The organism is Maribacter sp. C-4077, assembly GCF_055378385.1.
On record NZ_AP038807.1, the window covers coordinates 1,684,901 to 1,742,571 of the forward strand.

The following is a 57,671-nucleotide window of genomic DNA, read 5'->3' on the forward strand; positions in this document are numbered from 1 at the left end:
TAAATTTCCTTGATAAGTAAAAGATTCCCCATAATCATAGTTTTTTAAGTTACAGAGCTAAAGTTCTAAAACCGTAGACATATTTCTAAAAAGATCAGACTAAGGGATAAAAAAGTCTGCAAACAAAAAGGGATATTTTAAAAAATCTATGAAATACCTGTATTATCGTTCAATTGAAATGTATTCGTTTGAGGTAGCAATACGCTTCGGCACATTAAAAAAGGCAGAAACCTGAGGGTTTCTGCCTTTTTTATTCTTTATGTAAATGGATTTTACAAATCTACAATGATGAATTCAGATCTACGGTTCAAGTAGTGCCTTTCTTCCGTACAACGGACACTGCCGTTACATTCGTTCAACAGTCTTTCCTCGCCGTACCCTATGGCACTTTGGATTCTTTCCGGAGCAATACCTTTGGATATGATATATTCCCGCGTGGATTTGGCCCTTCTATCCGAGAGATACTTGTTGTAGACATCGCTACCCCTTGAGTCGGCATGTGATTCTATCTTGATGACCATTTGGGGATACTCGTTCATCACGCTAACAAGCTTGTCCAATTCTTTGGCGGCATCGGGGCGTATGTAAGATTTGTCAAAATCGAAATGGATCATTTCCGTCTTAAGTTTTCGAATACCGTCCTCAACGGCAATCATTTCCTTAAGTTTTCTCATTTGAATATTGACATTTATGGTGTCGTTATTTGCCGTGGCAACTTCCCTTTCATCATTAAAATAGGAATTGCGCGTGGTCTTGAGGGTGTATTTGGTGTTGGCATCCAAATCCTCGAACATAAAACTCCCATCCTCGCCGGCCTCAACCTCCTTCAGTTTCATATTGTTCTCGTCCAGTAATTCTACCAACGCCCTAGGCATAACATCGCCGGTTACGAGTTCTGTCACTACTCCGGCGATGGCATTTTTCACCACGGGAACCTCCTCTATTTTTAGAGTCTTAAAGGAATAGATGTCGTCAAATCCTTTGCCTCCGTCCCTATTGGATGCAAAATAACCCATTTGTTTTTCCTCATTTACGATAAACGAGAAATCGTCCTTATTACTGTTGATGGGTTTGCCCAAGTTCTTGACCTCCGCAAATCCACCATCCTCGTCAAAAGCCGCCTCATATACATCTAAACCGCCCATTCCTACATAGCCATCTGAAGAAAAATATAGTTTTTCCCCGTTCACGAAGGGGAACATCTCCCTTTTTGCCGTATTAATGCCAGGACCTAAGTTTCTAGGCTCCGAGAAGGAACCGTCCTCCATGAGGTCCACTACGAATATATCTGTTTCACCAATGCTTCCGGGCATATCGGAAACGAAGTACATTTTCCTGCCATCCGGACTAAGCACGGGGTGACCTGTTGAATAGGAGTCGCTGTTGAAAGGTACTTCGGTAGCTTCGGCCCATTGACCATCGACCTTAACCGATTTATAGATTTTTAAGTGGTTGATTCCCTTACTGTCTCTACGCAGCTTTTTGCCATAATTGTTCCTCGTAAAGAACATGGTGTTGTTATCTGGGGTAAAGGTAACTGCCGCCTCATGGTATTTGGTGTTGATTTTCTTGTTGAACTTTATGGCATCACGAAGTTCTTGCGTTTCCTCGTTCAATTTGGCGGTATAGAGGTCCAAATAGGGTTGGTTGTCCCATTTATACCGTCTGGTCGTAAATACGGACGAATCCTTTGCAGAGGCGAATACAACCTTGTCCTGCTCTAAAAATGCAGGGGAGAAGTCGCTATACTCAGAATTGATGCCAAGGTTCTTTATATCAAATTTTGGTTCAGCATTTATTAGTCGGTCCAAAATTTGCTCCCTTTGGTTAGCTGAAACGGTGGCGTTGCCAAGTTGGGCCTGATATTTTTTATTGTAAAGTCGCATCAATCTTTTGGACCTGGCATAGTTTCCGGTACCTTTTAGGGAGTGTGCATACCTAAAAATATTATCGGCGGACATTTGATCCCCATAAGTCTCATACATGGTATTGTACCATTTGTAGGCCTGCTCCATATTTGTGTTGAAATAATGGGCATCTGCAATCTTCTGAAGTACCTCGTAAGATTGCTCGGCTTTATTGTTTTCGAGAGCCGTTTCGTAGAGTTTGGCAGCTTCGGCATACCACATTTTATCGAAATAGGCATCGGCCCTTTTTATGATCATGCTTTTATTAGGGTCCGATTCAATGGATTTGGAGCCGGGGTTGTCCTGGAATTCCTCTTCCATGACGGCCAAATCGGATTTCGTAGCCTGTTCCTGTATCATATCATAGGTCACGTCTTCCGGTTCAAGGGGTCTCACCAAAATCTCCTTCTTAGGTTCCCTTAATTGAGAAGTGTTCGTTTTGGATTGGTTGGTATTGGTCTCGGCACTTGCAACACTGCTTTCCTGCAATCCAGAAACGGCTTCTTTATACTCGTCAATTTTATCCTGATTGGTATAATACACGGTAGCTGTTTTAGTCGCTGCTCCGTTGGAGCTAACAGCATCGGAGTAAATGATGTTACCGCCCTCTGGCAACCTATTTTCCAAAAGTTCTTTTTCACTCGCAATGACGCTATTGTCAAAGGAGTTATCGATTACCATGTTAAGTATCCAAACATCATCGTCGTATTTTCCGTCAAAATTTGACTTACAATCGGCAATCGCTTTTTGCCAGGAGCTATAATGATTTAGGTATAAATAGTAAAGCTTGTTTTTGGGATTTTTGATATAGCCGGCATTGAATCCCTTTTTATTAAGTTTCTTTACCTGTTTGTCCAATTTGTTATCCTTGCTGAAAACACCTGCAATCACATAATAGCCATTCGAGAATCCATCGATATCCGTCAGGGTTCTTTGAGGAATATTGTTTGCCCTTGCGGCATTGAAAAACCTCTCATCGTCAGTTCTGTCTATCGTATAGAATTTTTGATCTGTAGTATTGTTTGAAGCCCCGGTATTGGATGATGCCAGTCCTATCTGAAAGTCCTGTGCTCCCATAGATAGGGAAAATAGAAATACACAAATGGATAAAATATATTTCATGCTTTAAAAATCATTTTCGAAAATCGTTCACAAACTAGTTGTCTAATAACAGGTTTTGGACGGATTTATTTTCGAAAATACCTTTAAAGGCAATAATGGATTATTTTTTGTTGTGAAAGGGGTGTTTTTTGTCGTGTAGCCTAAATAAATGCGTGGGTCCAAAGAAGTTTCAACAACATATTTAATGATTAAAGATCCAACAAAAAAAGGGCGTTAACCGCAATTGGATAACGCCCTTTCAGTGTATTCGAATGTATGTTTATTCCTTTTTTTCTTTTTCAGGGGACTCGTCCTCTTTGGAAGCATCCTTAAATTCCTTGATTCCGCTGCCAAGGCCACGCATAAGCTCGGGAATTTTTTTACCACCGAAAAGCAAAAGAACTACCAAAACAACTATTGCTATCTGCCATGGGCCTATTGCCAAGAATATATTCGCTACTGTCATAATACAAAGTATTTAATGGATAACAAATGTAGTAAAAACTAGTTTACCTAACTAGAATATTAACGTTAAGCAATGAAAGGTTGAAATCAGTATCAAATAATCTTACGGAAATTGCATAGCGACTTTAGGCGTTGCTTATTTTTAGGTTTAACGTACTAGTTTACATTTCTAAGTTTATCTTTGTTCAGATGGCCAAAAAAGTAAAAAGAAGAAAGGAAATAAAGCGCAAGCTGCTCCACAAGTACCGTTTGGTAATACTGAACGAAAGTACTTTTGAGGAAAAAATATCTTTCAAGTTGAGCCGATTGAACGTTTTTGTAACGGCATCCCTCTTCATGATTGCCCTTATTGGCCTTACCATCCTCCTCATTGCATTTACCCCTTTAAGGGAATATATACCAGGATACTCCTCCACCGCCCTAAAAAGACAGGCCACAGAGCTTACCTATAAGACGGACTCCCTTGTAAGAACCCTTAATTATACCAATAGGTATTTAGATAATATCCGTATGGTTTTGAAGGGCGATATTGAGAACAATGAAATCAACAGGGATTCCTTGTACGAACAATTTAAGCTGGACCCCGCATCCGTAGACCTTTCGCCCATTAAGGAGGATTCCCTTTTAAGGGCTGAAGTTGCCCTTGAGGACAAATACAATCTATTTGAAAGGGACACCAATAGGAAAAATCTAGTCCTTTTTCCTCCTGTTACAGGAACAGTCTCCATGGGATATGATTTGGAAAGTAAGCATTACGCAGTGGATATTGTCGCACCCATTGATACCCCTGTAAAGGCCGTGGCCAATGGCACCGTTATTTTTTCTGAATGGACGGCGGATACGGGTTATGTTATAATCCTGGAACACCAGGATGGTCTTTTGAGCGTTTATAAGCACAATGGATCGCTGGCCAAATTCCAAGGAACGGTAGTGCGCGGGGGTGAGGTGATTGCATCTGTTGGGAATACAGGTGAATTGACCACGGGTCCACATTTGCATTTTGAGCTTTGGGATGACGGAAATCCTGTTGACCCCCAGAATTTTATCGACTTTAATTAGTTATCATGTCCTTAAAAGCCTTTGCCGCCAAGATTTTCGCAAAAAGAATTGTGGCCAAGACCCAAAAATGGGTCCAAAATCCGCACAAAACCCAGCAAAGGGTCTTTAAGGAACTGGTGGCCAAAGGGGCAGGTACAAAATTTGGGGAGGACCATGATTTTAATGGTATCCAGACGCATCAGGACTTTGTTGAAAGGGTGCCCGTTAGGGACTATGAAGAACTAAAATCCTATGTGCATAGGGTGGTGGATGGAGAGCCGGACATTTTATGGCCAGGGAAACCCATTTATTTCGCGAAGACTTCGGGAACCACTTCTGGCGCTAAATACATACCCATCACCAAAGAATCCATAAAGCACCAAGTAGAAGCATCCAGAAATGCCATTCTCAGTTATATCGATGAAACGGGCAGGGCCGATTTTGTGGACGGAAAAATGATTTTCTTACAGGGAAGCCCGGAACTTACCGAAAAGAACGGTATCAAATTGGGCAGGCTTTCCGGGATTTCCGCACATTATGTACCCAATTATCTTCAGAAAAACCGATTACCAAGCTGGGAGACCAACTGCATCGAGGATTGGGAGACCAAAGTGAATACCATAGTTGATGAAACAAAGGACGAGGATATGACCGTAATTGCGGGTATTCCTTCCTGGGTACAAATGTATTTTGAGAAGTTGAAGGAAAAAACCAATCGGAATATTGGAGACCTGTTTCCCAATTTTGAACTCTTTATTTATGGCGGGGTCAACTACGAACCCTATAGAAAAAAGTTTGAGGAGCTCATTGGCAGGAAGGTGGCCAGTATAGAATTGTTTCCTGCCAGTGAAGGTTTTTTTGCCTATCAGGAATCCCAAAAAGATAAGGGCATGTTGTTGCTACTGGATTCCGGGATATTCTACGAGTTTATCAGGGTTGATGATTTCCATAAAGAGGAGGGCAAACGATTGACCATAGAACAAGTTGAAAAAGATGTGGATTATGTAATGATTATATCAACCAATGCAGGGCTTTGGGCATACAACCTTGGAGATACCGTTCGGTTTGTTTCATTGAGGCCATACAAGGTCATTGTTTCCGGAAGGGTCAAGCATTTTATTTCGGCCTTTGGGGAACATGTTATCGCAAAGGAGGTTGAGGAAGCGATGCAAACGGCAATGAATGCTACGGATGCCAAAATGAACGAGTTTACTGTTGCGCCACAAATTACTCCGGAAAACGAAGAGCTGCCCTATCATGAATGGTTCGTGGAATTCGAAAAGGAACCTTCGGACATAAATACCTTCAAGAGAATTCTGGACGAATCCTTACAGCAACAGAACAGCTATTATTTCGATCTGATAGAAGGGAAGGTCCTTCAGCCTTTAAAAATAACGCCCATCAAGAAAAATGGGTTCAAGGAATACATGAAGTCCATGGGGAAACTGGGAGGTCAGAACAAGGTGCAACGTTTGGCGAACGACCGAAGCGTAGCCGATAAATTGAAGGAATTCATCGCCTGAAAATACGGCGAGATCAATACCAAATAATAATTGTAGTTTTGCGGGAAATCTCTTATGGGCAAAACAGTCACAACAACCAGGGCACAGGAATCCACCAATGCCATAGAGCGCATGTACATCACCATGCGCCACCTTTTTAACAGGGGCTTTTATAAACCGACAGGTGTTTCGGGCGAAGCCTTAAAAAATGCCCTTTTACTCATTCGTCCAGAAATATATGGAACACTAGGGGAGGAAAAGGCGGAACTCAACGGTCTTCTGTACGTTCTGGAAAGACTTCCCGAAGGAATTGAACAATGTAGGTTCATCAACTTGACTTCAGACGAAGGATATGGAATATCCCACATAGACCCAATTATCCCTCCAAAAAGAAGGCGAAACTGCTACCGAATAGACGATGAGCAGATGAATATTGAGATTACCCGGGGCAGATCGGATATCTATGACATTCTTACCCATTTAACTTTTTTGTTCATTGAGTCCGAAAAAATATGCAAGAAGGTCCTGATACCGGAATCCAATAAGACCATCAGGGATTGGTCAAAACTGGAAGCCTTTCTTAAAAAGGAAGCGTTGGAACAATCTGAAAAGGAGATTGCCCTGATACATACGGCCAATATTTTGGGAAGGTCCTTTGGAGAAGTATTGCATGTTTACAATAAATTGGCAACTGAAACCGACCCAGAGCGATTTTTGCGTATAATATATTGGTTGGGAAAATTGGCCATAGAGGAGGAACTTACGGGAGAGAAGCGTTCCATAACCTTTAGCGCCCTACTGAGGGAGCGATTGGGACATCACATCCATGGGGAACGATGGGCCAACCACATTAAAGGAATCCTGGAAGAACATGGTCTCTTGGAAAGGCCGATACATATTATCTCCTCCAACATGCATAGTGTCATGAACTCCTTCTTCGCGACCAACGCCCTTAAAGAGGAGTTTCCCAATGCTAGCAAACTGGAAATTTATGAGGCTTTGAGCGCTCCGGGTAACGAGGCCTTACGCTTGAAGGTACGTGAATTTGCAGAGGCCAATGGCATGATATCCATTGCGGATTCATCGGGCACCAATATTGACGTTCAAATATTTGATACGGGGATGTTCAATAAGAACGTCTGTTGCTATAATTTTCCAAGTACAGGTGAAGAAGAAAAACCTGTTATATTTGTGATGGACTATGCCTTTGGAGAACAAGCTTTTGAAACCATAGATGAGTTTCTGAAACCTTATGAAATGGATGAGAAGGAAGTTTTTTTGAATGTGGTTTCCGTCTCTATAATGGGTAAGGCCGGAATTTTGGAAGGGGGCAAGGGAGATATCATGATACCTTCTGCTCATATTTTTGAAGGAACGGCAGACAATTATCCTTTTAACAATGAATTGTGCAGCGAGGATTTTAAAGGGAACGGTCTAAAGGTGTTTGAAGGGGCCATGGTAACCGTTTTAGGGACTTCGCTCCAGAACAAGGACATCCTGAAGTTTTTTCATGAGTCCACGTGGAACGTTATAGGATTGGAAATGGAAGGGGTACATTATCAAAAGGCGATACAATCGGCCTCGAAAATTAGAAAGAGCATACGGGAAGATGTAAAGGTGCGCTATGCCTATTATGCTTCGGACAATCCTTTGGAGACAGGAAGTACTTTGGCTTCGGGTGGATTGGGAACGACCGGTGTTAAGCCTACCTATTTGATTACAGATCGTATTTTAAAGCAAATATTCAACACATAACATGGCGGAAAATCAATCAATGAAAAATCAGGACAGTTCCGATGAAATCGATTTGGGACAGTTATTCCAGCTAATAGGCAAGGGATTCAATGCCATTTTTAGGTTTATACTGAGAGTTTTTCTCTATTTGAAGAAGAACTTTTTTATATTAATTGGTTTATTATTGTTGGGATTGGCGGTAGGCTATGGACTGAACCAAATTGTTTCAAAAAGATTAAAGACGGAGGTTATTGTAAGACCACAGTTGGAAAGCAAAAATTATCTGTATGATGTTATTGATGAATTGCAATCAAATATCAATGCGAGAGACACGGCCTTTTTCAAATCCATAGGTATTGAAAATATTGATTTTAGTGGACTTGAGGTAACGGCGAGCAGAATGGTGGAAGAGGGAGCCTCAGCTTCCGATCTTCAATATTTGGAATTATTACAAAGCTTTGAAAACACGGATGCTATTGCTGATATTGTAAGGGCAGAACTGGAAAACAAGAGTTCCTTTAACCATCGAATAACCTTTTACTATAAAAATAAGGATTTAGGTACTCAGTTCGCAAAGAAAGCAATGGATTATATTAATTCCAACTCCTACTTTGACGATGTTCTACAGATTACAAGAAATAATGCAGAAAATAGAATCGAACAAAATCAAGTTTTATTGGAACAGGTTGATAAGATTATTACCAATTATACCAACAACCTAGCCTCGGGAAACAGTGCCGTTTCAAGTGAACGGATTATTTTGGATAATCAGGAACAAGTAAATATTGCGGATTTATTCCAGTATAAAAATGCATTGATACGAGATATTGAAGCGAAAAAACTGGAATTGGCAGAGCAATCAGAGCCTATAAGTATCATCAACTTTGGAAAGCCTCAAATAGTTAGAAAGTCATTTTTTGGAAAGAATATAGTTTTTGTGCCTCTATTATTTTTAATGTTGTTCTTTATCTTCTCCACAGTAATGTACCTTAACAGAAAGTCTTTGTATTTGAATAAAAACATGAACAAATGAATATTTTAATTACTGGCGGCGCTGGTTTTATTGGTTCCCATGTTGTTCGTAGAATGGTATTGAACTATCCAGAATATAGAATTTTTAATTTGGACAAGCTTACTTATGCCGGCAATCTTGAGAATTTGAAAGATATTGAGAACATGCCAAATTATTGTTTTGTGAAGGGCGATATCGTTGATGAAAATTTTATAAACGAAATGTTTGATAAAACCGTCTTTGAAGGGGTGATTCATTTGGCGGCTGAATCGCATGTGGATAGGTCTATTAAAGACCCATTAGAGTTTGTAAGGACCAACGTAATGGGTACCGTTAACCTGTTGAATGCCGCAAAGAACAATTGGAAGACAAATTATCAGGGCAAGCGTTTTTATCATGTAAGTACGGATGAGGTGTATGGTACTTTAGGAGAGGAAGGTTTGTTTACGGAGGATACTCCCTACGACCCTAATTCCCCATATTCGGCATCAAAGGCAAGTTCAGATCATTTTGTAAGATCGTATGGCGAAACCTATGGTTTGCCTTTTGTGGTTTCCAATTGTTCTAATAATTATGGGCCCTATCACTTTCCAGAAAAACTTATTCCATTGTTCATAAACAATATAATTCAAAATAAACCTTTGCCGGTTTATGGGGATGGAAAATATACCAGAGACTGGCTTTTCGTTGAAGATCATGCGAGAGCGATTGATCTGGTTTTCCATAAGGGGAAAGATAAAGAAACCTATAATATTGGAGGATTCAACGAATGGCAAAACATTGATTTGGTAAGACTGCTTTGTAATTTGATGGATAAAAAGCTTAATCGTAAAGAGGGCGAATCTGAAAAATTAATATCCTTCGTTAAGGATAGGCCTGGACATGACTTAAGATATGCTATTGATGCAACGAAAATAAATAAAGAATTAGGCTGGGAGCCCTCAGTAACATTTGAAGAAGGACTAGAAAGAACTATAGATTGGTATTTGTCCAATGCAGGGTGGTTAAACAACGTGACATCCGGTGACTATAAGGAATACTATAAAAAAATGTATTCATAGTACAAGTTTAAATCCAACTTATGAAAGGAATAATTTTAGCTGGAGGCTCAGGGACCAGGCTTCATCCATTGACATTATCGGTAAGTAAACAATTGATGCCAATTTATGACAAGCCAATGATATATTATCCTTTATCCACTTTAATGTACTCAGGTATAAGGGAAATATTGATTATATCTACACCAAAGGATTTGCCCTTGTTTAAGGAATTATTGGGGGATGGCTCCAAATATGGATGTTCTTTTTCTTATGAAATCCAAGAGGAACCAAATGGATTGGCAGAGGCTTTTATCATTGGGTCCGATTTCATTGGCACTGATAAAGTTGCATTAATTCTTGGGGACAATATTTTTTATGGATCAGGCCTTTCAAAGCTTTTACAATCCAACAATGATCCTGATGGGGGTATTATTTACGCATATAGGGTTCACGATCCAGAAAGATATGGGGTAGTTGAATTCGATGACGAAGGGAAAGCAATAAGTATTGAAGAAAAACCCATAGAGCCCAAATCCAATTTTGCGGTTCCTGGAATTTATTTTTATGACAACGAGGTCGTGTCCATTGCAAAGAATATTAAGCCAAGTTTAAGAGGCGAACTAGAGATTACCGATGTGAATAAAGTCTATCTTCAGAAAGGAAAGCTTAATGTAAGTATCTTGGACAGAGGTACAGCATGGTTGGATACGGGCACTTTTCAGTCTTTATTACAGGCATCTCAATTTGTTGAGGTAATAGAAGAAAGACAGGGCCTAAAAATAGGGGCCATAGAAGCAGCGGCTTATGAAATGGGATTTATTGATAAAAATCAGTTTAAGCTATTGGCAGAGCCTCTGATGAAGAGTGGTTATGGTAAGAATTTATTAGGAATACTAAGAAAGGACTTATGATTTTTACCGAGACAAAGCTAAAAGGGTGTTTTGTATTGGAACCCAGAGTTTTTGAAGATGATAGAGGATACTTTTTTGAATCTTACAACAAAAAGACTTTTGATACTGGTATTGGAGACAAGTTAAAATTTGTACAGGACAACCAATCTTTTTCCAAATACGGGGTTATACGCGGAATACATTATCAGGTTGGAAAATTTGCACAGGCTAAACTTGTCCGGGTGCTAAGTGGTACCGTTTTGGATGTGGCCGTGGATTTAAGGCAGGATTCGCCTACGTTTGGGGAGCATGTTGCCGTAGAATTAAGTGAAGAGAACAAAAGGCAATTGTTTATACCCAGAGGATTTGGACATGGTTTTTCGGTACTTTCAGATACAGCGCATTTCTTTTATAAGTGTGATAATTATTATGATAAGCAATCTGAAGGAGGCATTGTATTCAATGATACTACCTTGAAGATTGATTGGAAAGTTCCTACAGAGCATATCAATGTTTCCCAAAAGGATTTTATATTACCTAATTTAGAATACTCTAGATTATAAATGTTATTCAATTAAGTAAATCTTAGAATTCCTTGACTCAATAAGTGTTAGTAATATCAGCTAAGTAGAAATTAGAATGGTCCTTTGAGAAAAAAAACAATTAAAAAGTAGAAATTGAAACATAAACTAGAATTAGCTCTTGATGATTTAAAAAGACGGGGAAAATCAACCTTTGCATTCAACGTTCAAAATTTTTACCAGCTTGAGGCATGTGTAAAAAGTGCCAATAAGCTAAGCGTACCTGTTATTATTCAATTTTCGGAAAGATTTTTAAGATTTTTGGATGAAAAGTATTCCGTACACTATATCATATCCAAATACAAAACTCAATACACCTATTTTCATTTGGACCATTGCATTGATTTGGACTTCATAAAATTCTGTATTGATAGTGGATTTGATTCCGTTATGTTTGATGGTTCGGCAATGTCAATTGAAGAAAACATTAAGAACACCAACATTATAGTTGAGTATGCGAAAAGGAAAGGTTGCTTAGTGGAAGGAGAGCTAGGTAAAGTTTCAGGTGTGGAAGACGGATTTGGAGAGGAAGGCTCCTCATATGCAGAATTGCAGGAAATAATAAGGTATGTAGAAGAAACAGAAATAGATTTAATGGCCTTGGGTATTGGTAATGCACATGGATTTTACGAGAATTTGGAAGGGTTGAATATTTCAATAATGAGAGATGCTAGCGAGAAACTTCCTTCCAACCAATTTTTTGTATTACATGGAGGTACTGGCTTGCCCGAAGAAATATTACTGGAGTCCATATCATTAGGGGTCGTTAAGATTAATATTTCCACCCAATTAAAAAAGTGTACTATGGATTTGATAAAGGAATATGCAGAACAGAACGAATTATATAATGAAATAACCTTTCATAAACATATGATTGAAGGAATGTCTGGCCTTTTTGAAAGTTATTTAAATAAATATACCGTTTAGTATAATGTACTTAATAATAAACTTAGGCTTAAAGTCAATTAGGGGAATTGTTTTCAACGAAGAAGGTATGCAGGTTTATGTGACTTCAAAACCAGTGTATTCCAAATTATTCAATAATCGAGTAGAACAGGATGCTTTAGAATGGCGTTCTAAATTAGAGGATATATTGCATGAAATTTCCTCAATTGACCATTTACGAGAAAATATAGAATTTATAACTTCAACAACCAGTTCATCATGTATTTATGGAATGAAATATGATGGTTCTCCCATAACTAAAGTTATGATGGTGTCCGATAAAAGGGCACAGATGGAATCGGATTTGGTAAATGAAGCTATTTCAAGGAACTTTTCTTCCATAGATATTAATTGCCCTCCTTCCTCAATAATATCTAAAGCATTGTGGTTTAGGCGTAATAAACCACATGTGTTCGAAAATGTTTCCCATTGGATGGGAGCGGGGGAATTTTTAAACTTTTATTTTACGGGAGAAGTTTTTACAGACCCGCTGAATGCAAGCAAAGGACTATATTATGAAAACGAATATTTAGACTCAATACTATCAGAGTTGGAAATTGAAAAATCTACTTTGCCTACCGTAAAGGAAATAGGATTTTCTCTTGGATTGAGTAGTTTGATAAAAAATAAATTTGGGTTCAATAACAATTGTAAATATATCTTAACAACGTATGATGCTATATGTGCAGTAATCGGTTCATACGATGGTGATTCCAAAACTGCATGTGATGTTTCTGGAACCGTGACATCCGTGCGCGTATTGTCAAAGAAAGGTTTGAACGAAAAGGAGGGGCCAATTCTATCGCAAAAACTAGGAAAGTTCGATAATTTTTTAATAGGCGCGTCCAATAATTTGGGAGGGGGTATCATCGAATGGCTTAAACAGTCTTTCTATGATGAAAACGATAAGAACGTCTACTATATCATGGAGAACAATGCACATCAAATTTCCATTGGCGCCCATGGCATAATTTTTTTGCCGTTTATGTTGGGAGAGAGGGCTCCCTTCAATAGCCCCAATGCAAGAGGTACATTCTTTGGTGTTGATCGAGCCAGCACAATAAAGGAATTTTCAAGAGCGGTTTTTGAATCCACGGCCTATGTAACCAATGATTTACTTCAGTTAATATTGCAAAATGGTGTTGAGGTTGATTCGTTGTCAGTTAGTGGTGGACTTGCAAGATTTGACTTGATAAATCAAATAAAGGCGGATGTAACGAACAAAAGAATTAAGGTTATAGAGAATTTTGAAAGTACTTCCGTTGGTGCTTTCATACTTCTCATATTAGCATTGGGTAAATATAGTAATGTGGAGGAAGCTTCCTCCAATATAATTAGGATAAGGAAAATTATCAATCCATCTCAAACCAACCATGGGATTTATAAGGAATTTTTTGAATTCTATAAAAGCTTAAATAATCAATTAATACCACTTTACGATACACATTTGGCCATTAGGAATAAAGTACAGTCCTTTTCTTCTGAAACAATTAGTAATTTATAGGGATGTTTAAAATAAAACCACTTATTTCAACGGGCAAACTTTGTTTGGAATCGATTAGTGAATTTCCATTGGGTAAGGATATTTTAATCCTAACCTCGAAAACAGTGGCTACTAATTATGGACTTCCTGAAATATTTAGAGCGTTAAAAGAAAAATCCAACCTATATATTTTTGACCATATAAGTCCGGACGCACCATTTGATGATTTGGATATAGTCATTGACACGGTAAAGGAGATTCGCCTAGACACCATAATAGCAATTGGAGGGGGGTCCACCATGGATGCCGCGAAAGTGCTTTCTATAGCTTTTGAAGGAGTTAGCTACAAGGACATCTTTTACGAAAGGGGGCAATTACCTTTTAAGAAAATTCCAGTTTTGGCCATTCCTACTACAGCAGGTACGGGTGCAGAATTGTCATATGGAGCAATTATTTACGATAAGGCAATTGGAAAGAAGGGGGGTATTAGGGGAGAAATTGTTCAACCGGATTATGTTTTGATAGATGCTAACTTACATAATGGCTGTCCTCCTAAACTAAAGGCAGAGGTGGGTTTTGATTGTCTTACACATGCTATAGAAACATATATTTCTAAAAAAAGCAGTCCTATTGTGAAAGTCCAATCTGTGAACTGTGTTAGAACTATTTTACAGCACCTTTTACCTGCGGTTCGTAAAAACTCTTTTGACGATATGGAAAAAGTTGCGATAGCTTCTTCCTTGATGGGTATAAACTTAGCATTAAGCTCTACATGTTTGCCACATAGGATTCAGTATGTAATTGGACCAAGGACAGGGACAAGCCATGCACAGGGCTTAATTGGAATTTACAAAGGCTGGCTAAGATATTTAATGGAAGAGAAAGTATCGGAGTTAACTGATTTGACAACTGATTTGGGTATTACTGTAGATGAATTTTTGACCGAGGTAGAAAATTTAAGGAACCAGCTGGAAATAAACTATGGGATATCAAAATTGGGTATTACAATTGAAGATATTGAAGATATCGCATTGGCTGTAACTGGAAATGTGCATGCGGACCCTTCCTACAAGGACTTGAACAGTATTATAAACATTTTAAAATTATCATTATAATGATTGCAGTAATAATGGCAGCTGGAAAGGGAAGTAGGTTAGGTGAATATACTGCCGACTTACCCAAAAGCTTACTTCCTTTAAATGAAAATGGGAATACGTTATTGGACTATAATTTAAACATTCTTGAAAACCTAAATATTGATAGGGTTTTAATTGTAACGGGATTCAATAGTGAAAAAATAGAGAACCATGTAATGAAAAAAAACAAAGTGCAGACCATTTATAATCCTTTTTGGGCATATTGTAACGTATTAGGTTCTTTATATATGGCCTTGCCCTATATCCAAGATGATTTTCTTTTCCTACATGCCGATACATTAGCGGATATTGATATTTGGAAAATGTTGGTTTCCCATAAAGGTGATATGGTACTCCCTTTTCAAAGGAAAAAGTGTGGCGATGAAGAAATGAAGGTAGTTTTGGATCAGAATGGAGATTTGCTGGATATAACAAAGGAAGTGTCCCCAGAGAAATCTCAAGGAGAGTTTTTGGGCATTGCCAAATTTTCTTTATCCACGGTGAATTTTTTTAAATTAACAGCAGAGCGATTTTTTAAACAAGAAAAGTTGAACTTGTACATGGAGTCTGTCATTCAAAGTGCCATTCAAGAAAATGAAATCCAGATAAGGACAATGGATATTTTGGACCATAAATTTGTTGAGGTTGATTTTGAGGAGGACTACCTAAAGGCGAAAACGCTTTTCGGCATTTAGGATATGCGCAAATTATTAAAATATACTTCACTGTTATTTTTTCTTCCACTTTGGTATTTGCAAAAGCTTTTGCCAAGAAAGGGGCATATTTGGGTTTTTGGCTCTTGGAATGGTCAAAGATATTCGGACAATAGTAAATATCTTTTTGATTATGTTAATACGAATCATCCAAAAGTAAGGGCAATCTGGCTTACCAAAAGTCAAGTGGTCCATGAAAAGTTGGTAAATCAAGGTTTTGAATGTCATAAAAATTGGAGTACAAAGGGAATATTATTAAGCTTAAAGGCAAAATATATTTTTGTAAGCTCCGGTAAAAAGGATATAAATTATCTCTTCATCAATGGAGCCAAGCTTGTTCACCTTTGGCATGGGAACCCATTAAAAAAAATAGGACTTGACGATAAATACTCTTCAGTAAATGGATTTTACTACAGTAAAATTGTGAAACACGTTTTCCCCATGTCCTTTGAATTTAATTATGATTATATGGTGTCCAATAGTGAGATATTTACCCCCTTAATGCAATCTTCCTACGACCTAGCTAGAAATCAGATTTTAGAGACAGGGTGCCCTAGAAACGATGTGTTTTTTTCTCAAAGAAAAGATGGTTTCAATATAAATTTAGAAAAACTGTATCCCGGTGTTAAAATTATTTATTATTTACCTACTTTTAGGAGTGGTGATACCCCTATGAATATTTTCACGCAGTCGGATTTTGATCAAAAAAGGGTGGAAGAATTTTTGGAATCTGAAAATATGATTTTAGTGAGTAAGGGACATTTTGTAGAAATGGACATTGAGACATTCGATCAAAAGGAAAAATCCAGAATTATACATCTTAGTGACGCTAATATCGAGTCTGACATCAATAATATGTTGAAGGATGCGGATGCCTTGATTACAGACTATTCTAGTGTATTTTTTGATTTTTTGCTCACTCAAAGACCTATAATTTTTGCAGCTTTTGATTTAGAGGAATATATGGAAAAGTCAAGGGAGCTATATTTTGATTATGAAGAAGCAGTAGCTGGTCCAATAGCTAGGGATTGGAATGAAATATTATATCAATTAAAAAATATTTGGAATAATAGGGAAAACGAGTCTCTATTAAAGCAAAAAAATAGAATTTATAATAAGTATCATGATTCGGCCAATAGTAAAAGAGTTGCAGAAGCAATAATTAGTCTTAGCTAAACACTCATGAAAGCCAGTTCCTTTTTGTATTTAATATTTTTCACCCTATTTGCGAGTTGTTCAAAGGAGGATTCATTTACTTTGGAAATAAAATCATTCCCAAATAGGAAAAACGATTTTAGCCTTTGGCAGCTGGAACAATACAAAGGTATCTCCCAAATGGGTTATATTTTACGAACTGATGGGAACAGGATAATACTTATTGATGGTGGGGCCGAGGATACGGCAGAATTGGTTGTTGAATACATACTTCAATTGGGGGGGAAAGTTGATTATTGGGTCTTGACTCATCCTCATTATGATCATGTAGGAGTCCTGAAAAACATACTTGAAAGGAAAAGTAACCTCACCATCAATTCTATTATACATTCAAAGTTAGACTTGGAATTAATTAGGCTTCATGAACCACATTCTTTTGAATATACGAGGGATTTTTATGAGAAGGTGGATGCTTCGGGTATAAACCAATATATCCCAGAAATAGGGGAGGAACTTGACTTGGATGCGGGTGTAAAACTTAGTGTACTAGGAGTCGAAAACCCTAACATTCTGGTTAATCACATCAACAATTCTTCACTCGTATTTAAAATTGAAAGTAATTCGAAATCCGTTCTATTTACAGGAGACCTGGGTGTTGAAGGGGGAAATAGAATATTGGATAGAACGGGAATTGAAAAACTTAGGTCAACTCATGTACAAATGTCACACCATGGACAAGACGGAGTGTCTCAACAGTTTTATCAAACTGTATTGCCCAAAGTGGCACTTTGGCCTACACCAAAATGGCTTTGGGAAAATGATTTGGAGGCAAGGGGTTATAATTCTGGCCCATGGAAAACATTAATAGTTAGGAGTTGGATGGACCAATTAAATATAGCAGAACATATTGTGGCTGGAATTGAAGGAACAACACAAATAGATTGATTCAATGGCCACGGTATCCAAAAATATATTTTGGCAAACAATTTCGGCATTTTTACAGATTTACACTGGGGGAATAATATTTATTCTTTTGGTCAAGGTTCTCTCAATGCGGGACTTTGGATTGTTGACCTTTGGATTCTCTTTCGCGACCCTATTGGCAACTTGTTTGGACTTTGGCCAGTCCTTAATGATTATGAAGGACGTGCCCCAGAATGCTTTTTCAGCTGAGAAATACATCATGAACACTTTAGCTCAAAAGATGTTACTTGTGGTGTTTTTTTGCTCCCTATTTTCGATATATCTTTTTTTGTTTTATTCAGGGGAATGGAGAATCGTTGGTCAGATATTTGTGTTATTTGCCGTTCTCACCTCCTATGCCCTATATTTACAGGCTGTTCTGAGGGTAAGGAACAGGTTTAGGGATGCTTCATTATCGATATTATTGTACTCGGCCGTAATCACCTTTTTAATGTTCCTAATTTATATGGGAACTATAGATATAAAAGGTTTTATTTGGTTTTTAGTAGTTGCAAGGATAGTTCAATTAGTCGCCTTGATGGTTTTTTGCAGAGATATTTTTGTTAAAAATTGGTATAGCAAAAAAATCCAAAAACATCTTTTGAAATATAGTTGGTCTTATGGTGCACAATTTATTTTTGGCACTTTTTATTTTATGGCTGACACTCAGATAATTGCATTGTTATTAAGCGCCGAAGACGTTGCACTCTATCAATCTATTTTTAGAATAGTGTATATATTGTTAATAGTCTCGGATGTGGCCTCCAACGTTCTATTACCATATTTGTCCTCCAAATATTTTAAAGAAAGTTCCATTGACGAAATTTCAACCAACCTAACTCATTTTCTATTAATACTGGGTTGTTTGCTTTTTATTTCATTTTCCTTTTTTTATTCTGAAATAATAGAATTACTATACACCCCAGAATACAAAAGTGCGTATTCCTTGGTACTTCCTTTAAGTATGTTAATTATAATCCGAACAGTAACGGCCTTATACGGAACATTACTTACAATATCAAACAATCAGGTAAATAGGGTTAAGGTCGTTTTTGTAAGTATGATTTTGAGTATTTCATTGAATTTGTCACTTATTCCATATTTTGGAATATTAGGTTCTGCATGGATAAGTGTAGGAGTGCATATGGTCTTATTATTAGGGTACGTCTGGTATTCTAAGGAGGATTTTCCAAATATTGAACTTTTGTCCAAAAAAAATATTTTAGTAATTGGACTAACCCTAGTCTTTCTAATATTTGAAAAATCCCTGACCCATGATTTTATTATTAGTGCTGGATTAGTAGTTCTGTGGGGAGTAATTATCTTATTTTTAGTAAAGAAATATAAAATGATACCCTTCTTTAAACAAATCCTGGAAGATAAAGGAGTGGTATAATACTTTGTTCATGTTTAGGCTCTTAAGAAATCCATTCTATATATATATAATAGGCTTTTCATTATCCTTTCTAGTCTATTTATTGGATTGGAGTAGCATATATCCAAGTATCAGTAAATCAATGACACTTTTCTTTCTAATTACCTTTTTTTTCTTTGGTTGTTTTGGTCTTGCTATTAATTATATAAAACTCATTAAAAAGACGTACTCTCAAACAAAGCCTAGTTTAATTCTTAAATGTGCTTATATATTATTGTTTTTTTATTTGTTTGAATTTCTCATAGAAGGAGACATTCCTCTTTTTTCCAAATTAATGGGTAGGGCGGGGGTCCATTATATGGAATTTGGTATACCGTTGATGCACGGTATTTTGATATCGTTCAATTCATTTTTATTGGCCCATACATTTTCGACCTATTTGTCAACGAAAAACAAAAGACTTTTAAGGGTGTATTTTTTATTATACTTGCCGGCACTTCTTTTTTTAAGCAGGAGTATCTTAATGTTGGGTCTTCTAACTTCAGTATTCATATATATCCATTATTCTAGGAGAATCCGCTTTAAGAATCAAGTAAAACTATTGGTTCTTGGGGTTGTTTCCCTCTACATGTTTGGAGTATTGGGAAATCTAAGGTCGGGAGGGGATTATATTTATGTGCAAAGCCAGGCAACTGAAGAATTCATGGAATCCAAGATACCTAAGGAGTTCTATTGGACCTATCTTTATGTAGCATCCCCCCTGGCAAATTTTCAGAATACGGTGGACAAAACAAACAGAAAGGAAAAGGACTTTCTTGGTTTTATATTCTATGAGAATTTCCCACAAATTATTTCGAAAAACCTTGGCGGACCCCTTAATGTACAACAAAGAGACTTGATTAGAATTGTGCCTTGGCTAACCGTAGGAACTACTTATGCAAAATCGATATCATATTTGGGTTGGTGGGGTCCCTATCTATTATTTATTTTCAATCTGTTTATTTATTTGCTATTCATTGTTTTTCTGGTCCCTAGAAGCAGCAATTATCATATCACCGGTCTTTCAATTGTGTCGGTAATTATCCTTTTGAACATATTTACCAATATGCTTATTGTCACCGGGATATCTTTTCAATTGGCATACTGTGTTATTTTCGCATTCTTCGAACGAAAAAAAATTGTTTTAAAGCAATGAAGATATCTGTATGTATGGCGGTTTATAATGGAGAAGATTTCATCAAGGAACAGATAGATTCCATTTTGCCACAACTCAAGGATTCAGACGAATTAATTGTTTCGGATGATGGTTCAACGGATCAAACCTTATCTATAATCAATAGTTATGCAGATGATAGGATTTCTGTGTATCCATCGGGACGAAAGAATATCATCTTGAATTTTGAAAACGCCTTAAAAAAGGCCACTGGGGAAATTATTTTTCTCTCCGATCAAGACGATGTTTGGTATCCTAACAAGGTGTCCAAGATGGTAAAATACCTGCAAGACTTTGACTTGGTTTTTTCTAATGCCTCAGTATTTAATGATACTATTGACGAGACAACTCTTCTTTTTAATAAAGGAAAAATTAGAACTGGTCTATTCAGAAATTTAATAAAGAACAATTTTATTGGTGCCACTATGGCATTTAACAGACCTATTCTGGATAAGGCACTTCCTTTTCCGGTTAATATATATATGCATGACGCTTGGATTGGATCGGTTGCTGAAATTGGGGGTAAGACTTTTTATCTTGACGAGCCACTTATTTTTTACAGAAGGCATGGCGGCAATGCTTCGCAAACGGGTGAAAAAAGCAAAAATTCATTTCTCAAGAAAATTGCCATGCGCTACAATTTGATGTTTTGTCTTTTGAAAAGATTTTTATGAATAGTCCTAAGATTAGAACCCTACATGGAATTTATCTTTTTATAGGGGCTATTTTTCTTGGTGCAATGCTCCAAACGTTGATTTTTATTCATCTCAAAAGCGAAATTTTATCCAACGATACCAAAATCGACTTTTACTTTTCCACCAAGAATATTTTTGATACATCCCTTTATTATTCTTTCAACCAAAAGTTCACACGACACCAAAAAGTGGATGGAGAAAAATTGGATGATACCACTATAAGGTTTCATCTTCCTGGGAATGATACTTTAGTTACAAACTTCAGATTGGATTTTGATAATACCTCACAGGTTTCCAAAATATCCATAGACAGCCTAAGGATATTTTATGGAACAAGTCATAAAGTTTTATTTAAGGATAAAATCTTTGACCATATTTTTTTAAATAGTGAGGCGGTGGACTTGGATTTTAGAAACAAAACAATTGGTTTTAACACAAGAGCCAATCCTAATGATCCTTATATAATCTTTGATCCGTTAGCACATATACTATTGGATAATCACCCATTAAATAGGTTAGCTTTGTTTTTTCCTTTTATAATCGTTTTGATTGTTATCCTCATTAGGGAAAGAGTATGGGGCCTTAAATTTTCGGTTACCGATTTTCTTTTTTTGATGTTTATTTTTTCCATACCACTAAAAATTGCCTGGACAACGTTTGCAGCGATTTTAGTTTGTCTTTGGGGCCTGTACAAGTCTATGGTTCTTTCCAGTTTCAATTATAAAAATTTGAATGGTATTTTTCTAGTTGCTTTGTTTTTTGCTTTAGTCATTTTTGGGAGACCAATAGGGTTAAAAGCAATAGACCATCAATTGGGACTCCTAGTTTTTTCCTTAATTTTAGATAGTAATATTTTAGATAAAAAAAAAGTTGCCAAGTGCTATGTGCATGTTTTTCTTTTCTTAAATGCGCTAATATGCACTTCAGCAATTGGGTTTCTCATATCTTTTCAAGATGTCTTCGGACTTGAAATTTTGCAATATTTCGAAAACATAAAGACTTACAGTGGAAATATAAGGGATTGGTTGTATTATGACCATGCGGCATTTCTTTCCTTTTTTTCTATCATGGTTCTGCCGCTAATGGATGAAATGACCGAATTTAATCGAAAAACAAGAATATACTGGTTGTATAATATATTTATAGTTTTAACAATTGTCCTTATGGGTGTTAGAATTTCATTTTTGATTTATTTGATAGTTCTATTAAACTTGTACTTAAAGAAAGACTATAAGTGGAGTATAGGTTTTAATACATTGTTGTTCCTCGTTTTAACATTACTCCTCTTTGTAGGAATTAACAAACTAGATCAAAACAGACATGAGTTATGGAGGGTTAGCTGGGAAGCGATTAAAGAGAGACCACTTTTTGGTTATGGTCTAGGCAGTTCAGACAAAATAATTCATCATTCGGAATTCATGGAAAGTACGGGCTTTAAAGTGCCTGAAATTCTTAACCATTCCCACAATCAATTTCTGACGATGTGGCTTGAATTGGGTTTGGCAGGTATCTTTACGGTTTTAGCCATTCTCCTTATTTATCTAAAACAGACAAAGCTTTACAAGAGCAAACCAATGGTTTTATTTATATTTGGCACTAGTTATCTTTTTTTAACAGAATCCGTACTACAAACCTCTAAACCTTTTTTCGTCCTTTGCTTTTTATTTGCTTTGTTTTCTCTTAAGCAGAATCATATGGACAAGGAGAAAGAACAATTATATGAAATATAACTTAACTATTTCTGTAGTTCTTTACAACACAGATAAGGAAGAAATATTCAATATTATTGATATCATTTCTAGGTCTAAATTGAACACCAAACTTTATTTCATTGATAATTCTCCAACAATGGAATTAGGGGAATTGATAGATAAAACTGACCTAATTGAATACATATATAATGGAGAAAACTTAGGTTTTGGAAGGGCCCATAATATTGCCATAAATTTTGCAAGAAAAAATTCGGACTATCATTTAATTTTAAATTCTGACGTTCATTTTGACCCAGCGATTTTGAGTGAAATGTTGGATTATATGGAGCTAAACAAAAATATTGGGCTGATGTCTCCCAAAGTACTTAATCCTGATGGTAGTCTGCAATATACAGCGAGGTTGCTTCCAACCCCAGGATATTTGTTTATAAGAAGATTTCTTCCTCTAGAGTCGGTTCTTAAAGCGTTAGACGAGAAATTTGAACTTAAGTCATTTAATCAGAAAAGTGTTATAGATGTACCCTTTTTTATTGGATGTTTTCTTTTGGTTAAATCAAGTGTATTCGACAAGGTATTGGGCTATGACGAGAGATTTTTCATGTATATGGAGGATGTAGACTTGATTAGAAGAATTTATTCTCACTATAGGACAGTGTATTATCCTTTTTGTTCAATAATTCATAAACATGGTAAAGGTTCATATAAAAATAAAAAGTTATTAAGATACCATTTAGATTCATCCTTCAAATATTTTAATAAATGGGGTTGGTTTTTTGATATTGAACGAAAGCAAATCAATAGAAGAATTTTGAATCAATTTTAGAGGTATAATTTAAATGTTCCATAAACAACATAGATATTCTGGTTTTTTAACACCGCTATCCTATTTAATGGACCTTTTGGTTGTAAACCTATTTACCAATTTCTTACCTATTAACTTTCAAAACCCATGGCTTTTCCATAGTTATATTTCTATTACCTGGATTATCATTTCATTTAAAAATGAATTTTATGAAGTTCACAGGTATTCTAAGGTAGTTGTAATACTAAGAAAGCTGTTTACGCAGTTTGTTTTCTTTTTTTTGGTCTTGTACGCCTATATAGGTTTTTTTAAGCAACCCTTAATGAGCCGACTAGCCCTTGGAAAGTATTTTCTATTGGTTTTTGCAGGAGTTTTTGTTTTAAAGTTTCTCAACTACATATTGCTAATGCAGTACAGAAGTCTATGGAAAGGAAATATTAGAAATGTTGTTGTTATAGGGAAAAGCAAAAAAGCGAATCAGCTTATTAGTGTATTTGAGGAGAGAAAGGAATTTGGTTATAAATTTAAAAGGCAGTTTTCCACCAAGGACCAAAACTTTGACTTGATTACTTGTTTTAGGTACATAGTCAACAACGAAGTAGACGAAATATACTGTTCCGTATCAGAGCTTAGAAATGATGAAATTGCGGCATTTATCGATTTTGCCGATAACAACTTGAAAACCTTAAAGTTCTTGCCTGATAATAAGAATATCTTCGCCAAGAAATTAAAATTTGAATACTACGACTACCTACCTATTCTTTCCCTAAGGGACATTCCCTTACATAATCCGCTGAATGCATTTGTCAAGAGATTATTTGATATAGTTTTCGCTCTTGTTGTGATTTTTGGAATATTATTATGGTTTGGTCCATTGCTGGCTCTATTAATTAGATTGGAATCTAAAGGCCCCATATTTTTTATCCAAAAGAGAACGGGTTTTGATAATAAGGAATTTCAGTGTTTTAAGTTTCGTTCTATGGCCGTAAATGAAGATTCTGACGATAAACAAGCTGCCAAAAATGACATGCGCGTTACAAGGATAGGACGTTTTATCAGAAAGACCAGTATTGATGAACTTCCTCAATTTTATAATGTCCTATTTGGGAACATGTCCGTAGTAGGGCCTAGGCCACATATGTTAAAACATACGGACGAATACGCGAATAGGGTCGATAAATATATGTTAAGGCATTTCGTAAAACCTGGAATTACTGGTTTGGCACAAATTAGAGGTTATAGAGGAGAGATAGAAAAGGAGAGTGATATTCAAAACAGAATCAAATTTGATATTTTCTACGTTGAAAACTGGTCATTCATTTTAGACATAAAAATAATTGTGCAAACCGTTTTGAATGCTTTTAAAGGTGAAGAAAAGGCGTATTAAATGAAAAAAATCCTAATAACAGGCGCGGCCGGATTTCTTGGTTCACATTTATGTGACAGATTTATTAATGAAGGTTTTCATGTCATTGGCATGGATAACCTCATTACGGGAGATCTGGATAATATAAAGCACTTATTCCCATTGGAGAATTTTGAGTTTCATCATCATGATGTGACCAAGTTTGTGCATGTTTCGGGCAAATTGGATTATATTTTGCATTTTGCCTCTCCTGCCAGTCCTATCGACTATCTTAAAATCCCAATCAAAACCTTAAAGGTAGGTTCGTTGGGTACGCTGAACCTTTTGGGCCTTGCCAAGGAGAAAGGGGCAAGAATATTGGTGGCTTCCACTTCGGAGGTGTACGGGGATCCATTGGTGCATCCACAGACCGAGGAATACAATGGCAATGTGAATCCGGTAGGCCCTAGGGGAGTTTACGATGAGGCCAAGCGCTTCATGGAGTCCATTACCATGGCTTACCACAGACACCACGGATTGGAAACAAGGATTGTCCGTATTTTTAATACCTACGGTTCCAGAATGCGGTTGAATGATGGTAGGGTGGTACCGGCATTTATGGGTCAGGCCTTGCGAGGGGAAGATTTGACCGTATTTGGTGATGGTTCGCAAACTCGGTCCTTCTGTTATATCGATGATCAGATTGAAGGAATATACCGATTGTTATTCAGCGATTATCCGGATCCTGTCAATATTGGAAATCCGCATGAAACTACCATTAAAGAGTTTGCAGAGGAGATAATTGCCCTGACCGGGACAAATCAGAAAATTGTTTATAAACCGCTTCCCAAGGACGATCCCACCCAACGCCAACCGGATATCACAAAAGCAAAAGAGATTTTGGGCTGGGAGCCTAAGGTAAGTCGGTCTGAAGGCCTAAAAATCGTATACGATTATTTCAAATCTCTTTCTCCTGAGGAGTTGCAGAAAAAGGAACATCGGGATTTTTCTTCCAAATAGTTTATTTACGCATCAAAGCTTACTTTTGCCAAAAGCATACTCATGAACATTTTAATTCTTGGATCTGGGGGCCGTGAACACGCATTCGCTTGGAAGTTGTCCCAAAGCGATCATTTATCAAAGCTCTACATTGCCCCTGGAAATGCGGGCACCTCCAATTTAGGTGAAAACATACCAATTGGTGTAAACGATTTTGATAAAATCAAAGAGGTCGTGCTGGAAAAGGAAATCGACTTGGTGATTGTTGGACCGGAAGACCCCTTGGTAAATGGGGTCCATGATTTCTTTTTGGAGGATGCCCAATTGAGGCATGTGCCCGTTATCGGGCCACAAAAAATGGCCGCCCAACTAGAGGGTAGTAAAGAGTTTGCCAAGGAGTTTATGATGCGTCATAATATTCCAACGGCCAAATACCAAAGTTTTACTTCGGAGACCTTGAACGAGGGATATGAATTTTTGGAGCGACTTGCCCCTCCCTATGTTTTAAAGGCCGATGGTCTCGCTGCCGGAAAGGGAGTGGTCATTCTTAAGGATTTGGAAGAAGCAAAATTGGAATTGAAATCCATGTTGGTCGATGCCAAATTTGGAAGCGCCAGCACCACCGTTGTCATAGAGGAGTTCTTGGACGGCATAGAATTAAGTGTTTTTGTACTTACCGATGGATCAAACTACAAGGTGTTGCCCACGGCCAAGGATTATAAAAGAATCGGTGAAGGCGATACAGGACTCAATACAGGCGGTATGGGTGCAATTTCCCCCGTTCCTTTCGCCGATGATACTTTTATGGGCAAGATACACGACCAAATTGTAAAACCTACCGTAGAAGGGCTTAAAATGGACAAGCTTCCTTACAAGGGTTTTATTTTTATCGGTTTGATAAAAGTTGGCGATGATCCCAAGGTAATCGAATACAACGTTCGTATGGGTGATCCGGAAACCGAAGTCGTATTGCCTAGAATCCAAAATGATTTTGTGGAGTTGATGGATGCCGTTGCCAAAGGGAGTTTAAACGATGTGGCGCTTAAAATCGATGCACGTGCCGCCACCACGGTGATGTCGGTTTCGGGCGGATATCCAGGTGCTTACGAAAAAGGAAAAGAGATAAGCGGGATCGACACCATTGAGGATTCCATAGTTTTCCAGGCGGGTACCACCCTTAAAGAGGGTAAAATATTAACAAATGGCGGAAGGGTCTTGGCGGTAACTTCCTATGGGGAATCATTTAAGGAGGCTTTGGCGATTTCCTACAAAAACGTTCAAAAGATACAATTTGAGGGAATGAACTACCGGCGGGATATAGGTTTTGACCTATAAAGAAAAACGGCATTTTCCAAATTGGAAAATGCCGTTTTTTTTAAGTGTTGATCTTTATAGGTACGAGTGCGAAGATATCGACTTATCCTCTTCACCGTTATCGTTGAACTTTTTAAGCTCCAGCATCCAATACACAAATGCCGCGAATCCTATCAACATAAATATCCAGTTTAAAATATTGGATAGGGTCCAGCTTTCCATAAATCGCAATGCATCCAATGGTGCAAAAAGTACATTGACGAACAAATCCTCGATACCGTAAAAAAATGACTTCATCTTATTCCTATATTTACAGGGCAAAAGTATAAAAATCATCCATGATTTCAAGCATTTTTGGTAAAACAAAACCGGTAAACTTTGTCATACTGTTCAGTTTTATCTTTTTGTTATATCCCATTACGCTATTATTTATACTAAATCGGGATTTAACCACCTTACAACCGATTAAGGAACTTATCGTATTGGCCGTCTTGATATTCAGCGTTTTCATTATAGATTTCATAGTAAAACGCAACAAGCTAACGAAGAACAATTCGTATGCCATCCTATTTTTTACCTTATTGCTAATGCTCTTCCCAAATACCCTAGGGGATTCAAACGCCATATTTTGCAACTTTTTTTTGCTTTTGGCCATGCGTCGAATCCTTAGCATCAAATCCCTTAAGAACATTAAACTGAAGATTTTTGATGCAAGTTTATGGATATTGATCGGTAGTCTTTTTTATGAATGGGCCATAGTCTATTTGGCCCTGGTGCTTTCGGCCATATTTATCTATGAGCCTAAAAACCTAAGAAACTGGCTCGTAATTCTTTCCTCGGTAGTTTGTTTCGTTTTAATACTGGGTGGTTTTTTATCGGTTTTTGAACGCTTGGATTGGCTTCAGGAACATTATAGATTTCATATAGACTTTAAGAACATGTTTGCTTTTGATTTAGGGTCAAGCGTAAAAATCGGTTTGTACATTTTAACGAATTTGGTACTCGTTATTTGGGCCTTCTTAAAATTGGGAAAGGCGGGAGTTGGACGGATCATCATGATCAGGTTGGTAGTACAATCCTTCGTGTTGGGTTTGTTGGTAAACCTTTTGGTCCTTTCAAAGGACAACTATGCTTTGTTAATTACGTTCTTCCCATCGGTTATTTTGATTACAAATTATGTGCAATCCATTAAGCGCGAAAAATTCAGGGAGATCTTTCTTATAGCCAGCTTCTTAATTCCTATTTCATTTTTTTTGGGTAGGCTTCTGATTTCCTGATATAAGGTATCTTTGTCAAAAATTCAATTATGTTCAGTGACTTTGCCATAAAGGTATTCGAGGAAAGTATTGAGAAGTATCATGAAAAGGACGATGTGTATCAGGTCTTTGAAAACCCCTATCCAAAAAACGATATAGCACATTTGCTATACCGAAAGAATTGGATCGATACCGTACAATGGCATTATGAGGATATCATCCGTGACCCACAAATAGAACCGCTCCAAGCTTTGGATCTAAAGCGAAAAATCGATGCCAGCAATCAGGACAGAACGGACCTTGTTGAATACATTGACAGTTATTTCCTAGATAAATACCGCTCGGTAGAAATTAAGCAAAACGCCACGATCAATACAGAAAGTCCGGCGTGGGCCGTGGACAGGCTCTCCATTCTCGCCTTGAAAATTTACCACATGCAGGAGGAGGTGAACAGGAAGGATGCATCCCAGGAACATCTAAAAAAGTGTCAGGAGAAATTGGACATTCTTTTGGAGCAGCGCAGAGATCTTTCCACGGCCATAGACCAGTTATTGAAAGATATAGAGGAAGGCAACAAATACATGAAAGTGTACAAGCAGATGAAGATGTACAATGATGAGGAACTAAATCCCATCCTACGTGGCCAAAAGTAAGATACGTCATATGCTGGTGATCAGGCTATCAGCCATGGGTGATGTAGCCATGACGGTTCCTGTACTTCTTGCTTTGACCGAAAAATACCCCGATGTAAAAATCACCTTCCTTACCAAACCATTTTTTGCGCCCATTGTTTCTGAAATTCCCAATATAAAAGTTTTCATTGCCGATGTGAAAGGAGCACACAAAGGAGTTTTAAGACTCTGGAAACTTTTTAAACAATTAAAAAGTTTGGATGTGGATGCCGTGGCAGATATACACAATGTCCTGCGGAGTAATGTACTAAAAGTCTTTTTTAGGTTTTCTGGAAAACCATTTGAGCAGCTGGATAAGGGTAGAAAGGAGAAAAGGGAATTGACATCGGGAAAAAACAAGGAATTAAAGCCCCTAAAACCGATGTATCAACGCTATCAATCGGTTTTTGAGAGTCTCGGCTTTCACTTCCCCGTAAACAAAGACCATGTACTAAAGAGCCGAAACATTACCGCTGAATTTGCCTGTGATGTTTTTTCCGATGCAAAAAAGGTAATCGGTATAGCACCCTTTGCCGCATTCCCGGGTAAAATCTATCCGCTCGATTTTATGGAGACCTTAATAGCCGATTTAAGTGCCATTGAGGATGTAAAAATTGTCCTTTTTGGAGGCGGTCAAAACGAAGGGACAATTTTGGAGGGTTGGGAAGGAAAATTTGCCAATTGTATTTCCGCCGCAGGAAAAATATCATTTAAAGAAGAGCTGGAACTCATCAGTAACTTGGATGTAATGATTTCCATGGACAGCGGTAACGGACATCTGGCTGCCATGTATGGGGTTCCCGTTATTACACTTTGGGGTGTAACACACCCTGTCGCAGGTTTTGTGCCCTTTGGCCAACCGGAAGAAAATCAAATCACTTCAGATAGAAAAAAATATCCGTTGATACCTACCTCCGTGTATGGAAATAAAATCCCGCCAGGCTACGAACTGGTAATGGAAACACTAGCACCTGAACAAATAGTTACGAGAGCCCTACAAATACTTGAAAAGGTCTAAACCGCTACCTTCTTAGGCTCCAATGTTTTTAAATACATTTTCAATTGACTCATAAAACGGTATTTTCTGGCACTAGGTGCTGCGCCTACCATTAATGTTCTTATACCAAAATAAGAACTCATCAAATACGTAGCTGCGGCTTCACAATCCACATGCCGGTCAATATGACCGTTGAACTTTCCTTTTTGAAGGGTAGAAACCAAATTTACCTCCCAAATTGATAGGATTTCGTTTAAATGCTTCATAATTACCTCGTTCCTACCGCGAAACTCCGTAAGGAAGTTATTGAGGACGCAGCCAAAGTCCATCTCATTGTGAACGGCCGTTTCAAGAGCTTCTTCAAAACATGAATTGATGGATTGCAGTGGGTTGCTAAAACCTTCTATGGGCTCTATAAGGCAACTATATACTTTTCTAGAAAGTAAATTCTGTATGATTTGAACAAAAAAGTCCTCTTTGGATTCAAAATGATAATAAAAGGCCCCTTTGGAAAGCGAGAGTTTATTTAAGATGTCGTCAACACTGGTAGCATAATATCCATTTGCATAAAAAAGTTCTAATCCAGCAGTTTGCATTCGGTGCATGGTAGCCATGCGTTTTAATGTTTTGTCCATGATTTCAAGATTTGGGTTCATCCGACCGTTTGGTCTGTACAAAGAACCGACCGATACTTGGAGAAATTCGATTCTTTGGATATGATGAAGAAAAAAATCGGCGAAAGTTCAAAATCCCGATGAATTACTACTTTTCTGAAAATGAAAACCGACCACTTGGTCGGTTTATGTGAACACTTTTAAGGATTAATAACGTGTGCCATGATATAGTTCATGTCTGATACCACCAAAGTAGAATAAAAATTCCCCTCCTTTGGAGGGGTTAGGGGAGGCTTAAGCCACAGTTCCCTGACAGCTACTACCGGCACCGGCCGTACAGCCATAACAGTGTTGGGAAATGATGATGTTTCTATCGTTAAGAATATCCTCATTATAGTCCTTAATGTGTTTGATTTTACTGGCTACCTTTAAATCCAACATTTGGTTAAAATCGCAGTCATACAACCAACCGTCCCAACTTACGGAAATGGTGTTCCTACACATAACATTGGTCACCGCAACGGGATTGTAAGCCTCCACAAGGGCGTACATATAATCCTCATAGTTTTCCGAAGCAATCAAATAATCCAAAAATCGGGCGATAGGAAGATTGGTGATAGCAAATAGATTATGGAACTGAATACCAAAGTCCTCTTTCAGCGCCTTCTTAAAATCTTTTTCCATGGCGGCCTGGTCCCCTGGCAGGTAGGCCCCGGATGGATTATAGACCAAGTCCAAGCGCAAGTCACTATCTGGCATCCCATAGCCTCGTTCGTTCAACTCCTGAAGCGCTTTTATCGATTTATCAAAAACACCGTCCCCGCGTTGTTTATCCGTTTTTCCGCGGGTCCAGTGCGGCATGGAGGAAATGACGTGTACATTGTGCTTTTTAAAGAAATCGGGCAGGTCATGATATTTTTTGTTGGCCCTAATAATCGTCAAATTGGAACGTACAATAAAATCCTTGATTCCTGCTTTTGCGGCCTCCTCTACAAACCACCTGAAATCAGGATTCATTTCAGGCGCGCCACCTGTTAAATCCAACGTATGTGCCCCCGTATTTTTAATCACTTCCAAACATTGTTGCATGGTCTCGCGTGTCATGATTTCCTTGCGGTCCGGACCTGCATCCACATGGCAGTGCTCACAGACCTGGTTACACATATATCCAACATTGATCTGCAGTATTTCCAATTTCTTGGGGCGTAGAGGAAACTGACCAATTTGATCGATTTTATCCTTAAAATAGGGGAGTTCCCCATCGGCAAAAATACCTCCGTTAAGGATTTCCAGTTGGCGATTGTTCTGCGCCAGTTCGTTTCCTGTAGCTTTTAATGATTTTGTAGCCATTTCTTTAGAAATTAGTATTTAGTATCAAGTATTCAGGATTGTCCACATAATAATGCTCAATCCCAAATAAGTATTTTTTAGTAGGTTTTGTATCAATACTTCCCCCCTTGGTGGACAGGGGGATTACATCGACAACTTGTTGTATTTGTTCATCATTTGCACTCCATGCACCAAGGTAGCACCACTTTCTATAGCTGCTCCAACATGTACGGCTTCCATCATCTCTTCTTTGGTAATTCCTTTTTGAAGGCCATCCTTGGTATAGGCATCTATACAATAGGGACATTTTACGACATGGGAAACGGCCAAGGCTATCAGGGATTTTTCCCTGGCGCTCAAGGCCCCTTCTTCAAATACCTTTCCATAGTAATCAAAGAACTTGGTTCCTAGTTCTTCGCTCCATTCGGTTATTTTACCAAACTTTCTTAAATCTTTTGGGTCATAATACGAGTCTGCCATTTTATGCTGTGTTTTGGATTGAATGTTTTGTTTATTTAAATCGATAGTAAATGAAATGGGAATTCCTTGTCCCATTTTCTCTATTTCCGGAAGAATTTCCATATTATCCCATATTCCGGATGCTAAGGTGTCCGCATATTCCTCTGGCAAATGGTTTTGATACATAAGCCGCTGAGCGGTCTGGAAATCATATTCAAAGGATTCATGGGAGAAAGACATAGTACCATCAATATCCTCCATAAGAACATACCAAACCCTTGGGGTGCCATCATTCGCGGGCATCCCTATAACCCCGGGATTAATCCATAATTTTCCTTTTATGCTTTGATAAAAAGGAAGCCCACAATGTCCTGCAATTATCACTTGACTGTTGGTGGCTTGAAAACACCTTTCCTTACTTTCCTGTGCGTTGGATTTAAATATGAATTCTGAAACATCGCCATAATTGCCGTGGACTACCGTTACTTTTTTACCCGCATATTCAAAGCTAATATTTTCGGGTATCGTGCCGATCCATTTCAGGGATTCTTCGGACAACTTCATTTTTGTATATGGAAACCACATTTTGGAAAAACTGTCACAGCGTCCACCTGCCTTAAAATCGCAACCGCAGTCCTCACTGTCGTTGGCCAGCTGTAGTTCTACATTACCGGCAATACTCAAAGCCCCCCAATTTTTGAAGGCTTGTACCGTTTCTTCGGGTTGGGCACAGTATCCCGTAATGTCACCCGTACATATACAGTTCTGTGGGGGTATACCTTCTTTTTTGGCTATTGAAATTAGCTTTTCCAAGGCTTGTAGGTTGCTATAAACGCCGCCAAACAGCAGTAGTTTACCTTCCTTATTTCCTATGTCCCTTATTTTTTGATCCATGAGGGTATAAAATATAAAAATGTACAACAAAGAATGCCCCAGACGTTGATCCAAAGCAAATCGGCATAGTTCCCTTCCGTTAAAATTAATTGCTCAGGAAAGCGTTGAAAAACAAGCAATAAACCAAAAAGCAATCCGCAGATAATGCTCAGGTGAAAACTAATTTTAGGGGCCTTTCCTTTCCAAAAGATAAATACGGGCGTCAATCCTATGACCATGGTGCCGCTTATGGTGGTAGCCGATAAAATTTCGGCATCCAAAAAAACGGGTATCGTACCCAAAAAGGCGATAAAAACCATTGACCACCTTCCTATACTAAGCGTTTTCCCGAGTTTTAGGTCTACAGCAATCAGTTTTGAGAAGGAAGAAAAGGTAGAATCCAATGTAGAAGCCGCTGAAGTGATCATGATGAAATTGATGACCAACAAGGTAATTATCCCAAAGGCTTTGCCCACTTCAACAGCGGCCTGTCCAACTAGGCCTTCGGACTGCGCATATATCCCAATAAAACTAAAAAGGACTATGCATAGGGCGCCAAGAAAACTGGCTCCTAGAAAACTTCTTAAAGTCACCTTAGGCTCGCTAATGAACCCCCTGTCCGTTAGAACAGGATCGTGAAAGGGATAACTAAAGGATTGAATTATCGCGGCAAACAATAGGTTTAGTCCCGTTTCAAAGGACCATATACCTGAACTGACTGTGTCCTTTACCGTAAAATCGGTCTTAGGTCCGTATATGGTAAGAAGTATTATCCCTAGTAATAGGGTGAACAAGGCCATTTGTACGACATCGGTAAAAATGGAACTGCTCATGCCACCCTTGATAACATAGGCCAATGTTAGCAAGGTAAAAATCAGGATACTCCAGTAATACGGACTCGACCCAGCTTCCCCAAAATAGGACCCAATGACCATGGTATTGCTCCAAACTTCATTGAACAATCGAATGGCAATCAACATAGAAAACAGGGAAACCGCTCTTTTTCCAAACTTGGAGGTCAAGAAATGATGGATACTGGTATATTTTGCTTTTACCCTCATTTGGTATATAATGAAACCCGCAACGGCAAAGGACACATAGTAACCCGCATAGGCAATCCCACCAACGATACCAAATTCCAAACCTAGGTTAGCGGCATTGGTTATGCTTTTGGCAAAAATCCATGAGATGATCAAACTGCCCATAAGGACAAAGGTATTGGGCGTGCCCCTTTTTTGAAACGCATTAAAAAACTGATTGGTATCTTTTGCGTATGGGGAAAGAAGAAACAGTACCAAACTAGATACTAGAATCAATCCCCACTGCCAAAATACTAGGTCGCTCATTTTAGATTATTCTTGGTCCCACCACACATTTACATTGATACTATTGCCATCCGTGTTGTTGGCGGCTGTGGTATAATTTTGGTTGTTCAACGCTTCTTCCTCCGCCGGGTAGGGCATTCTTACGGGAATTAGGTCATCGTTTAAACTGGCCGATATCGTTTTGAGTTGGGGAAAACCGGTTCTTCTATATTCGATCCAACCTTCATAGCCATTGATCATATTGGCGATCCATTTTTGGGTGATGATATTCTCCAAGGGGTCGCCATTTTCCATTGCCCCGGTTCCTGAAAGATAATCGCTTGGCAAGTCCACCTGCCAATAGTCGAATGCTTGGGACACACCAATTTCATACAAGTTCTGGGCATCGGCAGAAATTAAACCCTTTTGTGCCGCTTCCGCCAATAGGAAATACGTTTCCATGCTGGTCATAAAATTGGCATCCAATAAGCCTGTATTTTCCCGGAATATGGTTCCGGCCAAAGAGTAATCGGCCAACGTGACCGTAGTGGAGGAAGCATCGATACCGTTCAATAGGCCATTATATCCATTACCCGTTTCACTACTGGCAAAGGGTCTGAACAACCTTGATATACGGGGATCTTCCAAATTGATAAGGATTTCCTCCATGGTTTCAGACATGACAAAATTGTTGAAGTCGCCAATTCGCAACCTTGCCAATCTAAAATTGTTGGGTTCCCCATCGGTAAAACTAAAAATGGCATTTTGGCTATTTTCGCTGATGAAATTTCCTTCGGAAAACAGGGTTTGTAATTCGTTTGAAACATCCATTTTTGAGGAGACGCGCATGAGGTATTTAATCTTTAGTGAATTGGCAAAACGCACCCAGCTATCCAAGTCTCCGCTGAACAGGATATCACCCTCCAGAGCAATATTTCCATCATACGCCTGGATAGCCGCTATTCCCTTGGTTAGATTATCGAAAATTCCATTTTCAGCCATATAAATATCCTGCTGTGCATCGTAGACGGGCGTGACGGTACCTTGATTTCCCTTAAAAGCTTCTGAATAGGGAACATCCCCAAAAAGATCTGTCAAGGCAGCGGCCATGTAGGCCTTCATGATACGAGCCGGTCCTTCGTAAACCCTAAGGGAGGGATTTTCAAGGGAGTGGTTTAAAACCAGTTCATTATCCCTTAGGTTTTGATAGAATATGGGCCATGGATTACCCCCTAGTTGGGGCGATTTTAAGTTATGCCTATCAAAAAGGTTAAAATCCAAAGCGGTAGTATACTGCCCTAAAAGATTGCCCGCCGTAAAGCCTTCGTAGGACATTTGCTCCCCGTAATCATAAATTACCTGCCTCAACAATAAACTGGGCTGTACATTTACGGGTGCATTTGGATTTGTATTGATATCCTCAAAATCTTGGGTACAGGAGGTGGTAAATACAAGTGCTAATACACCTATCAAGCTCAAGAAAAAACCCCGACTGTTCCTTTTTTTGTCAACTTTGCTTGAATTAAAAGGAAGGGAAATAGCCTTATTACTTGTCCAAACGTCGAAAAGTATGACATGGAGGCCAAATAAGTTGTTAACTAGTATGTTAAATATAATTTTCATTTTTTTAAAAATTAAATCCTGCTTTTATTCCAATACTTCTTGAAGTGGCATAGGACATATCCTCTACACCACTAATAAATCCCTGTCCTTGTACGGCGAATTGCTCGGGGTCGAAGTGCGGATTCTCGGTTAGGGCAAAAAGGTTTCTTCCGATTAAGGATAGGTTTAGGGTTGCGTTTTGGTTAAAAAGGGAAAGGTCGGTAAATGTATAGCCCAAAGAAAACTGCCGTAGTTTTAGAAAAGAGGCATCATAGGTATTATTTTCCTCGTGGTTTCGGTCGTAAAATTGGCGATAATAACTCTCAGCCGAAACCGCTACCGTATTAGCTTCATAGACAGGGTTTTCAGACGTTCCAATATTTACGACCCCTTGGGGCACGATTCCTTCTTCTGGCCGAAAGGCGGTCTCTACCAATTGACCTCCCACATTTCCCAGGGCCCTGGTTCTCGATACGATGATACCACCCTGGCGCCAGTCGAATAGAAAGCCAAGGTTCCAATTTTTGTATTGGAACTGGTTATTAAACCCTAGCATGAAATCCGGATTATAGTTTCCCAGTTTTTGAAGTTCATTATCAGGGATGTAACGTCCTTCATCCGTAAGAATAAAATCTCCGTTTTCATTTTTTAAATAACCGGTACCATAAAGGTCCCCAATGCGTCCCCCTTCTTCAACCTGTAAAAATACCGTTTGGTTTTGACTGTCATAGATTCTTGAGTAGGCCAATGTCAAACGCCCTTCATCTTGGGGCAAGTCCTCTACAATGGCGCGGTTGGTGCTGAAATTCAAACTGCTGTTCCACTTGAAATTATTGGATAGGACGGGTGAAATACCCCCGATAATTTCCACCCCAGTGGACCGAACACTTCCCGCATTTACAACCTGTTGTGTATATCCAGAGGATATGCCAATAGGCAAGGAAAGAATTTGGTCTTCGGTTAAGGCATTGTAGTAAGATATATCCATACTTAGCCGATCACCAAAAAATCGAATATCGGCACCAACCTCCCAAGAAGAGGTACGTTCCGGTTGTAGATTGGGATTGGCAATTGTATTTTGATCGCTAAAGGTAGGTTGACCATTGAAAGGCGTCTGGGCAACGAAGGCCCCAGTCGTTTGATAGGGGTTTGTGTCATTACCTACTTGGGCCCAACTGGCCCTCAATTTTGCAAAGGATACTAAATTGGGCAGTTGCACTACTTCAGAAATAATAAAACTGGAAGATACGGAAGGATAGAAAAACGAGGTGTTGTCTACCGAAAATGGAGTGGCCAAGGCACTGGACCAGTCGTTTCTTCCGGTGAAGTCCAAAAAGAGGAAATCCCTATACCCCAACTTCATCAAGCCATAAAAACTGTTAATTCGCTTGTTCGATTCAAATTCAAAGACTTCTACTGGGGAGGCCGCGTTCGATAGCCTAAAAATTCCCGGTTGCGCCAAACTAGTGGTCTGTGATTGAGAAGTAAAGGCCTTTTGGTCCAACCGGTTTCCACCTACACTAACATCAAGGCTTACATCTTTAAAACGATTGGTATAATTTAAAAGAAAATCAGTGTTTATCTCCCTAAACAACACATCGTGTTCTGCATACCCACCATTTTGAAATCGGTTAGAGCTAAAGGCACGTCGTAACTGTCTTAGTTCGCTTGAATAATCCATGCCCGAACGAATCGAAGCGGTCAAATGCTCCGTGATATCATAACTTGCCGAAATATTCCCGAACACTCGGTCTCTATTGAAAGAGTTTCTATTTTCGGACATGGTAAAAAATGGATTATCAAAATAGGTATAGTTGAAAGAGTATTGCTGAACGTCTTCTAATCCGGGTTGCCAATAATTTCGTAAGCTATCCATGTTCAGGGATCTTGGCCCCCAACCTACCAAGGAATAATTTACGTTTTCGGAACCGTAACCATTAGATGGTCGGTTATCACTTTTAGAATTCACATAATTGATGGTCGAGTTAACCCTTATTTTATCCGTAGGTCTAAATGTCAAACGCGTATTTATTGTCTGCCTATCCAGGTTTACCCCAGGAATAATCGATTCACTACGTAAATCGGTAAAGGAAAGTCGGTAGCTACCTTTTTGAAAGGTTGAACCAACCGCTATGTTATTGATAAAGGTAGTTCCCGTTCTGTAAAAATCCTTAAGGTTATCTGGATGTGAAACAAATGGGGTGGGCGTAATAGGCAGACCACTATAAAGTGCAGTGTCGCCACCTCGCACCACGGTTCCATCGGGCAAAGTAACTGGGCTATCAAATTGGGGAATAAGGTTGCCTACGTCCAAACGAGGCCCCCAACTATAGGATATTAAATCATTGGTGCCACCTCCAAGTCCATCTACAAAGGCAAATTGTCCCGCATTGCCCTGTCCATACTCATTTTGAAAATCGGGCAATTGAAAGGCTGTATCCACGAAAAAGCTGGTATTATAGCTAATACCAAGACCTGTACTGTTTCTACCTCTTTTGGTTTCTATGACAATGACCCCATTGGAAGCCCGGGTGCCATATAATGCAGCTGCACTCGGACCCTTCAGCACGGATACTTCTGCAATATCGTCTGGATTGACTTCCATGGCACCATTTCCAAAATCGATTTCCTGAAAGCCCGCAGCCGCTTCGTTGGTAAAGTTAAAAACCGAGTTATTGTTAATGGGTACTCCGTCTACGATGAAAAGTGGGTTGTTATTGGAGAAGGAAGCTTCTCCCCGTATGGTAATTTTTGAGGTGGAACCTACTCCTGTAGGTCCTTGGCTAATGGTAACTCCTGCCAATTTACCTGTAAGGTTATCCAAAAAATTGACCGATTTAACTTCGGTAACGCCCTTAGCGTCCAAACTTTGGACCACATAACCCAATTCCTTGGTCTCTCTTTTTAATCCAAGTGCCGTTAGGACCACTTCGTCCAATTGTTCGGAGGATTCCAATAAGGCAATATCAATCACCAAGGCACCATCTATGGGAACTATTTGCGTTTCATATCCAATAGCTGAAAATTCCAGGATGGCATTTTCGTTCAATTTGGAAAGTTCGTAGAAACCTTTTTCATTTGTCGTAGTTCCTTTGTTGGTACCAGATATCAGGACATTCACATAAGGAATGGGTACTCCTGACACATCAGATACAGTGCCCGATACGCTCTCCTGGGCAAAATTTATGGTGGTCATGAAAAATAGCACGACCCACAATACATACTTCATGTTTTTTTGGTGGTGTTAGTTTAACTTTTCACAAAGGTTTTAGACCTTTCGTGTACATATTATTGGATATGCACTAACACTGGGGACCCCTTGTTATATGGGTTTTGGAGTAAGACGGATACATAAAAATCTTCCGCTAAAAGTAAAAATTGTTGTTTGACCGAAAGACAAAGGGCAAAAAGTTTTTGTATCGAAACGGAGATTGACCTGATGTAGTTGACCAAGGAAAGAACATCCTTAACGGTATCGATGTCCCTAAAGGTCGGTAATTGAAATATGTGACAAGAGGTTTCCTGTAGGGTGTCCAAAAGCGACTTTAGCAGGTTGCATTCTTGCCACGGCATACTCTGGAACTTCTCCTTGTTAAAATCCGCCTTATGGATGCCCATTAAATAGAAACCGCCGTCCAAGGAAGGACCAATTACGGTCTTGCCATCGGCCAAGGCCTTGGCTGCGGTCGTAATGTGTGCCGTTTGTAGATGGGGAGTGTCGTTTCCTACCGTAATTACCTTGTCAAACCCTTTGTCAAAGACATTTTGAACCGCGTTGGAAAATCGTTCCCCAAATGAAAAGCCATTTTGATGTTTTTCCGATATATGGAAGTAGGTCAATTTTGATTGCTTGACTTTCTGGATAACCGTATTGGTCAAGGAGTCGAACAGTACCTCGCCCCTTTGAAGGGGTTTGTATCGCATTTCTTCCTGGGAAGAGTTGGCAAAAATAAGAACGGCGGTACTGCGCATTAAGGATTCGGTTATCATTCTTTTTTAAACATACGACAAAAAAATCCAAGGGTTTTGTTTTGTCTAACATTTTACTGCAAATTAAATCAAGTCAAAATGTCAGATACCGACCCTTTAGACGGTAATAACCAATTTACAACTCAATTTGGATTAGATGGCAGCCTTTAAACTTTAATAAAGAGTCGACGAAAAGTACGTTCCTTTCAATTTTTTTGATGCTTTTTCCTAAAATCAGACTAAACAGTCTAAAAAAGAACTTAAAAGGCATTCAAATTTTAAAAAATTTTTAGCAATCACAGGGTTTTAAATGGCACAGGAATTGAACATATAGGGACGTACTAAAAAATAATATAATTATAATCAGAAATAATATGGATACAAACAAATCAAACAAAGGCAGTTTAAAAGTATACCTCTTTTCTGCCGCTATCGCCTTGGCAGTAAGCCTAGGTGTTATAGGAATCAACAAGTTAAATGACAAAGAGGAAATTAAGGGTGTGACTACGGTAGAAACGGTACAAGGGAAGCATGTGCTCTATACCGCGGACGAGGAAGGAAACATTAAACCGTTGGATTTTACGGATACTTCCAAAAAAGTATTGGATGCGGTAGTGCACATCAAATCCACCCAATCGTCTCCTAATTATGGAAATCAAGGCAGGGAACTTCCAGATCCCTTTAAGGAATTTTTCGGCGATATGTTCAAAGGACAAAGTCCGGAAGGGATGCGCTCCCAACCTAGAATCGGGACCGGATCTGGAGTTATCATAAACGATCAGGGCTATATCATTACGAACAACCATGTAATCGATAATGCCGATGAGGTTGAGGTTACCCTTTATAATAATGAATCCTATAAGGCAACGGTTATTGGAACCGACCCAACTACAGATTTGGCCTTGTTACAGATCGATGCCGATAATTTGAGTACCATGTCTTTGGTAAATTCCGACGATGTTGAGGTTGGTGAATGGGTTTTGGCCGTTGGTAACCCAATGGGTCTTAATTCTACCGTAACTGCCGGTATCGTTAGTGCCAAGGCAAGAAGTATCAATATCAATCAAGACAAGTTTGCCGTAGAAAGTTTTATCCAGACCGATGCTGCCATCAACCCTGGAAACAGTGGTGGGGCCTTGGTAAATCTAGATGGTAATCTTGTTGGGATAAATACGGCAATCGCCAGTAGAACCGGAACCTATACCGGATATGGTTTTGCGGTACCTAGCAATATTGTCACAAAAGTAGTGGAGGACCTTTTGAAATATGGAGCGGTTCAACGAGGTATGTTGGGCGTGACCATAAGGACTATGGATAGCAACCTGGCCAAGGAAAAGAAGGTAGACTTCACTAAAGGGGTATGGATTGAGCAGGTTGGTGAGAACAGTGCCGCGGATAAGGCCGGAATCGAGTCAGGTGACATTATTCTTGAAGTGAACGGGGAGGAAACTACTACATCCCCCAGATTGCAGGAAATCATTGCCAGTAAAAGACCAGGAGATGAAGTAAATCTACTTGTCAATAGAGATGGTACCGAAAAGGAATTCAAAGTAATCCTTGAAAATGTCAACGGAACAACCAAGCTTGTGAAAAAGGAGAAAAAGGAAATATTGAACCTCCTTGGAGCCGATTTTGAAAACTTGGATAAGGATTTGGCCGAGAAACTCGACTTGGATGGCGGTGTACAGGTGAACAAGCTGTATCCAGGAAAAATCAAGAAGGAAACCCAAATGCGGGAAGGTTTTATAATAACCCATATAGATGGCAAACGTGTTCGCAATGTTGAAGATGTAGCCGAAATTTTGGAAAACAAAAAAGGCGGGGTAATGATTGAAGGCGTCTATGAAGATGGAAGTAAATATTATTATGCCTTTGGATTGGATTCATAAACTAGTGGTATTTGGTTAACTTTAATGCCGTATGGAGTAAATTACTTTATACGGCATTTTTTTGAAAGTATATGGAATCCCTTTCAACAAAGAAAATTGGTTTGGTGCTCTCAGGCGGCGGGGTACGGGGAATGGCCCATATTGGGGTCATTAAGGCCATGCAGGAGTTTGGTCTGGAGGCCCAATTGGTAGCGGGAAGTAGTGTAGGGGCCCTAGTAGGCGCCCTATATGCCAATGGAACCCCTATTATGGACATGTTGCGTTTCTTTAAGGAAACTCCGCTGTTCAAATATAACTTTATTTCTATAGGTAAACCGGGCCTATTGGATACCGATAGGTATGAAACCGTTTTTAAGACCTATTTTCCGCACAATACCTTTGAAGGGCTGAAAAAGGAGTTGCACGTAGTGGCCACCAACCTGGAAAAAGGAGAGGAACTTTTTATTAGTCAAGGGGAACTGATCAAGCCTTTATTGGCTTCGGCGGCCTTGCCACCCGTTTTTAGTCCGGTGTCCTATAATGGAAGTTTGTATGCAGATGGAGGCATTATGAACAATTTTCCCTTGGAACCGGTTCGGGATAAGGTAGATTTTGTCATAGGTAGCAATGTATCCATCGTAGCGGAGCTGAATAAGAAGAATCTCACCAATTCCTTGCAATTGACGGGTAGGGTCACCGGATTGATGATCTATGCCATCAATCGGGAGAAAATAAAAAAATGCGACCTGGTAATCGAACCGAAATCCTTGGAACATATAGGTATTCTGGACCGTAAAGGAATCGAAAAGGCCTATGCCATTGGATATGAAAGTGCTTGCAAACAATTGGAAACCCTTGGTTCTTAAATCACTTACAGCATAGCACTCAAGAGCAAGGTGCCCAGGACAAGTAGCACCAAGGAAATGACCCCTCCCAGAATTAGAAAGTGCTTAAACTTATAAATTCCCATGCTATAGATCAAGGCGTTGGTTTGATACCCTAAAGGCGTAAAAAAGCTAAAATTAGCTGCAAACATCACACAAAGAATAAAGGGTTTTACATCCAGTTCCAGTCCCTTGGCCAAGGAAATGGCAATGGGGGCCATGATAATGGCCGTGGCATTGTTGGAGACTACGCCGCTCAACAACATGGTTGTCAAAAACAACATTCCTATAATTATCATTGGCTTTTGTCCTTCCATTAAGTTCAGGAGGCCTTCGGTCAACCATGCATCCGCCCCGGAGTTGGTCATTGCAATTCCCAAGGGAATCATACCCGCCAACAGAAAGATGATCTGCCAATTTATTTTTTCATAGATTTTGTTCAATTCAATGCATTTGAATAGTAGCATGGCGATGGTGCCGGCTATAACACTGGTCATGATTTCGAATACGCCGGTTGCAGCTAGAATTATGGTAATTATTAATATAAAGAGCGAGAGATTCCGTTTAAGGGGTGTGGAAGGCATACCTCCATCAAACTGATTTAAGACTGCAAGATTATTGCTGTTTTCAAAATTTTGGATGTAGGATGTATCGGTTTGAATCAATAATCGGTCACCAACCTTGAGCTTTGTGATTGTCTTGTTACTAAGATGCAGCCGATTTTTAAGATTCGTAAGCGATTTTCTTTTGTTAACGGCGATGGGGATGGCTCTTGGAAAGATCATTTTTTTAAGTGATTCAAGTGTATTCCCCAAAAATCGTGAGCCCGGTAGCAGTAGCAATTCCAGCAAGACGGTATTGGAGACTTTCTCTTCAGGATCTTGTTTTTGATTATCGACCTTTTCTATGGACGTCCCTTTTGAGAAGCTACTCGTTAGGTTTTCATCGACTTCCAGGTCAAAATAGCCTTCGCCCCGCATCTTTTGGAGGTTCTCCAAACTGCAATGCAACAAAATTACATCCCCTTCCTGAATCTCAAATTTGGGATTGGAAAGGTTCATTTCATAATTGTTCCTGGATACCCGAAGCACCGTAATTTCTGGCTCTTTGAACATAAAGGATTCTTTTAATGGAATGCCGATAAGCGCTGAATCCGTATCCACTTTTAGGGTGAGCAGGTATTTGTTTAGATTAAACTTTTGGGAAAGTCCATCTTTTTCCCCTTCGGGTAGAAAGGAATAAAAAAGGACGATAATGCCGATCGATGTGCCCAAAAAAATGAGGCCCATCTTGGAAAATTCAAAAAACCCCAAGGTTTCGCCCGTATAGCGCATAAAGATGTTGTTGACGATTAGGTTTGTGGAAGTCCCCATTAGCGTACAGCTTCCACCAAGAATACTTGCGAAGGAAATAGGCAAAAGCAATTTGCCCGGCATAAACCCGTACTTGTCCTTTAGTTCGGCGACTATTTTAATGAAAACGATGACCACGGCCGTCGAGCTTATAAAGGCCGATACGCCGCCAGATAATATCATGATGACTATCAACACCAGCAAGGCCGGCCAGTTTTTTAAAACTTTTAGTCCTTTGGCAAACCAAGAAATGACCCCATTCTCCTCTAGACCTATGGCCAATATCATAAGACAAAGAATGGTGATTACCGCTTTGTTGGAAAATCCGCTGACCGCCTCCTCCGGACTCACCAAACCTGATAACAAAAGCGCCCCGATGATAAAAAAGGAGATTTTATCCATGGGAAAAACCTCAAGGGCAAAGAGAATGATCAACGCTCCTATAATTACAAATACCGTAATGATTTCCCAAGTCATATTTAAAGGTAGAAACTGACTAAAGGTAACGCAAGGGATGGGGCAAATTAGCCCAAATCCTATTATTGGTAATGCAATCGGTATAAAATTGGAAACAGAAAACAGATTCTTGAAACCAAATTTGGGAATTTGTTCGCACCTTCTATTGAAAAGTATGGTGCTTGAAGGTAGCTAAACTTACAATTTGAAAAATTGAAAATTGGTTCAGGTCCCCTGAAGAAGGAGGTATCCATATATTATAGAACGAACCAATCAATGCCAAAATAGCATTTTATGTTGTAATTCGCTTACGCCAGGAGAGCTTAAGGGCGCTTACACATCATCATAATCTACCTTAAGTGTAGGTGTGGTAGGATGCGCTTGGCACGTAAGCACTAAGCCCTCGGCGATTTCACTGTCCGTTAGGATTTGGTTTACGGCCATTTCCGCTTTTCCTTCCGTGATACGTGCGATACAGCTGCTACAGACCCCACCCTGGCAAGAGTACGGGGCATCGATATTTTCCTTAAGAACGGCATCCAACACGGTCGTTTTTTTATCCATTGTAAGTTGAAACTCCTCATCGTCCAAGGTAATCGTCAACGAGGTTTGCCCATCGGGAAGAGTGGGTAGTTCATCCTTTATTTCAGTGGCGGTAAATAATTCAAAATGTATTTTCTCATTTGGGACGTCATTGTCCAACAAGGTATCCTTTACGTTCTCGATCATTTCATGGGGTCCACAGAGATAGTATCCGTCAAACTCCGTATTGGCATGCTTGTTTTTAAGGGCATAGTTAACGGTCGATGTATCTATACGACCGAAAAGGGCCTTGTCCTCCCGGGTCTGACTGTTGATGAAATAGACAAAAAACCTATTGGTATAATCGAGTTCTAGCTTCACCAAATCCGTGTAAAACATGGTTTCCTCGTAGGATTTATTACCATATACCAATACAAAAGTATTTTTTGGATTTCCATCCAATACGGATTTGGCAATGCTCATGATAGGGGTAATACCACTACCCGCGGCAAAGGCCGCCACATTTTGAGGATTTCCGGAAGGTTTATAGGAAAACCTACCTTCGGGCGGCATGACTTCCAAGGTGTCGCCTACCTTTAATTTCGTATTGGCATAATGTGAAAAACCGCCATTATCCACCTTTTTTATACCGATGGTAATATGGTCTTTCTTGGGGGAAGAACTGATGGAGTAGGCCCTACGCAGTTCCTTGCCCTTAATTTCTTTTTTTATGGTGATGTACTGCCCGGCCGTAAACAAAAAGGTCTGCACCAAATCCTTTGGGATCTCAAAGGTGACGGCCACGGAATTAGGGGTTAGTTTTTTAATGTTTTTAACGGTCAATGCGTAAAAATCTGCCATAATTATCCAATCTAGAAATAGAATGCAAAATTAAGGAAAGAAGGAGGGAAATGAAATGGGAAAGGTAAAAAAGAATACCTAAAAATCTTATGCATAAGAAATTTATGTATATTAGTCAATGAAAAATTGAATCGTACTGGAGAAAATGGGGAATTCGAAATTATATAAAGGTAGTCTGAACACCATAATCTTAAAATTGTTGGATGAGGAAGGTAAGATGTATGGCTATGAAATTACCCAAAAGGTCAAGGAGCTTTCCAAGGGGGAATTGAACATTACAGAAGGTGCCTTATATCCGGCGTTACACAAATTGGAAGCAGAAGGCTTGTTGGATGTGGAAGTTGCCAGGGTGGATAACAGACTGCGTAAATACTATAAACTTACAGAACAAGGGGAAAAGGAAACTGTTAATAGGTTGGCCGAATTGGAGGATTTTATACGAAGTATGCAGCAACTGGTTAATCCGAAATGGAGTATTCAATAAAATGAGCCTTATGAAACTCACCCAAAACCAAATTGAAGAGCTATTTAAATTTACTAGAGCCCATTATGTGGAATACTATGATTTACAACTGGAATTGGTAGATCATTTGGCCACCGGTATTGAAAAGCAATGGGAAGAGAAACCCGGTCTTACTTTTGAAGAAGCTAAAAACCTTGAGTTCAAAAAATTTGGTGTTTTCGGTTTTGAGGATGTAATTGCCCAACGCAGAAAAGCCATGTCCAAAAGGTACCGAGGCATTATCTGGCGTCATTTTAAGGAGTGGTGGTCCCTCCCTAGGATAATAGCGACCCTGACCTTTGTTATAGGCATATTTGCTATGCTGAAAATGCTTCCTCCAGGTGAACTAAAAAAAGGCATAGTTTCGGGGATATTTATAGGCTTTTCCCTTGTTATGCTATATAGAACGTTTCAATTGAAGAAGCGTATGGAGGGAACTTGGCGTAAATGGGTGCTCCAAGAGATAATATATCAACAAGGTGTGCTTTCGAGTTTATTCTTAATCCCAATGAATTTTTGGAACCTCAAATGGGTACATGGTCTTATGGATAATCTGTATTTTCAATTGGCATTATCTTTATTAATTGTAAGTATGTGGCTTTTGCTTAAAATTTGCGGATATGTCATTCCATCAAAAGCAGATGATATATTGGCAGAAACCTATCCGGAATATAAAATCTCCTAGTTTTTGTAACATTTTCCATTTTTGGTTTACTTATGGACCGAACAACAACATCCAACCCTTATGTTTAAACGATTTGCTTCCCTACAATGGAAATCCTTTTTTAGGTCGGCCAATTTTGGCAAAAGCCTTGCCGTAAAGATTCTCATGGGCTTTTTCGCAGTCTACATGCTTGTTGTATTGGCAGCTTCTGGTGCTGGGATGTATTTTATACTCAGAAAAGCCGTACCGGACCAAAGTCCTATGTGGACCTTGAGTCAGTATCTGATTTACTGGGTGCTGATTGAACTGTTTTTGCGGTATTTCATGCAGAAACTTCCCGTGATGGACATTAAGCCCTTTTTGACCACACCCGTTAAAAAGAGCTCCATAGCGCACTATATTTTAGGTCGTTCTGCGGCCTCCATGTACAATTTATTGTCGCTTTTCTTCTTTGTGCCATTTTGCATTGTTCTTCTATTTCAAGGATATTCTGGAATCAATGTATTCCTTTGGCTGATAGCCATTATGGCGATTGTGTTGAGCATCAATTACCTAAACCTTCTTATAAACAAAAGTGATAAAGCACTAGCTGTTATAGGAGGTATCATTGTAATATCTTATGCCTTGGATTATTTTGGGATTTTCTCTGTGAAGGAGGTGTTTGGCCCTATATTTCATGGGTTGTACGCGTATCCTATAACAGTTTTGGTTCCGTTGGTCTTAGCGGTTTTCATCTATTACATCAACTATAAGTTTCTCCATGATAAGATATACTTGGACTCCACTTTAAAACCTAAAAAGGTACAGGCCAATACCAGTGATTTGGCCTGGACAAAGCGTTTTGGGGATTTGGGAACCTTTCTTCAACTGGATTTAAAAATGATTTGGCGGAACAAACGAACAAAATCCCAGGTTTGGATATCCCTTTTGTTTGTGTTTTATGGCCTCATATTCTATACCCAGGAAATTTATGCCAACATGATGCCCATGAAAGCCTTTTTGGGCGTTTTTATGACCGGTATTTTCCTGAGTAATTTCGGACAGTTTATCCCAGCTTGGGACAGTAGTTATTACAGCATGATGATGTCCCAAAATATACCGTTGCGAAAGTACTTGGAGTCGAAGGCATTGTTGATTTCGGTCAGTGTGATTTTTATGTTCTTGCTTACCATACCCTATGCTTATTTTGGGTGGGAGGCCTTGGCCATCAACTTTGGATGCGCGCTATACAATTTAGGCGTAAATATCCCTGTCATTTTATTTTTTGGATCGTTCAATAAAAAAAGAATCGAATTGGATCAGAGTCCGTTTGGGAACATGCAAGGGACGAGCGCCAATCAGTTTTTGATTATGGTTCCCGTGCTTATTGTTCCAATACTCATATTCAGTCTTTTCTATTACCTCTTTTCGGTGACAGTGGGTGTCACAGTGCTGTGCGTCCTCGGACTCATCGGTTTGGTCCTTAAAAATACCCTTATGGATAAGGTCACAGTACAGTACCGAAAAAAGAAATATGGCATGATTGCCGGATTTAAGGAGAAAAATAGTTAGTCTTTTAGACGCTGGACGCTGGATGTGAAACCTGAAACTTGAAACTTGAAACCAAAAAACCCATGATAACAGTACAAAATTTAAGCAAGAAATACGGCACTCAGACCGTTTTGAACATAGAAAATCTCGAAATCCCAACAGGACAAAGCTTTGGATTGGTTGGAAACAATGGTGCGGGTAAAACCACCTTTTTCAGCTTGTTGTTGGATTTGATACAACCTACTACAGGACATATTGAGAACAATGGGATACAGGTAAACGTAAGTGAAGATTGGAAACCTATCACTTCCTCTTTTATCGATGAGACTTTTTTGATAGGGTATTTGATGCCGGAAGAGTATTTCTACTTTATCGGGGATTTACGCGGACAGAACAAGGCCGATGTCGATGCATTGTTGGCACAGTTCGAGGATTTTTTCCATGGAGAAATCTTGGGGCAAAAGAAGTACCTACGGGACCTTTCCAAGGGTAACCAAAAAAAAGCGGGTATTGTAGCTTCTTTTATTGGAAATCCGCAAGTGGTTATCTTGGACGAGCCTTTTGCCAATCTCGACCCTACCACGCAAATCCGTTTGAAGGGCATCATCAAGGACTTGGCCGCCAAGGAGGACGTTACGGTCTTGGTGTCCAGCCATGATTTGATCCATGTGACCGAAGTCTGCGAGCGTATTGTGGTATTGAACAAGGGCCAAGTGGTCAAGGACATCAAAACCTCTACAGAAACCTTAAGGGAATTGGAGGCGTTTTTTGCGGGATAATCTAAACCTGACAGGTCTAAAGAGTAAAACCGACGCTTCAGTCGGTTTTTTGTTTTTATCGAGTCCCTATTCTTGAAACGGATTCCGATATTGTTCCAAATAGCATCGGCAAAAGACCTTTTTTCCTTTTAAAATCGGTATAAAATTCTAAGAAACAAACTGGATAGTCGGTAAATCATCGGCCCCTGAAATAAATATCGGCCCATAATCTCCAAAACAAAGTGGCCATTTGTCGATGAAGCGTATAATAATATGGATGTTTTTCAGTTATGCATACATACGTAGACCGTCTATTTTGAACTACAGAAACAAACTTTTTTTATCGCTTATTCTAGGAACCGTACTCTTCAATGCCTGTTCCACGAAAAAGGACGCCTTTATAAATCGCAATTGGCACGCCTTGAATACCAAGTACAATACTCTGTACAACGGCAATATCGCTTTTGAAGAGGGTAGGGCCACGTTGAACGATTCCTACAAGGACGATTATTGGGAAATACTGCCCATAGAGCGTTTGGAGGTATCGGGAGAGGTTAAATTGGATTCGGAGGATAACAACCCAAACTTTATTATTGCCGAGGAAAAGGCGACCAAGGCCATCCAGAAGCATAGCATGGACATCAAGGACGAGGAACGCAATCCGCAGACCGATGAGGCATTTTTGTTGTTGGGCAAGGCCCGCTATTTTGATGAACGTTACATCCCGGCATTGGAATCCTTTAATTATATCCTCAACAAATACACGGAAAGCAATAAGCTGAACGAAGCCAGTATTTGGAGGGAAAAGGTAAATATCAGGCTCGAAAATGAGGAGCTGGCCATCAAGAACCTAAAGCGGTTGATGAAGTTTGAGACCCTAAAGGACCAGGAATATGCGGATGCCCGGGCCATGCTCGCACAGGCCTACATCAACCTGAACGCGCCGGATACGGCCATTCAACAATTAAAGGTGGCCTCCTATTACACCAAAAAGAATCCGGAGAAAGGCCGATATTATTATATCATTGGGCAATTGTACAATCAGTTGGGCTATAAGGACAGTGCTAATTATGCCTTTGATAAGGTGATCGACCTCAATAGAAAATCGCCCAGGGTGTATATGATCAATGCCGAAATCCAAAAAATAAGGAATACGGCCATCACTTCCGAAAATCAGGAGGAAATGCTGGAGTACCTGACGGAGTTGGAGGAGAACAGGGAAAATAGGCCTTTCTTGGACAATATTTATAGGCAAATAGCCGAATTCCATTTGGGACAAGGCTCCGATAGTCTGGCGTTGGCCTATTTCAACAAATCGCTCCGGGCTACGCAGAACGAGCCTAAACTGAACGCCCTCAATTATGAGAATTTGGCGGAATACAATTTCGACGAAAATCAGTATAAAAATGCCGGGGCCTATTACGATAGTGTGCTTGTGAATTTGGATGAAAACACCAAAAAGTACCGCACCATCAAAAAGAAATTGGACAACCTAGAGGACGTTATCAAATATGAGGATATCGTTCAGTACACGGATAGTGTCATAACCATCTACGAAATGCCCATAGACGACCGAATCGCCTATTTTGAAAAGCATATTGCCGATTTACAAGCGGCCAAGGAAGCGGCACAGAAAAAGGAAAGGGACAAGCTGACCGATGGTTTTGCGACCTTCGCCAAATCTAAGGGAGGCAAGGAGAACCAAGGTAAATTTTACTTTTACAATATTACCAGTCTGGGATACGGCCAGAACGATTTTAAGAACCGATGGGGCAATAGGGAACTGGCCGATGACTGGCGTTGGTCCAACAAGGCGGTTTCCAATATATCCGAAGCTACGGGAGAGGCCATAGCGGCAAATAACGACCCTGATGCTGCCGTTACAGAGGATGAAAAGTTCTCGTTGGACTTTTATATGGATAGGGTTCCCAAGGAGGAAACGGTAATAGATAGCCTTAAAACGGAACGAAATTTTGCCAATTATCAGTTAGGGCTTATTTATAAGGAAAAGTTCAATGAAAACCTGTTGGCTGCAGAAAAGCTTGAAAATGTGCTGGCGTCCAATCCGGAAGAGCGTTTGATACTTCCCTCCAAATACAATTTGTATAAAATCTACGAGGCTGAGAACAGTCCGTTGATGGCTTCCATGAAGGCGGATATCATTGCAAACCATGCCGGTTCCCGTTATGCGGAGATATTATTGAACCCACAGGCAGAGCTTGCCGATGATAGTGACAGTCCGGAAAACAGGTACCAACTTTTGTTCAAAAAATTTCAGGACCAACAGTTTTTACAGGTCATTACCGGTTCGGAGGAGAATATAAATCGGTTTACTGGAGACCCCATCGTGCCAAAGTTCGAAATGTTGAAGGCCAATGCCATTGGTAGGTTGCAGGGATTTGAAGAATTTAAGGAAGCCCTCAACTATGTGGCGCTTACCTATCCAAACAGCCCCGAAGGCAAAAAGGCGGAACAGATGGTGGCGGAGCAACTTCCCAAACTGGAACCCACGGAATTTTCGCCTGAAACGGGCTCCACGGGAACATCGAACTGGAAAGTGGTCTTTCCGTTCAAGAGGAGCAATAATGACAAGGCGTTGAAATTGATGGAGCTCTTGGAAAAGTCCATTGTAGATTTAAAATACAAGAACATCGTATCCAAGGACATATACAATCTGGAAGACCAATTTGTGGTGGTCCACGGTTTCAAATCCAAGGACTTTGCATTGGGCTATTCGGAACTTTTAAAAAACAATAAGGATTACCGGGTGGCTGATGAGAATTTCGTAATTTTATCGGACAACTATAAAATAATCCAAGTACATAAGAATTTAGAGGCATACAGAAATACACTTTTAACCCCAAAACCTTGAACAATGTTTTCAGATAAACAAAAACCTAGAACTATGAGCGAAATAGGAGGACAACCAAACAGAATCGAAAAGAATACGAAAATAAAAGGGGATATCATCTCCGAAGCGGATTTCCGGATTGACGGCAAGCTGGATGGCAATGTGAAGACTTCCGGCAAGGTGGTCATTGGAAAGGATGGGTATATCCATGGTAAGGTGGAATGTGTAAATGCCGATATAGAAGGCAGTTTCAATGGGGAGCTTTTGGTGTCCGACCTACTTTCCCTAAAATCTTCCGCAGTAATTGAAGGAACGGTATCCGTTTCCAAATTGGCCGTAGAGCCCGGGGCTACTTTCAACGCTTCCTGTACCATGGGCGGAGGAAAGGCCGGAGCTAGCAATTCTGGAAGTTTTAAACCTTCCATGAACACAAAAAATGAGCCAGCAAAAGCCTCGTAACGATTCCAATTTATTGCGCACCGCGGCAAGTCTTTCCGGGATTGCCATACAAATGGGCGCAACCATATATTTGGGGAATTTATTGGGCGCCTGGCTGGATGAAAAATTTCAAAAAACCTTTTTAGAGGACACCATTACCTTACTTGCCGTATTTTTGTCCATATATCTGGTCATTAAAAAGGTGATGTCCTTAAATAAATAGGCAATTGTTCAGAAAGATTCTTTTATATACGATCGTGTTCATTATGGTGGGCACGATTTCTTTTTTGGGCCAAACGGTTTTGATGGATTTGGAAACTGACTTTTTACAGTTGTTGGAACAGTCCTATATATTCCATTTTTTCTTCTCTTTACTGTTGGTAATTGCCTTTCAAATCCTTTCAAAAAATCAAAAAGTCTTTGAACAATTGGGTTTTTTGTATATAGGGATGTTAGTTTTCAAGATTGTGGTTTTTACCGCTATGTTCTTTCCGCAACTCATGGGAGATCAACCACTTCCCCATTTTTACAGGGCTATGATGCTACTTCCTATTATTATATTCTTGACTTTGGAAGTGATTTTTGTTTCAAAAATCATGCGTGAAAAATAAGGTCGAATTTTAAGCCTTTAAAATTCTTTGTATTACATCTAGATTGACTACTTTTGCGCAAATTTTCAGGAGCATAATTTTTGATAAAGAAATAATGAAGGAAGTTTCCAAAGTGATAAGAAATCTAGTATTGTTTACGGCAATAGTAAGTTCACTCCAAAGTTTTGCGTTCTCCGAAGGTCAAGATGAAGGTGCTGTTGACACGAAAGAGGAAGTATCGGAATATATAAATCACCACATCAAGGACTCCCACGACTTCCATTTGTTCTCCTATACAAACGATGAAGGCGAAAGAAAACACGTAGGTTTTCCGTTACCCGTAATCGTTTGGTCCAGTAATGGCTTGGCTACTTTTATGTCCTCTGAATTTCATCACGATGACAATGGCGAGGTAATCGTGGAAAAAAACGGTTCCAAATTTGTAAAACTGCACAGTAAAATTTACGAGTTGGAAGCTGGTGCCACATCGGTAAACCTGGATGAGAGCCATCACGCGACCAATGCACACAAGGTGTTGGATTTTTCCATTACTAAAAGTGTTGTTGGAATTCTATTGGTTGGGTTGTTCATGTTGTGGGCCTTCTCCTCTTTGGCTAGACAGTATAAAAACAAAAGCGTACCCACAGGTTTTGGCCGTGTATTGGAACCTTTGGTCATTTATGTTAGGGACGAGATTGCCAAGCCAAACATCGGTGAAAAAAAATACAGACAGTTTACGGGGTATCTACTTACCGTATTCTTTTTTATATGGATATTGAACCTATTGGGGCTTACGCCTTTTGGGTTTAATGTTACGGGACAGTTGGCAGTTACTGCAGCTTTGGCTATTCTCACGTTAATAATATATACATTTAGTGGAAACAAGGACTACTGGATGCACATGTTATGGATGCCCGGGGTACCCGTTTTGATCAGACCGGTCTTGGCCATCATCGAATTGGCGGGTGCCTTTTTGATCAAACCTTTTTCGTTATTGGTCCGATTGTTTGCGAATATATCTGCGGGGCACATTGTGGTAATGAGCTTGATCGCCATAATGTTCACCCTCAAGGATAGTTTGGGAGTGGTAGGAGCTACCGGACTTTCATTGATACTGTCGTTTTTCATAACCCTTATCGAGGTATTGGTTGCCTTTTTACAGGCCTATATTTTTACGATGCTATCAGCATTGTTTATTGGGATGGCGGTGGCCGAACATGATCATGAACACCATCATGACGCTAACGGCCATGAAATTCCGGACGAGGAAGATGTAAGGGCGGATTTTATTTAAGAGTGTTTTTAATTTAATATATAAATCAGTTTACTATGTACAATTTAATTGGAGCAGGTTTGATCGTAATTGGAGCAGGTATTGGACTTGGTCAGATTGGTGGTAAGGCAATGGAAGGTATTGCCCGTCAACCAGAAGCGACCGGTAAAATCCAAACTGCGATGATCATCATCGCTGCACTTTTGGAAGGTTTGGCATTCGGTGCCTTGTTCTTAGGAAAATAAGAACGTTAAGCCAAAAAGCATTTTCCTGCAACGGTTGGTTGCAGGATGTGTTTTTTAATCATTGATTCGTATAAAAATTCAAAATAAATGGAAACATTAATAAACGATTTTTCACCAGGTCTATTTGTCGTACAGACCATTTTATTGTTAGGACTGATATTCCTATTGGTGAGATTTGCTTGGAAACCTATTCTTAACTCGCTTAATGAAAGAGAGAATGGTATCCAAGAAGCATTGGCCGCTGCAGAAAGGGCCAAGGCGGAAATGCAAAACCTGCAAGCGGATAACGATAGAATGCTACAGGAGGCCCGTGCGGAGCGTGAGGCGATGTTGAAGGAGGCCCGTGAGATCAAGGAGAAAATGATCGCGGATTCCAAGGAGCAGGCGAAGATAGAGGGCGATAAAATGATCAAGCAGGCGCAGGAGACCATTGAAAGTGAAAAGAAGGCGGCAGTGGCGGAGCTAAAAAGTCAGGTTGCTGAACTTTCGGTTTCCATAGCGGAAAAAGTAATCACGGAGGAGCTATCCGGTAAGGATAAGCAGTTGAAGTTGGTGGAGAAGATGTTGGGTGACATCAAATTGAATTAAAATGAGTGATTCTAGAGCGGCGGTACGATACGCCAAAGCCATATTGGATTTAGCGGTTGAGAACAAGGCTACGGATGCCGTGGAAAAGGACATGCGCTCCGTGGTAAGCACTGTTTCAGATAGTAAAGAGCTTCGGGATATGCTTTCCAATCCGGTGATTTCCGGTTCGGCCAAAAAGGATGTTCTAAAGGAAGTTTTCAAAGGTTCCCATGCCATTTCCGAAGGGCTGATGAACATGTTGGTGGAGAACAAAAGGGTTTCCTTGTTGAACGAAGTCGCATTAAAGTATATCATTCTAAACGAATCGCTGAAAGGAAAGGACGTGGCCTATGTAACCACGGCGGTTCCCATGACGGCAGATTTGGAAAAGCAGTTGTTGAAACAGGTGGCGTCCATTACAGGTAAGGAAGTGACCTTAGAAAATAAAATCGATGAGAGTATCATCGGAGGCTTTATTTTAAGGGTAGGGGATTTGCAATACGACGCAAGCGTTTCCAACAAACTGAACAATCTAAAAAGAGAATTTACAAACAGTCTATAATTATATTCCAGCAATGGAATTTACCCGGAGTCTAGTCGACGGGATTATCTTAAACAGGAACAAAAATGGCAGGAGTAAAAGCCGCTGAAGTATCGGCAATTTTAAAGAAACAATTATCAGGATTTGATGCAACCGCTACTTTGGACGAAGTAGGAACCGTATTGCAAGTTGGTGATGGTATTGCCAGGGTCTATGGTTTGGCAAACGCCCAATATGGGGAATTGGTGGAGTTTGAAGGCGGTTTGGAAGGAATCGTTTTGAACTTGGAGGAGGATAATGTGGGTGTTGTATTGCTAGGTCCTTCCAAAGCCGTAGGTGAAGGAGCGACCGTAAAGAGAACACAACGTATCGCCTCCATCAATGTAGGTGAAGGTATTGTAGGCCGTGTGGTGGATACCTTGGGCAATCCGATCGATGGTAAAGGACCTATTTCCGGAGAAACCTATGAAATGCCATTGGAGCGTAAGGCACCCGGGGTTATCTATAGGGAGCCCGTAACGGAACCGATGCAATCCGGTATCAAGGCCATCGATGCGATGATTCCAGTGGGTAGAGGTCAGCGTGAGTTGGTCATCGGTGACCGTCAGACCGGTAAGACTACGGTTTGTATCGATACCATTTTGAACCAGAAAGAGTTTTACGACGCTGGTGAGCCTGTTTATTGTATCTACGTAGCTGTGGGCCAAAAAGCTTCTACTGTAGCTGGTATTGCCCAGACATTGGAGGATAGGGGAGCCATGGCGTATACTACGATTGTTGCCGCGAATGCATCAGATCCTGCACCTATGCAGGTATATGCTCCCTTTGCAGGTGCATCCATCGGGGAATATTTTAGGGATACAGGTCGTCCTGCTTTGATTATTTATGATGATTTGTCCAAGCAAGCTGTCGCCTATCGTGAAGTTTCCTTGTTGTTGAGAAGACCACCGGGACGTGAGGCCTATCCAGGGGACGTTTTCTACCTGCACTCAAGGTTACTGGAGCGTGCCGCTAAGATTATAAATGACGATAGCATTGCCAAGAATATGAACGATTTACCGGAGGTATTAAAACCGATGGTAAAGGGAGGTGGTTCTTTAACGGCCTTACCGATTATCGAAACACAGGCGGGTGACGTATCGGCCTATATTCCAACCAACGTAATTTCCATTACGGACGGACAGATATTCTTGGAGCAGGATTTGTTCAACCAAGGGGTTAGACCAGCGATCAACGTGGGTATTTCCGTATCGCGTGTTGGTGGAAACGCACAGATTAAATCCATGAAAAAAGTGGCCGGTACCTTGAAGTTGGACCAGGCACAGTTCCGTGAATTGGAAGCTTTTGCCAAGTTTGGTTCCGATTTGGATGCGGCTACCTTGAACGTAATCGAAAAAGGACGTAGGAACGTTGAGATATTGAAGCAAGCCCAGAACGATCCTTTTACCGTTGAAGATCAAATTGCGATTATTTACGCCGGTTCCAAGAACTTGCTACGCGATGTTCCCGTTGATAAGGTAAAGGAGTTTGAGCGAGACTATTTGGAGTTCTTGAACGCCAAGCATAGGGATGTAT

51 protein-coding genes and 1 pseudogene (2 of these 52 running past the window's edge) are annotated in these 57,671 nt (G+C 39.6%); 38 read left to right on the plus strand and 14 right to left on the minus strand.

Annotation, left to right across the window (positions count from 1 at the left end):
- The 3 genes from ACZ41C_RS07250 to tatA form a co-directional block, all read right to left on the minus strand.
- A protein-coding gene (locus ACZ41C_RS07250) for a DUF6747 family protein (RefSeq protein ID WP_464565199.1) crosses the window boundary here: on the minus strand, positions 1-38 show its 5' portion. It extends 145 nt beyond the left edge of the window; the window shows 38 of its 183 coding nt (coding positions 1-38); it begins with the start codon at positions 36-38; the stop codon falls past the left edge of the window.
- A 234-nt stretch (positions 39-272) separates the two neighbouring features.
- Positions 273-3,029, minus strand: a complete 2,757-nt coding sequence (locus ACZ41C_RS07255) for an OmpA family protein (RefSeq protein WP_464565201.1) — start codon at positions 3,027-3,029, stop codon at positions 273-275.
- A gap of 259 nt (positions 3,030-3,288) precedes the next feature.
- Positions 3,289-3,474 carry a twin-arginine translocase TatA/TatE family subunit gene (tatA, locus tag ACZ41C_RS07260; protein ID WP_138256644.1) on the minus strand — a complete coding sequence of 62 codons (186 nt, stop codon included), beginning with the start codon at positions 3,472-3,474 and terminating at the stop codon, positions 3,289-3,291.
- 188 nt (positions 3,475-3,662) lie between these two features.
- Here tatA and ACZ41C_RS07265 point away from each other — a divergent pair, with 188 nt between their 5' ends.
- The 20 genes from ACZ41C_RS07265 to purD all read left to right on the plus strand — a co-directional run bounded on the left by ACZ41C_RS07265 (position 3,663) and on the right by purD (position 27,141).
- Positions 3,663-4,532 (plus strand): M23 family metallopeptidase, encoded by an 870-nt coding sequence (locus ACZ41C_RS07265; protein ID WP_464565203.1) that lies wholly within the window; start codon positions 3,663-3,665, stop codon positions 4,530-4,532.
- Between the two features lie 5 nt (positions 4,533-4,537).
- On the plus strand, positions 4,538-6,034 hold the full coding sequence (locus ACZ41C_RS07270; RefSeq protein ID WP_464565205.1) for a GH3 auxin-responsive promoter family protein: 1,497 nt from the start codon (positions 4,538-4,540) through the stop codon (positions 6,032-6,034).
- Between the two features lie 54 nt (positions 6,035-6,088).
- On the plus strand, positions 6,089-7,768 hold the full coding sequence (locus ACZ41C_RS07275; RefSeq protein WP_464565207.1) for a DUF6909 family protein: 1,680 nt from the start codon (positions 6,089-6,091) through the stop codon (positions 7,766-7,768).
- Positions 7,769-7,787: 19 nt separating this feature from the next.
- Complete coding sequence (locus ACZ41C_RS07280) at positions 7,788-8,780, plus strand: hypothetical protein (protein WP_464565209.1); 993 nt, start codon at positions 7,788-7,790, stop codon at positions 8,778-8,780.
- The gene (rfbB, locus tag ACZ41C_RS07285) at positions 8,777-9,820 is read left to right on the plus strand and encodes a dTDP-glucose 4,6-dehydratase (protein ID WP_464565211.1); all 1,044 of its coding nucleotides are present in this window, start codon (positions 8,777-8,779) and stop codon (positions 9,818-9,820) included. The genes ACZ41C_RS07280 and rfbB overlap by 4 nt, the downstream gene beginning before the upstream one ends.
- Positions 9,821-9,840: 20 nt before the next feature.
- On the plus strand, positions 9,841-10,710 hold the full coding sequence (gene rfbA / locus ACZ41C_RS07290; protein ID WP_464565213.1) for a glucose-1-phosphate thymidylyltransferase RfbA: 870 nt from the start codon (positions 9,841-9,843) through the stop codon (positions 10,708-10,710).
- Complete coding sequence (gene rfbC / locus ACZ41C_RS07295) at positions 10,707-11,252, plus strand: dTDP-4-dehydrorhamnose 3,5-epimerase (protein WP_464565215.1); 546 nt, start codon at positions 10,707-10,709, stop codon at positions 11,250-11,252. The genes rfbA and rfbC overlap by 4 nt, the downstream gene beginning before the upstream one ends.
- Before the next feature lie 114 nt (positions 11,253-11,366).
- The gene (locus ACZ41C_RS07300; protein WP_464565217.1) at positions 11,367-12,197 is read left to right on the plus strand and encodes a class II fructose-bisphosphate aldolase; all 831 of its coding nucleotides are present in this window, start codon (positions 11,367-11,369) and stop codon (positions 12,195-12,197) included.
- A gap of 4 nt (positions 12,198-12,201) precedes the next feature.
- Positions 12,202-13,719, plus strand: a complete 1,518-nt coding sequence (locus ACZ41C_RS07305; RefSeq protein ID WP_464565219.1) for an FGGY-family carbohydrate kinase — start codon at positions 12,202-12,204, stop codon at positions 13,717-13,719.
- 2 nt (positions 13,720-13,721) lie between these two features.
- The gene (locus tag ACZ41C_RS07310; protein WP_464565221.1) at positions 13,722-14,813 is read left to right on the plus strand and encodes an iron-containing alcohol dehydrogenase family protein; all 1,092 of its coding nucleotides are present in this window, start codon (positions 13,722-13,724) and stop codon (positions 14,811-14,813) included.
- Positions 14,813-15,529 (plus strand): phosphocholine cytidylyltransferase family protein, encoded by a 717-nt coding sequence (locus ACZ41C_RS07315; RefSeq protein ID WP_464565223.1) that lies wholly within the window; start codon positions 14,813-14,815, stop codon positions 15,527-15,529. Before ACZ41C_RS07310 ends, ACZ41C_RS07315 begins: the two co-directional genes overlap by 1 nt.
- Positions 15,530-15,532: 3 nt before the next feature.
- Positions 15,533-16,723, plus strand: coding sequence for a CDP-glycerol glycerophosphotransferase family protein (locus ACZ41C_RS07320; protein WP_464565225.1), 1,191 nt, complete (start codon positions 15,533-15,535; stop codon positions 16,721-16,723).
- Between the two features lie 6 nt (positions 16,724-16,729).
- The gene (locus tag ACZ41C_RS07325; protein WP_464565227.1) at positions 16,730-17,647 is read left to right on the plus strand and encodes a ComEC/Rec2 family competence protein; all 918 of its coding nucleotides are present in this window, start codon (positions 16,730-16,732) and stop codon (positions 17,645-17,647) included.
- 4 nt (positions 17,648-17,651) lie between these two features.
- A complete protein-coding gene (locus tag ACZ41C_RS07330; RefSeq protein ID WP_464565229.1) occupies positions 17,652-19,061 on the plus strand; it encodes an oligosaccharide flippase family protein in 1,410 nt (469 codons plus the stop codon).
- A 1,170-nt stretch (positions 19,062-20,231) separates the two neighbouring features.
- Positions 20,232-20,927, plus strand: a complete 696-nt coding sequence (locus ACZ41C_RS07335) for a glycosyltransferase family 2 protein (RefSeq protein WP_464565231.1) — start codon at positions 20,232-20,234, stop codon at positions 20,925-20,927.
- Positions 20,924-22,678, plus strand: coding sequence for an O-antigen ligase family protein (locus tag ACZ41C_RS07340; protein WP_464565233.1), 1,755 nt, complete (start codon positions 20,924-20,926; stop codon positions 22,676-22,678). The genes ACZ41C_RS07335 and ACZ41C_RS07340 overlap by 4 nt, the downstream gene beginning before the upstream one ends.
- Entirely contained in the window at positions 22,668-23,483 is an 816-nt protein-coding gene (locus ACZ41C_RS07345) for a glycosyltransferase (RefSeq protein ID WP_464565235.1), read from the plus strand. The genes ACZ41C_RS07340 and ACZ41C_RS07345 overlap by 11 nt, the downstream gene beginning before the upstream one ends.
- Before the next feature lie 67 nt (positions 23,484-23,550).
- Complete coding sequence (locus tag ACZ41C_RS07350) at positions 23,551-24,849, plus strand: undecaprenyl-phosphate glucose phosphotransferase (RefSeq protein WP_464565726.1); 1,299 nt, start codon at positions 23,551-23,553, stop codon at positions 24,847-24,849.
- Positions 24,850-25,827, plus strand: a complete 978-nt coding sequence (locus ACZ41C_RS07355; protein ID WP_464565237.1) for a UDP-glucuronic acid decarboxylase family protein — start codon at positions 24,850-24,852, stop codon at positions 25,825-25,827.
- A 42-nt stretch (positions 25,828-25,869) separates the two neighbouring features.
- Positions 25,870-27,141 carry a phosphoribosylamine--glycine ligase gene (gene purD / locus ACZ41C_RS07360; RefSeq protein WP_464565239.1) on the plus strand — a complete coding sequence of 424 codons (1,272 nt, stop codon included), beginning with the start codon at positions 25,870-25,872 and terminating at the stop codon, positions 27,139-27,141.
- A gap of 54 nt (positions 27,142-27,195) precedes the next feature.
- Here the strand turns inward: purD and ACZ41C_RS07365 are convergent, their stop codons facing one another.
- Entirely contained in the window at positions 27,196-27,417 is a 222-nt protein-coding gene (locus ACZ41C_RS07365) for a DUF6341 family protein (protein ID WP_464565241.1), read from the minus strand.
- Positions 27,418-27,458: 41 nt separating this feature from the next.
- Here ACZ41C_RS07365 and ACZ41C_RS07370 point away from each other — a divergent pair, with 41 nt between their 5' ends.
- From ACZ41C_RS07370 to ACZ41C_RS07380, 3 genes are read left to right on the plus strand one after another with little or no spacing between them, the layout of a single operon-like run.
- Complete coding sequence (locus ACZ41C_RS07370; protein ID WP_464565243.1) at positions 27,459-28,397, plus strand: hypothetical protein; 939 nt, start codon at positions 27,459-27,461, stop codon at positions 28,395-28,397.
- 29 nt (positions 28,398-28,426) lie between these two features.
- Positions 28,427-29,029 carry a DUF4254 domain-containing protein gene (locus ACZ41C_RS07375; protein ID WP_464565245.1) on the plus strand — a complete coding sequence of 201 codons (603 nt, stop codon included), beginning with the start codon at positions 28,427-28,429 and terminating at the stop codon, positions 29,027-29,029.
- Positions 29,016-30,065, plus strand: coding sequence for a glycosyltransferase family 9 protein (locus ACZ41C_RS07380; protein ID WP_464565247.1), 1,050 nt, complete (start codon positions 29,016-29,018; stop codon positions 30,063-30,065). The genes ACZ41C_RS07375 and ACZ41C_RS07380 overlap by 14 nt, the downstream gene beginning before the upstream one ends.
- On the opposite strand, the gene ACZ41C_RS07385 is transcribed toward ACZ41C_RS07380, so the two are convergent.
- From ACZ41C_RS07385 to ACZ41C_RS07420, 8 genes and pseudogenes are all read right to left on the minus strand, one after another.
- Positions 30,062-30,679, minus strand: a complete 618-nt coding sequence (locus tag ACZ41C_RS07385) for a TetR/AcrR family transcriptional regulator (protein ID WP_154917699.1) — start codon at positions 30,677-30,679, stop codon at positions 30,062-30,064. The genes ACZ41C_RS07380 and ACZ41C_RS07385 overlap by 4 nt on opposite strands.
- Positions 30,680-30,952: 273 nt before the next feature.
- Positions 30,953-32,008, minus strand: a complete 1,056-nt coding sequence (arsS, locus tag ACZ41C_RS07390; protein ID WP_154917698.1) for an arsenosugar biosynthesis radical SAM (seleno)protein ArsS — start codon at positions 32,006-32,008, stop codon at positions 30,953-30,955.
- Positions 32,009-32,131: 123 nt separating this feature from the next.
- Positions 32,132-32,467 carry an arsenosugar biosynthesis-associated peroxidase-like protein gene (locus ACZ41C_RS07395; protein WP_094999161.1) on the minus strand — a complete coding sequence of 112 codons (336 nt, stop codon included), beginning with the start codon at positions 32,465-32,467 and terminating at the stop codon, positions 32,132-32,134.
- Between the two features lie 267 nt (positions 32,468-32,734).
- Positions 32,735-33,340 (minus strand): annotated as a pseudogene (locus ACZ41C_RS07400) (metallophosphoesterase family protein); the annotation flags it as partial.
- On the minus strand, positions 33,325-34,665 hold the full coding sequence (locus ACZ41C_RS07405) for a sodium:solute symporter family transporter (RefSeq protein ID WP_464565250.1): 1,341 nt from the start codon (positions 34,663-34,665) through the stop codon (positions 33,325-33,327). The gene ACZ41C_RS07405 and the pseudogene ACZ41C_RS07400, both read right to left, overlap by 16 nt.
- 6 nt (positions 34,666-34,671) lie before the next feature.
- The gene (locus ACZ41C_RS07410) at positions 34,672-36,246 is read right to left on the minus strand and encodes a SusD/RagB family nutrient-binding outer membrane lipoprotein (protein WP_464565252.1); all 1,575 of its coding nucleotides are present in this window, start codon (positions 36,244-36,246) and stop codon (positions 34,672-34,674) included.
- 4 nt (positions 36,247-36,250) lie between these two features.
- Positions 36,251-39,454 carry a SusC/RagA family TonB-linked outer membrane protein gene (locus ACZ41C_RS07415; RefSeq protein ID WP_464565254.1) on the minus strand — a complete coding sequence of 1,068 codons (3,204 nt, stop codon included), beginning with the start codon at positions 39,452-39,454 and terminating at the stop codon, positions 36,251-36,253.
- A gap of 59 nt (positions 39,455-39,513) precedes the next feature.
- Positions 39,514-40,215: a TIGR04282 family arsenosugar biosynthesis glycosyltransferase gene (locus tag ACZ41C_RS07420; RefSeq protein WP_464565256.1), complete on the minus strand. Its 702-nt coding sequence runs from the start codon at positions 40,213-40,215 to the stop codon at positions 39,514-39,516.
- A 353-nt stretch (positions 40,216-40,568) separates the two neighbouring features.
- On the opposite strand from ACZ41C_RS07420, the gene ACZ41C_RS07425 reads away from it, so the two are divergent.
- Together ACZ41C_RS07425 and ACZ41C_RS07430 are read left to right on the plus strand one after the other, a co-directional pair.
- Positions 40,569-42,083, plus strand: a complete 1,515-nt coding sequence (locus tag ACZ41C_RS07425; RefSeq protein ID WP_464565258.1) for a Do family serine endopeptidase — start codon at positions 40,569-40,571, stop codon at positions 42,081-42,083.
- A 71-nt stretch (positions 42,084-42,154) separates the two neighbouring features.
- The gene (locus ACZ41C_RS07430) at positions 42,155-42,928 is read left to right on the plus strand and encodes a patatin-like phospholipase family protein (RefSeq protein ID WP_464565260.1); all 774 of its coding nucleotides are present in this window, start codon (positions 42,155-42,157) and stop codon (positions 42,926-42,928) included.
- A gap of 5 nt (positions 42,929-42,933) precedes the next feature.
- Here the strand turns inward: ACZ41C_RS07430 and ACZ41C_RS07435 are convergent, their stop codons facing one another.
- Positions 42,934-44,775 (minus strand): SLC13 family permease, encoded by a 1,842-nt coding sequence (locus ACZ41C_RS07435; RefSeq protein ID WP_464565262.1) that lies wholly within the window; start codon positions 44,773-44,775, stop codon positions 42,934-42,936.
- Between the two features lie 312 nt (positions 44,776-45,087).
- On the minus strand, positions 45,088-46,137 hold the full coding sequence (locus ACZ41C_RS07440) for a 2Fe-2S iron-sulfur cluster-binding protein (protein WP_464565264.1): 1,050 nt from the start codon (positions 46,135-46,137) through the stop codon (positions 45,088-45,090).
- Between the two features lie 145 nt (positions 46,138-46,282).
- Here ACZ41C_RS07440 and ACZ41C_RS07445 point away from each other — a divergent pair, with 145 nt between their 5' ends.
- The 13 genes from ACZ41C_RS07445 to atpA form a co-directional block, all read left to right on the plus strand.
- The gene (locus ACZ41C_RS07445; RefSeq protein WP_464565266.1) at positions 46,283-46,621 is read left to right on the plus strand and encodes a PadR family transcriptional regulator; all 339 of its coding nucleotides are present in this window, start codon (positions 46,283-46,285) and stop codon (positions 46,619-46,621) included.
- A gap of 10 nt (positions 46,622-46,631) precedes the next feature.
- Positions 46,632-47,324, plus strand: a complete 693-nt coding sequence (locus ACZ41C_RS07450; RefSeq protein WP_464565268.1) for a hypothetical protein — start codon at positions 46,632-46,634, stop codon at positions 47,322-47,324.
- Between the two features lie 60 nt (positions 47,325-47,384).
- The gene (locus ACZ41C_RS07455) at positions 47,385-48,854 is read left to right on the plus strand and encodes a DUF5687 family protein (RefSeq protein ID WP_138256606.1); all 1,470 of its coding nucleotides are present in this window, start codon (positions 47,385-47,387) and stop codon (positions 48,852-48,854) included.
- Positions 48,855-48,916: 62 nt separating this feature from the next.
- Positions 48,917-49,612 (plus strand): ABC transporter ATP-binding protein, encoded by a 696-nt coding sequence (locus tag ACZ41C_RS07460; RefSeq protein WP_464565270.1) that lies wholly within the window; start codon positions 48,917-48,919, stop codon positions 49,610-49,612.
- Between the two features lie 295 nt (positions 49,613-49,907).
- Positions 49,908-52,463 (plus strand): type IX secretion system periplasmic lipoprotein PorW/SprE, encoded by a 2,556-nt coding sequence (gene porW, locus ACZ41C_RS07465; RefSeq protein ID WP_464565729.1) that lies wholly within the window; start codon positions 49,908-49,910, stop codon positions 52,461-52,463.
- A gap of 3 nt (positions 52,464-52,466) precedes the next feature.
- On the plus strand, positions 52,467-52,901 hold the full coding sequence (locus ACZ41C_RS07470) for a bactofilin family protein (protein ID WP_138256604.1): 435 nt from the start codon (positions 52,467-52,469) through the stop codon (positions 52,899-52,901).
- Complete coding sequence (locus ACZ41C_RS07475; protein ID WP_138256603.1) at positions 52,879-53,103, plus strand: AtpZ/AtpI family protein; 225 nt, start codon at positions 52,879-52,881, stop codon at positions 53,101-53,103. The genes ACZ41C_RS07470 and ACZ41C_RS07475 overlap by 23 nt, the downstream gene beginning before the upstream one ends.
- A gap of 4 nt (positions 53,104-53,107) precedes the next feature.
- The gene (locus tag ACZ41C_RS07480) at positions 53,108-53,491 is read left to right on the plus strand and encodes a DUF6168 family protein (protein WP_464565273.1); all 384 of its coding nucleotides are present in this window, start codon (positions 53,108-53,110) and stop codon (positions 53,489-53,491) included.
- A 94-nt stretch (positions 53,492-53,585) separates the two neighbouring features.
- Positions 53,586-54,764, plus strand: coding sequence for a F0F1 ATP synthase subunit A (gene atpB, locus ACZ41C_RS07485; protein ID WP_464565275.1), 1,179 nt, complete (start codon positions 53,586-53,588; stop codon positions 54,762-54,764).
- A gap of 35 nt (positions 54,765-54,799) precedes the next feature.
- Complete coding sequence (atpE, locus tag ACZ41C_RS07490; RefSeq protein ID WP_013993139.1) at positions 54,800-54,988, plus strand: ATP synthase F0 subunit C; 189 nt, start codon at positions 54,800-54,802, stop codon at positions 54,986-54,988.
- 87 nt (positions 54,989-55,075) lie between these two features.
- Positions 55,076-55,576: a F0F1 ATP synthase subunit B gene (locus ACZ41C_RS07495; RefSeq protein ID WP_464565280.1), complete on the plus strand. Its 501-nt coding sequence runs from the start codon at positions 55,076-55,078 to the stop codon at positions 55,574-55,576.
- A gap of 1 nt (position 55,577) precedes the next feature.
- The gene (gene atpH / locus ACZ41C_RS07500; RefSeq protein WP_272635849.1) at positions 55,578-56,117 is read left to right on the plus strand and encodes an ATP synthase F1 subunit delta; all 540 of its coding nucleotides are present in this window, start codon (positions 55,578-55,580) and stop codon (positions 56,115-56,117) included.
- A 65-nt stretch (positions 56,118-56,182) separates the two neighbouring features.
- On the plus strand, positions 56,183-57,671 hold the 5' portion of the coding sequence (gene atpA, locus ACZ41C_RS07505) for a F0F1 ATP synthase subunit alpha (protein WP_138256598.1). It continues 92 nt past the right edge of the window; the window shows 1,489 of its 1,581 coding nt (coding positions 1-1,489); its start codon is at positions 56,183-56,185; its stop codon lies beyond the right edge, outside the window.

Excerpts from the sequence above, each read along its gene's own strand:
- ACZ41C_RS07280 (WP_464565209.1), top strand. The coding sequence starts at position 7,788 with ATGAAAAATCAGGACAGTTCCGATGAAATCGATTTGGGACAGTTATTC.
- ACZ41C_RS07370 (WP_464565243.1), top strand. The coding sequence starts at position 27,459 with ATGATTTCAAGCATTTTTGGTAAAACAAAACCGGTAAACTTTGTCATA.
- ACZ41C_RS07305 (WP_464565219.1), top strand. The coding sequence starts at position 12,202 with ATGTACTTAATAATAAACTTAGGCTTAAAGTCAATTAGGGGAATTGTT.
- rfbC (WP_464565215.1), top strand. The coding sequence starts at position 10,707 with ATGATTTTTACCGAGACAAAGCTAAAAGGGTGTTTTGTATTGGAACCC.
- ACZ41C_RS07275 (WP_464565207.1), top strand. The coding sequence starts at position 6,089 with ATGGGCAAAACAGTCACAACAACCAGGGCACAGGAATCCACCAATGCC.
- ACZ41C_RS07315 (WP_464565223.1), top strand. The coding sequence starts at position 14,813 with ATGATTGCAGTAATAATGGCAGCTGGAAAGGGAAGTAGGTTAGGTGAA.
- ACZ41C_RS07405 (WP_464565250.1), bottom strand. The coding sequence starts at position 34,665 with ATGAGCGACCTAGTATTTTGGCAGTGGGGATTGATTCTAGTATCTAGT.
- rfbB (WP_464565211.1), top strand. The coding sequence starts at position 8,777 with ATGAATATTTTAATTACTGGCGGCGCTGGTTTTATTGGTTCCCATGTT.
- ACZ41C_RS07340 (WP_464565233.1), top strand. The coding sequence starts at position 20,924 with ATGAATAGTCCTAAGATTAGAACCCTACATGGAATTTATCTTTTTATA.
- atpE (WP_013993139.1), top strand. The coding sequence starts at position 54,800 with ATGTACAATTTAATTGGAGCAGGTTTGATCGTAATTGGAGCAGGTATT.
- ACZ41C_RS07430 (WP_464565260.1), top strand. The coding sequence starts at position 42,155 with ATGGAATCCCTTTCAACAAAGAAAATTGGTTTGGTGCTCTCAGGCGGC.
- rfbA (WP_464565213.1), top strand. The coding sequence starts at position 9,841 with ATGAAAGGAATAATTTTAGCTGGAGGCTCAGGGACCAGGCTTCATCCA.
- ACZ41C_RS07455 (WP_138256606.1), top strand. The coding sequence starts at position 47,385 with ATGTTTAAACGATTTGCTTCCCTACAATGGAAATCCTTTTTTAGGTCG.
- ACZ41C_RS07440 (WP_464565264.1), bottom strand. The coding sequence starts at position 46,137 with ATGGCAGATTTTTACGCATTGACCGTTAAAAACATTAAAAAACTAACC.
- ACZ41C_RS07475 (WP_138256603.1), top strand. The coding sequence starts at position 52,879 with ATGAGCCAGCAAAAGCCTCGTAACGATTCCAATTTATTGCGCACCGCG.
- ACZ41C_RS07325 (WP_464565227.1), top strand. The coding sequence starts at position 16,730 with ATGAAAGCCAGTTCCTTTTTGTATTTAATATTTTTCACCCTATTTGCG.
- ACZ41C_RS07365 (WP_464565241.1), bottom strand. The coding sequence starts at position 27,417 with ATGAAGTCATTTTTTTACGGTATCGAGGATTTGTTCGTCAATGTACTT.
- arsS (WP_154917698.1), bottom strand. The coding sequence starts at position 32,008 with ATGGCTACAAAATCATTAAAAGCTACAGGAAACGAACTGGCGCAGAAC.
- atpH (WP_272635849.1), top strand. The coding sequence starts at position 55,578 with ATGAGTGATTCTAGAGCGGCGGTACGATACGCCAAAGCCATATTGGAT.
- ACZ41C_RS07265 (WP_464565203.1), top strand. The coding sequence starts at position 3,663 with ATGGCCAAAAAAGTAAAAAGAAGAAAGGAAATAAAGCGCAAGCTGCTC.
- ACZ41C_RS07310 (WP_464565221.1), top strand. The coding sequence starts at position 13,722 with ATGTTTAAAATAAAACCACTTATTTCAACGGGCAAACTTTGTTTGGAA.
- tatA (WP_138256644.1), bottom strand. The coding sequence starts at position 3,474 with ATGACAGTAGCGAATATATTCTTGGCAATAGGCCCATGGCAGATAGCA.
- ACZ41C_RS07330 (WP_464565229.1), top strand. The coding sequence starts at position 17,652 with ATGGCCACGGTATCCAAAAATATATTTTGGCAAACAATTTCGGCATTT.
- ACZ41C_RS07435 (WP_464565262.1), bottom strand. The coding sequence starts at position 44,775 with ATGACTTGGGAAATCATTACGGTATTTGTAATTATAGGAGCGTTGATC.
- ACZ41C_RS07470 (WP_138256604.1), top strand. The coding sequence starts at position 52,467 with ATGTTTTCAGATAAACAAAAACCTAGAACTATGAGCGAAATAGGAGGA.
- ACZ41C_RS07255 (WP_464565201.1), bottom strand. The coding sequence starts at position 3,029 with ATGAAATATATTTTATCCATTTGTGTATTTCTATTTTCCCTATCTATG.
- ACZ41C_RS07270 (WP_464565205.1), top strand. The coding sequence starts at position 4,538 with ATGTCCTTAAAAGCCTTTGCCGCCAAGATTTTCGCAAAAAGAATTGTG.
- purD (WP_464565239.1), top strand. The coding sequence starts at position 25,870 with ATGAACATTTTAATTCTTGGATCTGGGGGCCGTGAACACGCATTCGCT.
- ACZ41C_RS07320 (WP_464565225.1), top strand. The coding sequence starts at position 15,533 with ATGCGCAAATTATTAAAATATACTTCACTGTTATTTTTTCTTCCACTT.
- atpB (WP_464565275.1), top strand. The coding sequence starts at position 53,586 with ATGAAGGAAGTTTCCAAAGTGATAAGAAATCTAGTATTGTTTACGGCA.
- ACZ41C_RS07450 (WP_464565268.1), top strand. The coding sequence starts at position 46,632 with ATGAAACTCACCCAAAACCAAATTGAAGAGCTATTTAAATTTACTAGA.
- ACZ41C_RS07350 (WP_464565726.1), top strand. The coding sequence starts at position 23,551 with ATGGACCTTTTGGTTGTAAACCTATTTACCAATTTCTTACCTATTAAC.
- ACZ41C_RS07460 (WP_464565270.1), top strand. The coding sequence starts at position 48,917 with ATGATAACAGTACAAAATTTAAGCAAGAAATACGGCACTCAGACCGTT.
- ACZ41C_RS07425 (WP_464565258.1), top strand. The coding sequence starts at position 40,569 with ATGGATACAAACAAATCAAACAAAGGCAGTTTAAAAGTATACCTCTTT.
- ACZ41C_RS07385 (WP_154917699.1), bottom strand. The coding sequence starts at position 30,679 with ATGGACAAAACATTAAAACGCATGGCTACCATGCACCGAATGCAAACT.
- ACZ41C_RS07375 (WP_464565245.1), top strand. The coding sequence starts at position 28,427 with ATGTTCAGTGACTTTGCCATAAAGGTATTCGAGGAAAGTATTGAGAAG.
- ACZ41C_RS07415 (WP_464565254.1), bottom strand. The coding sequence starts at position 39,454 with ATGAAGTATGTATTGTGGGTCGTGCTATTTTTCATGACCACCATAAAT.
- ACZ41C_RS07355 (WP_464565237.1), top strand. The coding sequence starts at position 24,850 with ATGAAAAAAATCCTAATAACAGGCGCGGCCGGATTTCTTGGTTCACAT.
- ACZ41C_RS07345 (WP_464565235.1), top strand. The coding sequence starts at position 22,668 with ATGAAATATAACTTAACTATTTCTGTAGTTCTTTACAACACAGATAAG.
- ACZ41C_RS07420 (WP_464565256.1), bottom strand. The coding sequence starts at position 40,215 with ATGATAACCGAATCCTTAATGCGCAGTACCGCCGTTCTTATTTTTGCC.
- ACZ41C_RS07410 (WP_464565252.1), bottom strand. The coding sequence starts at position 36,246 with ATGAAAATTATATTTAACATACTAGTTAACAACTTATTTGGCCTCCAT.
- ACZ41C_RS07495 (WP_464565280.1), top strand. The coding sequence starts at position 55,076 with ATGGAAACATTAATAAACGATTTTTCACCAGGTCTATTTGTCGTACAG.
- ACZ41C_RS07335 (WP_464565231.1), top strand. The coding sequence starts at position 20,232 with ATGAAGATATCTGTATGTATGGCGGTTTATAATGGAGAAGATTTCATC.
- ACZ41C_RS07445 (WP_464565266.1), top strand. The coding sequence starts at position 46,283 with ATGGGGAATTCGAAATTATATAAAGGTAGTCTGAACACCATAATCTTA.
- ACZ41C_RS07395 (WP_094999161.1), bottom strand. The coding sequence starts at position 32,467 with ATGGCAGACTCGTATTATGACCCAAAAGATTTAAGAAAGTTTGGTAAA.